Source organism: Paenibacillus sp. WLX2291 (assembly GCF_046603665.1).
In the GTDB taxonomy this organism is placed as follows: domain Bacteria; phylum Bacillota; class Bacilli; order Paenibacillales; family Paenibacillaceae; genus Saccharibacillus.
Map to the genome: position 1 here is coordinate 1198185 of NZ_CP176755.1, position 57671 is coordinate 1255855.

Sequence of the window (57671 nt, forward strand, 5' to 3'; positions counted from 1 at the left end):
AAATTCCTAACCAACATCTCATCCAAAACCGCAACATCCCAAGTGCTCAATAACGAAACAATCCAATCATCACCATGCATCAAGCCCAACTCACAACTCAATACCTAAGACTATAAAGCTCATTAAATCTTGCGTCTCAAATCTCTCAAATCTCTTAAATCTCTTAAATCTCTTAAATCTCTAAACCCTGCCCCCGCGCAGAGAACGGCATGGATGCCTTTGCACAGAGCGGAGGGAAGGGAATTGGGGATAAGGACGCCTTTGGAGCTGCGGGAATCTTCATTCTTTCCCAATCCAAAAGATTCCCGCGGCTCCACCGAAGTCCGTTCCCCAATCCCTTCCCGCAGCGGTCTGACGCAACAGCACCACGCCACCACCTCAAGCCAACTGAAAGGAGTGCCACTCTATGGACAACATCATCCTAGAAATGAAAGGCATCACCAAAACATTTCCCGGTGTCAAAGCGCTGGAAAACGTCAATCTCCAAGTACGCAAAGGTGAGATTCATGCCCTCTGCGGTGAGAACGGTGCCGGTAAATCGACCCTGATGAAGGTACTCAGCGGCGTATACGGCTACGGCAGCTATGACGGCGATATTATGTTTGAAGGCAAAACCTGTCAATTCAAAACCATCAAGGACAGCGAAGAACTCGGCATCGTCATTATTCACCAAGAGCTGGCGTTGATCCCGTACCTGTCGATCGCCGAGAACATTTTTCTCGGCAACGAACGTAAAAAGGGCGCCGTCATCGACTGGAACGAAACGATGCAGCGCACGCAAGAATTGCTCAACAAAGTTGGTTTGAGCGAACCGCCAAGCACACTTGTCACCAACATCGGTGTCGGCAAGCAGCAACTGGTCGAGATCGCCAAAGCCTTTTCCAAACGAGTGAAGCTGCTCATCTTGGACGAGCCGACTGCCGCATTGAACGAGGACGATAGCGAGAATCTGCTGGAGCTGTTGCTCGGCTTCAAAAGTCAGGGTATTTCCTGCATCATCATTTCGCATAAACTGAACGAAATTTCCAAAGTCGCCGATTCTGTCACCATCCTGCGTGACGGCAAAACAATCGAGACATTAGATATGAAAAAAGACAGCGTTACCGAAGACCGCATCATCAGCGGGATGGTTGGACGCGATCTGACCAACCGCTATCCAGAGCGCCAGCCGAAGATCGGCGACGTGACACTGGAAGTGCGCGACTGGAACGTATTCCATGAGCAGCACGCCGACCGGCAAGTCATCCATAATGCAAATCTGAACCTGCGACGCGGCGAGATCGTCGGCATCGCCGGACTGATGGGCTCCGGCCGCACGGAACTGGCGATGAGCATTTTCGGCAAATCGTACGGCAAAAACATATCCGGTACTTTAATCAAAAATGGTCAGGAAATTCGTAACAACGACGTGACACAGGCGATCAAAAATGGCTTTGCCTACGTGACCGAAGACCGCAAAAACTACGGTCTGATCCTGCTCGACGACATCAAACGTAATATCTCCCTAACCGGCTTGGAGAAACTGTCCAAATCCAGCGTCGTCAACGAACACAAAGAAGTCCTCGTCGCCGAAGACATGCGCGATCAAATGAAGATCAAAACGCCGAACATCCTACAAAAAACAAGCAACCTGAGCGGCGGGAACCAACAAAAAGTCGTGCTCGGCAAATGGATCTTCTCCGGTCCCGACATCCTAATCCTCGACGAACCAACCCGAGGCATCGACGTCGGCGCCAAATACGAAATCTACACCATCATCAACCGTCTGGCAGACGAAGGCAAAAGCGTCCTCGTCATCTCATCCGAACTGCCAGAAATCCTAGGCATCTGCGACCGCATCTACGTCATGAACGCCGGCCGCATCACCGGCGAAGTCACCAAATCCGAAGCCACCCAAGAAAAACTAATGATGTACATGACCAAAGAAAAAGCCAAAACCGAAGCCTAACACCAAAGTTCAACATCTGACTGACTTTATTCAAATCAATCCTTGAACAAAATACGCTCTTAGGTTCAATAAACCGCAAATATGTAATCCCAACACCAAAGCCCTTAATCAATTAAACTGCTAACCCCCCGTTTGGAGGGCACTGAAGTATTGCAACGCACGGAGCGGAGGGAAGGGAATTGGGGATAAGGACGACTTTGGAGCTGCGGGAATCTACACTCTATCCTAATCCGTAGATTCCCGCGGCTCCACCGGAGTCCGTTCCCCAATCCCTTCCCGGAGCGCTCCCCCGCGCATTGCACAACTCATGCCAACCACCAACAAACATGTCGAAAGGAGCATCACCCATGTCCACATTAAGCAAGCCAGTCAAGCAAAAAGACAAGGAAGGCGGATTGTCCCGTCTCTTCAAAGGAAATATTCGCCAATACGGCATGATCATCGCTCTCATTTTCATTATGCTGCTGTTCCAAGTACTCACCGGAGGATTACTGCTCAAACCGATCAACATCACCAACCTGATCCTGCAAAATAGCTACATCCTCGTGCTCGCCATCGGGATGGTACTCGTCATTATCACCGGTCATATCGATCTGTCGGTCGGCTCCATTGCCGCCTTTGTCGGCGCGATCTCCGCAATCTTTATGGTCAACTGGCAAATGAATCCCGTGCTGGCGGTCATTCTGTCGATCGTTATCGGTGGTCTGATCGGCGCATGGCAAGGCTTCTGGGTCGCGTATGTGCGGATTCCCGCCTTTATCGTCACCCTAGCCGGGATGCTACTATTCCGTGGTCTGACCATGATTGTGCTGGAAGGGCAGTCCATCTCGCCATTCCCGAACGGCTTCCAAAAGATCAGTTCTGGCTTCGTACCGGACTTCACCAATGCCGCGACCAATATCGTCGCAATCATCGCAGGTATTGCACTGTCCGTACTGTACATCGTCACCGAGCTGAAAAATCGCTCCGCGCAACGCAAATACAACTTTGATACCGGTTCGCAAGGATTGTTTATTACCAAACTGGTACTCGTGCTCGCTATTATCAACCTGTTCACTTTCGTACTGGCAAGCTATGCCGGTATCCCGACAATTCTAGTACTGCTGTTCTTGCTGATCATCATCTACTCATTCGTGATGAACCGTACCGTCATGGGTCGCCATGTATACGCAATCGGCGGTAATGAGAAAGCAGCCGCACTATCCGGCGTAAAAACGAAAAAAGTAACGTTCTGGGTATTCGTGAATATGGGCGTATTGTCCGCCATTTCCGGTCTGATCTTCGCCGCTCGTCTGAATGCAGCTACACCGAGAGCAGGGACCAACTTTGAGTTGGATGCCATTGCAGCCTGCTTTATCGGCGGCGCATCTGCTTCCGGCGGGATCGGAACGGTATTTGGAGCCATCATCGGTGGTCTTGTTATGGGTGTACTGAATAATGGTATGTCCCTCGTCGGTCTCGGCATCGACTGGCAGCAAGGTATCAAAGGTCTTGTACTGCTGCTGGCAGTAGCATTCGATATTTACAACAAAAACAAAGGAACAAGCACCAACTGATTACTAGCATATAAGTAATCGCCAATCGTACAACCGTATAACGGTATAAAGAAGGAGTCCTGCATACAATGAGGACTCCTTTTGCTGTCGTTTGAAAAGGCACCCAATACCACCCACCCGAAAAATGAGACACCTCACACGAAATCTGGTACATTCCCGCATCCGACTCCCACAGCTATAATAAAACACATAAATGTAATCGCTTACATAAATAGAAGGGAGAGGAATACATGGAAAGCGATATGAAAAGCAAGTCGGATTCGCGGCAGTCGGCGCGTTCTGCATCTGGTAGTGTGCGGCGCTGGTTTCGGCGATTGTATACACAGCGACATTTGCAGACGATGGCGCTGCTTGGTGTAGTCTGGATGCTGATATTCAACTATATTCCGATGTACGGCATCATCATCGCCTTCAAAGAATTCAATATCGTCGACAGCATCGCAGCTGCGCCTTGGGTCGGGCTGGAGCATTTTCGCGCCTTCATGGAAGACGAGAATCTGCGAGATGTGATTCGCAATACGCTCGGAATTAGCCTGATCAAGCTGTTTATCGGGTTTCCGCTACCGATTTTGTTTGCGCTATTTCTGAACGAATTACGCTCCGTTCGTTTCAAAAAGTCGGTGCAAACGATCTCGTATCTGCCACATTTTCTGTCGTGGGTCATTCTGTGCGGCATTCTGACAACGTGGCTGGCAGATGTCGGTGTGATCAACCAAGTGCTGCTGGCACTGCATCTCATTGATCAACCGATCTCGTATTTGGCGGAGCCGACCTATTTCTGGGCAATCGTTATCATCTCGGACATCTGGAAAGAGCTTGGCTGGTCAGCGATTATTTATTTGGCGGCGATGGCGAGTGTATCACCGGAAATGTACGAAGCCGCAACGATTGACGGTGCCGGACGGTTTCAGAAAATGTGGTATATCACCTTGCCGGGCATTCAGAGCACGATTGCGATTCTGTTCATTTTGGCGGTTAGTGGTGTGCTCAACTCTAACTTTGATCAGATTCTCGTACTACGCAATTCGCTCAATGAGAGCGCCAGTAACGTGATCGACATTTATGTGTACCAGACAGGATTATTGTCCGGGCGATTCTCGTATTCAACGGCGATTGGACTGATTAAGTCGGTCATTGCACTCATTCTGTTGCTCATTGCCAATCAGGTGACCAAGCGATTAAACAATACTTCATTATTCTAAATATTCAATTGGAAAGGAGTGAGCCTGCCCATGATAACGTCGTCTCGGCGAACGCGTGGAGAAGTGATATTTGATGTGTGCAATACGGTCTTTATGCTGCTAATTTGTTTTGTGACGCTATATCCAATCTGGTATGTGCTGGTCAATGCGTTTAATGAAGGCACGGATGCGATGCGCGGTGGCATCTACTGGTGGCCGCGGATGTTCAGTCTGGAGAGCTTTGGCGCGGTATTCCAGAGTGAAGGCATTATGCAGGCGATGTGGATTACGGTTGCCAAGACGGTGATCGGTACGATTATTCATGTGCTGTTTACGGCGCTGGTGGCGTATGCGCTATCTCGGCGCGATCTCATTGGCGGCAAGCTGTATATTTGGATCGGTACGATTACACTCTTTTTTAGCGGGGGATTGATTCCGACCTTTTTGCTGATGAAGGATTTGCAGTTGCTGGACAATTTTATGGTGTATATCATTCCGGCGATGTTCAGCTTTTTCGATCTGATTATCTTTATGACCTTTTTCCGCGAGATTCCAGATGGGCTGGAGGAGGCGGCACGAATCGATGGGGCGAATGATTGGTCGATCTTTTTCCGGGTTGTATTACCAGTGTCGATGCCGGTGGTAGCGACGATTGGATTGTTTCATGGAGTGTACCAGTGGAATGATTATTTTACCGGGATGATCTATATGAATGATACGTCGCTACAGCCGATTCAGACGTATCTGTACCGCGTTGTGGCGGAATCCAGCTCCAACCAGATGCTGGCAGCGGTGCCGGGTGGTATTAACCGTTCGGTTACATCGCAGTCGATCAAGCTGGCGACGATGGTCGTGACAACGATGCCGATTGTGTTCGTATATCCGTTTTTGCAAAAGTACTTTGTCAAAGGCATGATGATCGGCTCGATCAAAGGGTGATGCAATGCGAATCTTGTGGATATAACAGCAATGCGAGACGGAATATGATGATCTCACAATCTATACGAATAACCGGCAAAACGACATACGAGAGGGGTTATGATGATGGAAAATGGAAAACGGGAATGTATCCATATGGAATCAAAGGTAGCTCGCAGTGAACAGAAACCGATAGATGCTACACAAAAATTATCACATGATGCGCAAAAGGTCGTCCATTCTGAACCGAGCGTATCCAGCGCCAGACATCATACGATGCAGCGTCAAGCAGGCAGCAAGCGTCCAACCGTTGCATGGCGCAAACCCGCGATTGCTGCCCTAATGGCGGGATTGCTCACGTTCACCACTGCCTGCTCCTACTTTGGCGGCGGCAGTAACAGTGCCAGCGAGAATACAACGCCAGTCAAGCAAGCGTCAGCCGATGAACCGGGCTGGAAAGTCGATACAGCGCCGATTACATTTGACTGGTATATGAATTTCTCGTGGTATACCGGCACCGATTGGGGCAAGGATATTACGAGTCAATATGTGACGAAGAAGACCGGGGTAAGCATTAATTTTATCGTTCCCGCGGGCAATGAGAATGAGAAGCTGAATACGATGATTGCATCTGGCAAGCTGCCTGACTTTATTACGATTGGCTGGGGCGAGGATGCGGTGAAGAAGATGATCGAGGGGAAATTAGTGCTGCCGCTGAACGAGCTGGCGGATCAGTATGATCCCTATTTCCTCAAAGTAACCGATCCGGCGAAATTATCTTGGTATACGCAGCCAGACGGCAATGTGTATGGCTATCCGAATGCGTCGTCATCTCCAGCAGACTTTGCCAAATACGGTGCTGACTATGTATCCAATCAGGTGTTTGTCGTGCGCAAAGATATGTATGAAGCGCTAGGTAAGCCGGATATGCGCACACCGGAAGGCTTTTTGAAAGCACTGGAGATGGCAAAGGAAAAGTATCCGCAGGTGAACGGACAGCCGCTCATTCCGCTCGGTCTGCATGAATTTACCGAGAACGGCAATTACTCGCTGGAAGGCTATCTGCAAAATTTCCTCAACATCCCGATGGAGCAAAATGGCAAGCTGTACGATCGTCTGACCGATCCTGAATACTTGCGCTGGCTGAAGACGCTGCGGCAGGCGAATCAGGAAGGGCTGCTGGCAAAAGATATCTTTATCGACAAGCGCGCCCAAATGGAGGAGAAGATTTCGCAAGGACGCTACTTTGCGATGCTGTACCAGCGCAGCGATTTTAGCGCCCAGCAAAATGCACTGTATGCCCATGATCCGAACTCCGTCTATATTGCGGTCGACGGTCCGGCGGATGCCAAGCTGGATGCGCCGGTGCTGAATGGACCGAGTATCTCCGGCTGGACACTCACGCTGATTTCCAAAAATGTCAAAGACAAAGCGCGTGCAATCCGTTTTCTGGAATATATCATTAGCGAAGAAGGACAGCGCGATCTGTATATGGGCGAACCGGGCGTGACCTACGATATGGTCAATGACAAGCCGGTATTCAAACCGGAAGTGCTGAAGCTGCTCAATAGCGACCGCTCCGCCTTTGACGCCAAATACGGAGCTTCGCATAAATACTGGATGGAGATGGATACGAATATTACCGACCAGTGGAAGCCAGAGAGCGTCGAGCCGTTCAAGCAAATGGAAGACTGGACGAAGGGCAAGACGGTCAGTCGTTCTGAATTTGACCAGCTCAATCCGACAGGCAACTCACCAGAAGGCATTATCAATACGAAGATCAGCCAGTTATGGGGCAAAACGTTGCCACAATTACTACTAGCATCCTCGGACAGTCAGTTTGACCAGTTGTTCCAAGATTATTTGAGCAAACGCGACCAATACGGACTCGCCAAAGTACAGGCGTATCAGCAAGCAGAATACGAGAAAAACAAAGAGAAGCTGAATATCCAATAATGAGTCGGAACGAGAACATGGTGATGTGTCAGGGCTGTTGCTGGTTGGCATATTGAGATTAGGGAGTCATCCAATCTACTGAAGAAGTTCCAACAAACGCATCAATGCAAAAGAAAACCGCGCGACATCATGTTTCTGTAACATGATGCTTGCGCGGTTTTTATTATAGAAAGCAGAGCGAGGAACAGCTGCTCCAGCATATTCACTGTCATCGTATAGGTACCTCGCCGACATTGCCTGAATATTCAACGGTTAGGGTCATTAAGCCTATACATTGCGATTGCAGTGCACCGATGAAATCTTCATCACACTATCGTACTTGGTAGTCCATATTATCTCTGCCTAATACCACATTCAAGCTCATACCATATTCAAGAAATATGATGATTCATACTTGGACAATATTCACTTTGGCTGTATACAGCGTACTTTGGTATAGCACTCTCTGTACGTTGCATCATTACCGCGTGCTGTACACGTTGACCAGCTGCTCGAATGGTTTGATGTTAGTATCAAAATCCGGTACACTGCCTGTCGCTTCGGCGGCTTGCACTAACTGTACGACGAGATCGTTAAATGGGGTTGCGATACCTTTGCCCTTTGCCAGTTCTGGTACAACGCCGTTGATGTATCCGATCTCTGTTTTGCGCTGCTTTTCCAGATCTTGCAGCATGCTTGCTTTTAGCAGACGGGATGGTGCCATCACTTGGCGCAACGTCATGATGCGTGCAGGCAGATCGCTGTCCTGCTGCAACTCCAGCGAAGCGATATCGAACCCGCCCATGGTGGCAAACTGGATACCGTTCGCATGTCCAACCTTGATCGTCTCATCAGCGATATGAGCAGCACTGGCGATGCCGATTTCGTTATCCAGAATATTACCGTATTCGCCGTTTAGCGCTGCTGATAATCCGCTGAATGCGTTATTGATCAGCAGTTTCGACCATTTGGTTCCGACCAGATTGTCGGAAATATGCGTACCGCCGACCAGCTCCAGCACCGATTGAATCTCACGAATCCGTGAGGTCATTTCCCCATTTAATTCGCCAATTTGAAAAGCGTACGCTTTGAACTGTGTATATTCGGTAGTGAGTCGAGAGATACCCGGCTTCATAAACGTAGCGCCAAATTCAACGGAACCGGCAATGACGCGCTGCGCACCGACCAGTTCAGCTACATGCTGCTCCGGTATGCCATTTTGCAGTGAACAGACGATGCTGGTATCATTCAGAAATGGCAGCAGATCGCGCAGCACAGCATCGTTATATAGTTGCTTGGTCAGCAGCAGCACTAGATCGTAGATGCCGGACTTTTGCTGTGGGGTGATCGCTTTGACGCTAGATACAAATTCCGTTGTACCAGTCACGGTTGCTCCTTGTTCATTGAGGGCATGTACATGATCTTCATACGTATCGATTAACTCGACATTCATGCCGCCAGCGCTAAGATATGCGCCAACAATCGTTCCGAGTGAGCCTGCGCCCAGAATAGCAATTCTCATCGTTAATTCCTCCTTGATTCTTGTTCCTTCGCTCAAGCTTGCTCCAAATAGTTGTATACTGGTTGCGCCGCATTCAGCGTTAGATCTGTCAAAATATGCGAAGCCGAGACGATCTCACGTACCGGCAGATCAGCGAGTGGTGCAAGTGCATGTTCAAACAGTTGCAGTCGCGCGGGACCTGACCATGCCCATTTCACATCAATATTAGTAATCTGTGTGCGTACCAGATCGCAGATACGCAATTGACCGGTATAATCGGTTGCCAGTTTGACCATAAAGGTTGGACGGCAGATGTCTTGTTTGGCTTGTTCGACGTCCATCGGTACATGCTTGTAGCCCATCGTTGCGGTAGCTACGCGCAGACTGCCGTAATCTAACGTGCCAACGAGTGTATCAGAATCGACATACAGCTTCGGTGCGCCGAGCTTTTTCGGATAGGCGGTCAGCTCGCGTCCACTGGCAATCGCGGGAAAGTTGTCTACGTACATAGAGTGCACATAATCGCCTGCTTCGCCGTTGAATTGCACAGGAATGACCTGCCCGGCTTCGGTATAAGCGCCCAACCCCGACACGTCCGGCATCCACATTACTTCAAATTTGACGAGTGGATCGGTAATTTCCAGTGGCTCCGGCACGACAGCGCGCAATGCGTCTGCATCGGTGCGATATACGATATTGAGATATTCGCGGTTCACGAATTTGTAAGGCGGAAATGGATAAGCAGGTGCAGTCAGCGGGGTGTTGAAGTTTTTGGCAATCTGATTCACATCGATATTCATAGGACATCTCTTCCTTTCGACGAAGTATAATATAGTTCTATTTTACGTCTTTATTTACATATGTTCTAATACGTAATAAAGTATAAATACATTGATCACAGTAAATGAATGGAGTGGAATTACAGATGGAATTGCTGCAACTGCAATACTTTCAAACGGTTGCTTATACGGAGCATATGTCGCGAGCGGCACAGCAGCTGCATATCGCTCAGCCGTCGCTCAGTCTGACGATCAAGCGGCTAGAGGATGAGCTAGGTACGAATCTATTTATACGCAAAGGACGCAATATCCAATTGAGCGAATCCGGTACAATTTTGCTCAAGCATGTCAATCGGATGTTCATGGAGCTGGACAACGCTCGGCTGGAAATTCAGTCCCAGCATGAACGTGTATCTCATACGATTAATATCTCGATCTCCAACCCGCGTTTCTTGTCTCGCATCATCACTGGGTATATGCACAACGATCCGAATGCCAAAGTGCATCAGGGCATTCGCATGAAGGATGAGATCATCACCTGTCTCAAAAAGGGTGATATTGATCTGGGCATCGCTGGTCATGTCACCGCAGATGAGGAGATTGAGAGCTATCTGCTAGTCGATGAGGATATTGTGCTGGTACTACCGCTCAATCATCGGTATGCGCAGCGAGCAGAGCTTCCGCTAGTAGAAGTAGCACAGGAGCCGTTTATTTCGCTGGCGGATAATCGGGAATACAGTGAATTTATTAGGGAGCTGTGCGCCCAGTCTGGCTTTGTGCCGAATAGCATGTTTGAGGTGGATTCGTATTTGCTGACCGAGATTATTCAGATGAATCAGGGGATATCGCTGTTGCCAGTATCCGTCTGCAAGCAATTGAAGCTGCATTACATCCGTATTGCTGGGGAATCGCCTACGTATTCGGTCCATCTATTCTGGATGAAAGAGAAAGTATTGCCGCCCGTAGTTACTGATTTTCGCGATTACATTATGGAGTACTATCACAACAATCAACAACTATTTACTCTTTCTTAAAAAATAATCACAATATTGGGTTACAATGGGAGTAATAATGTAAGCGCTTATATTTAAAAGGGGGAAGCGATGCATTTGAAAGCATTGCGGGAGAGAGTACAGATGTTGTTCGCACGCCTGAATGGTGTATCGCTGCAAAGTCGACTCATTGTTGCGTACATCGTCGTGATTTTGCTGCCGACTGCTGCCATTTCCTATTATTCGTATCAGCAGATTAATACGACGTATATTCAGGATACCCGGCTCAAAAGTATGGATACTCTACAAAATGAAAAGCAGACCATTCTTACACAGATCGAAACGATGGAACGTGCCGCACAGCTGGCGTTGTCGGACAAAGCGGTTGTTCCCTATTTGACCGAGGATCAGGATACACCGACGGCAGAACTGCTGGAATTCAATACGAATTCATATGCGCGGCTTGCCCAGATTCAAATTAACAATCCGTCGATTCTGCATTTGCGATTGTATAGCGACAGTCCGAATACGTATGAAATTTGGCCGATTATTCTACATGAACAGCGCACAGCGGATGCGCCGTGGTATAGCATGGTGAGAGGTTTAGGAGATCGGGAAGCATGGTATATGCAGCGTAGTGATCTGTCACTGGATGAGGTGGATACGCGCCGTGCGCTGGAACCTGATCCGCCCAAGCTGTCACTGCTACGCGAATTGGAATTGCCGCGTGGTCATCATGCGGGCATCATTCAGGTCGATATGCGTCTGTCCGATCTGGCACCGCTCACCTTTGGCAAAAGTCAGGAGGATAGCACGCGGATGCTGTTACTCGATGCTGGTGGTGGACATGTGTCGGCGGATGAGCAAGATACACTGTATACGCGGCTGGCACATCGTTTGCTGAACGATCCGGCAGGTGATGCTGTTGAGACAACAGGCTGGTCATTGTCAGACAAGAAAGACAGTGATGATTTGTCGTCGGAGCAGGCAGCGTATAACGATGATAAGGAACGTTCCTTATTATCAGGGCAATCATCATCGTCTGATGCAGATGACAATGCCCAGTCCTTGCTTCCAACATCAGCGCAATACAGAGAGGATGGGCAATCGTATCTGCTGACCAGCATCCCGGTGGAACGACTCGGTGCACGACTCGTACAGGTCACTTCGCTGGAAACGATGCTTCAGGATACCGGGCGCGCACGGAATCTGATCATTATGGCGACGGTTGCTTTTATCTTGCTCGTCTCGCTGATTACGTATGTGGCAAATGCATTAATTCTCAAAAATCTGCGCAAGCTGACCCAGGCGATGCAGCAGATGCGCCGGGGAGAGTTTCCCCCTGTCGTTCAAGTGGATGGCGGTGGGGAGATTGGCGAGCTAGCGTACCATTTTAACCGGATGAGCGGCACGATCAACGAATTGATTGCGCAGGCAGTACGCAAGCAGGCGCTGATGAAGGAAGCGGAACTGCGAACGCTATACAGCCAGATTGATGCGCATTTTCTATACAACACGCTGGAAAATATCAAAATGCTCGCCGAAATTCAAGATCAGCGCCAGATCTCCGACGCGCTCACTTCGCTTGGCGGGATGATGCGTTATAACTTCAAGTGGGCGGGCGAATACGTCACGCTGGAACAGGAGCTGCGCCATATTCGCAATTATATCGACGTAATGAATATCCGCTTCGACGAGCCGGTTCGACTGGATGTGCAGGTAGCGCCTTTGTACAACGAACTGGAACTGCTCAAAATGTCGCTGCAACCCATTGTAGAAAATGCTTTCAAACACGGCTGGAACGAGGAGATGAGCAGCGAGCGCCTGCTGACCATTTCTGTAGAAGACGAGGATCATATAGAAGATACAGATATCACGCTACTCGGAACCAATACAAGGGTACAGGACATGGACGATAGCATAGAGGAAGCGAAGCCTTCTCATGTCCTTATCCGTATATGTGATAACGGTCAGGGGATGAGCGCAACTGCATTGCAACAACTCAATGCCAGATTACTGCAACATGACGGGCATACTGAATCGCTTGATCCAGCCTCACAGACCGATTCCTCCTCATCTGTATCTATACATCAGGGTGTTGGACTGCTGAATGTGCAGCAGCGCATTTCACTATTTTTCGGCGAACCGTACGGTTTGCAGGTGCGCAGTGTGGAGGGCGCTGGTACTGAAGTCAGATTGCGTATACCCAAAATTATACTGGCAGGAGGAGACATTCGGCATGAGACAACTACTGATCGTGGATGATGAGAAGAATATTCGGCATGGCTTGCAGGTGATGATCGAGCGGCAATTTCCGGGGCGTTATGTGATTCGTTGCGTGCGTCATGGACGTGAAGGACTCGAAGCGATCATGCAGCTGGCTGTCGATCTGGTCATTACCGATATTCGTATGCCGGTGCTCGATGGTATCGGTATGCTGGATGAATTGCGTGGCATGGCAGAGTTGTCGGTACAGCCGGAAGTGATCGTGCTGAGTGGACATGATGATTTTGAATATGCGAAGGCGGCGATTCGTTATCAGGTGCGCGAATATCTGTTGAAGCCGATTCGACGTGAGGATCTGTTTCAAGCGTTGGAGAGGCTGGAAGTGGAATTGCAGCAGCGTGATGAACGGGCGCGTAAGCTAGAGGATGCACAGCAATATCGGACGCGCTGGCAGGAGGAACAACTATCTCGCTTGCTGGACAGCAACGGGCAGGATACCGATAACATGCGTATGGACGGCGAGTTGCCGGATTTGCCACACCCTTATGTGATCTGCATTTGGCAATGTGTTACTGCGGATGGGCATCCCGTTCCAGTACAGGAATTGGATATGCTGTTGCGTCAGCTGGATGCGGGAGAAGGCTACGGTACATCTGCCATTGCGGATACGCAATTACTGGATCGCGAGGGTAGGCGTGTCTGGATTATGCATGATCAGCAATTGCCGCGGTTGCAGGAGCTGGCGCAGGCGGCAGGACGGCGTGATGTATCCGGCTTGTGGGTAGGCATGAGTCTGGCAGGCGAAGGAATTGCGCGCTTGCCGCTTGCGTATACCGAAGCTTGCAGGGCGCTGGGATACGGATTTTTCTGTCCGGGTGTGTATCTGCTGCATTATCAGCCAGAGCAGGAGTATGTAGCGTCCTCATCGGTGTCGGAGGAAGAGATTCGCCAGCTTGGAAATCTGCTTGGCACTGGCGATGTGGAGGAAATGAACCGTCGACTGCACCGACTGTTTCGCTTGTCGGAGCTGCATCATATGAATATCGACGTTGTACGGCGTACTGTATTGCTGGTGAACGAGCATATTCTGGATGAAGTCTTTCGGCATTTTGGCGAAGCATCGCTGGAAGTGCTGCGATTGTATCGCCGAGTGTGCAGTCTGGAGCATTATCGTTATTTTCACGATTATTACCGTGATCTGGAACGCTTATTGCTCTGTCTGGACGAGTATATCGGTCAGCTGCGATTCGTGCATAGCGAGCATCACCGACTGCGCGAAGCGGTCGAATACATGCAGCAACATTATGATCGTCCGCTCAATATGGCGATGGTTAGCAATCATGTGTCGCTCAACTATTCGTACTTTAGCGAAGCGTTCAAAGCGTACACTGGTGAGAACTTTGTTTTGTATTTGAAAAAGTTGCGTATTGCGCGTGCCAAACCGCTGCTGCATGAGCCGGAATTGCGGCTGAGTGAAGTCAGCCGACAGGTCGGATTCGAGAGCAGTCGACACTTTTCCAAAGTATTTCGCGAGCTGGAAGGCATCACCCCACAGCAATACCGATCCAAGCTGGAATTACGCTCGAAAATTTATTAATATTTTCAGCGAATTTTACATTCTGATCGTTTGCAAACACAATAATTTGAAGTAAAATAGTTGGGTAGCCAAAATAATTGATTTTCGGTCTATATTATCGAACATATTGGCCATTTAACTATATACTGGAGGGCTTTAAGTGCCAAATGGTGCAAAATGGAGTATACGCACTAAAATTGTGGCGGGTTATATCGTGATTATTATCTGTCTGGGCGTCGTGCTGACAATGATGTCAAGCCGTGTGAACCAGCTGGAAGAAGAAAGCCGATATATCAATGATCATGACCTTGAAGTCCATAACCTGACCAATGCACTGGAAAAGCATGTGCTGGATATGGAAACCGGGCAGCGAGGCTTCGCCCTGACCGGAGAAGAAAGTTATCTGGTGCCTTATAACGATGCGGCGACCCAGTGGGAATCGGATTATAACGAGTTATTGTCCCTTATTGCAGGCAATGCGTTACAGCAGAGCAATCTGGATACGATCAAGACAGGCATTCAAAGCTGGATCAATGATGCGGGCACGCCCGTTATTCAGATGAAGCGCGATGGCGACGAAGCGGGTGTTACACGCTTTTTTGCTAGCGATCCGGGCAAGCAGCAGATTGACCAGTTACGCACAGAATTGGACGCATTCCGTACGAGTGAAAAGGCATTGACCACAGCACGTATTGAAGCAACATCGGCAAGCAATGAACGATTGCTGGCGATGATGATCGCTGTGTGGGTGCTGCTCGGTCTGGTTTCGATTTTGACAGCGGTATTCATTTCTCGGCAGATCGTGCGGACGATCAATGATGTGCGCGATACAGTAAGAGGGATTGCGACTGGTGGTAATCTCAAGACACGAATCGAGATTCAGAGCCGTGACGAGGTCGGTGAACTGGCGGAAGCTGCCAACGAACTGCTGGATCATGTGCAGTACGAGAACTGGGTCAAGGATCAGATCGCTCAGGCAGCTACTCGTTTTCAGGAAGCATCTGATGCGAATGCGTTAGCATCAATTTTGCTAACCAAAGGCAACAAATGGTTTCACGCGCCGTATGGGATCGCTTATTTGCAACATAGCGATGGCACATGGCACCGGGCAGCGACATTTGCCGCTGATAACGAAGAGGCAGAGCTAGGAACAGAGATGATTCAGCAAGGACGCGGTTTAACCGGTCAATGTATTGCTGAGCGTCGCATGCTGGAACTGCATCCACTTCCGGCAGAGTATATACGCAATGTCAGCTCCGGTCTCGGACAAGCAGAGCTGCAAGCGATGGTAGCGGCGCCGATTATTTTTGAAGGTAAAGTTATTACCGTTGTCGAATTCGCACTGCTTCAGCCGTTGACCGAGCAGCAAAAGCAGCTGTTCCAGCAATTGCTGGACATCTTTGCAGTTACGATGAATTTGGTGATGACTCGTATGGAAGTAGAGCAGTTGTATCGTGATTCGCAGGCGATGAACCACGAGCTGCAAGTACAATCGGAGGAATTACAAGTTCAATCCGAAGAACTGCAAGCACAGACAGAAGAATTGCAGATGCAGACGGAAGAACTGCAAATGCTTAACGAACGCTTGGAACAAGGCAAGATGGCAGCGGAGAGTACAGCGATTGAGCTGGACAAATACGCCCAGCAATTGCAGGTTAGCTCCCGCTACAAATCCGAGTTTCTGGCGAATATGTCGCATGAACTTCGTACTCCATTGAACAGCATGCTCATTCTGTCGCAGATTCTGGCGGAGAATGGTTCTGGCAATCTGGCGGCAAAAGAGCAGGAATATGCTTCGATCATTCACTCGTCCGGTAAGGATCTGCTGAATCTGATCAACGATATTCTCGATCTGTCCAAAGTGGAAGCTGGTAAAATGCAGCTGGAGATTAACCCGATCAGCGTACAAGCGATGGTAGAGCAGATGGAGCGTAGTTTCCGCGAAACCGCAGCGCTGCGCGATCTGTTCTTCAAAGTCGATATCGACGCTAATGTGCCGGATCTGATCTATTCCGATGAACTGCGTATTCAACAGGTACTGCGTAATCTGCTGTCCAATGCGTTCAAGTTCACGCAGACAGGCGGCGTTACTTTACAAGTAGAGAAGATCAATCGCATCCAGAACACTGATTATGAGAATGCTCAGCCGATGCTCGCATTCAGTGTTAGTGATACGGGGATTGGTATCTCTGCCGATAATCGCGATGTGATCTTTGAAGCGTTCCGTCAAGCAGATGGCGCAACCGCTCGTAAATACGGCGGCACAGGACTCGGATTGTCAATTTCCTCGCAGCTGGCAAGTCTGCTCGGCGGTACGATCCATCTGGAGAGTAAGCTGAACGAAGGCAGTATCTTTACCTTCTATATTCCGTGCATGATGACTGATCCGAATGAGGAACATGCGATGTTCGAAATGGCTGAATCGTTACCTGTGAATCGCACGTTGTTTATGGAAGAAGGTACATTGTCTTCCGCCGATCGACTCGATTCGTATCTGACTCCCGATCGTCCACTGTTGAATCAGCATACACAGCCACCTGGTAGTGGACACGCTGGATTGAGTCTGGACGATGCAGTCATTGTACAATCGCAATCTCCCGCCACTGATATTCTAAGCGGCAAGAAAGTTCTGATCGTAGACGACGATATTCGCAACGTCTATGCACTCACCAGTATGCTGGAGCGGTATAGTATGAATATCGTGATTTCGCAAAATGGACGCGATGCGCTGGAGATTCTGCATATGCATCAGGATATCGATCTTATTTTGATGGATATTATGATGCCGGAGCTGGATGGATACGAAACGATGAAAACAGTACGAAATCTGTACGGCTACAGCGAAGTGCCGATCATTGTTCTGACTGCGAAGGCGATGAAAGAAGATCGTGAGAAGAGTGTTCAGGCAGGCGCAACCGACTATATGAGCAAGCCGCTGCAAATGCAAGATGTATTGCAACGGGTTCGTTACTGGCTGCATCAGCAGGCTACACGCTACTCTGCACATTAAGGCAAAATACAATAGCTACACTGCAGCATTCCAAGACCCGGATATCCCGTCAACGACGCGGTATCCGGGCTTTTTGTATGCGTTCAAGTGCGCATTTGAAAATATATAAAGCAACTTAGTTATATAGGTCTTAATACCCTTGATGTGTCTAATTTTAAATAGTACATTTTTACTATAAACGTGGTGAGTTGCGTCATCTTTTTATCTCATTCACTTGCACTTCAATCATGGACTTATACAGCACGATCGGAAGCAGGGCACCCGTTCATTTTGAGAGAGAGGAAGATATCCAATGAATATCAGTTCAAGCCCTGGTTATGCATCCGGTAGCAGCAACTTGCAGCAGAGCTATTCTGCCAAAAGTACCAGTGTCGATTCGACGGCAACCGATGTTCCGAAACAGGAACAGGATAGCAACGATCCACAGGTAGTGGCGGACAAAGCAAAGGAACAAAAGCTGAAGGATCAGAAAATGCAGGATCAAAAACAGCAGGACAAGCTATCCGAGGAACAGAAAACCGAACGCAAAGAAGAGTACAAAAAAGAAGACAAGGCAAAAGAAGTCCGCAAAAAAGATATGGACACCTTGTTCGACAAGCAGCAGCAGGAACAACAGGCAAGCAGCAAAGCCGCTCATGATGTATTGATCGAAACGATCTATAGCAAGCTTGGTACGGACAATCAGATGGCGGTAACCAAAAGCAACTATGAAGATACGATCAAAAATCTAGTTAGCCGTGGATTTCAAGTGAGTGCGGACGAAGAACGTTTGACGATCTCTTCCAAGATTCATCAGATGAAGCTGGAAATTAGCAAAGATTCGTACGAGCAGTACATGCAGTCCCTTTACCTCAAAGCGGCAGCAGCAACTAGTGCTGGTGAAACGAACACTGGAACATCTGATAGTGGAAGTACAACGACTCCAACCAATGGCAGTGTAACGATTGGAACAGGCAGCGGCTCAACCGGGAATGACTCTTCGTCCGATGCGGCAAATACCGACACAGCGACGAATCCGGTAAACAATCAGCCAACGACAACCGAACCGACACCAACACCAGCAGAGCCTACATCGACCACAACGCCGTCATCCTCTAGCGGCGGATCGGACACTTCTACATCTACCCAACCGGAGGCAACGACTCCATCTACAGACAACGCCGGTCAGGGCAATTCACCTTCCAGTGATACGACGAGCAATACACCTGTTGCGAGCGACAGTAGCACGACACCAACCAGCGATTCATCCAGTAGTGGAACAACGACAGGAAGTACAACGCCAACAACTGGATCATCCAGCAGTACAACACCAACCAGCGATTCGTCTAGCAGTGGTACGACGACAGGAAGTACAACGCCGACAACTGGATCGTCCAGCAGTACAACGCCATCCAGTGGCACTAGTAGCGCTAGCACGTCATCCGGTAATAGTACTAGCACTGGCAATACTACATCGTCAGGCAGTACAGGGACAGGAAGCAGCACGTCCTCGGACAGTGGATCAACGGGAAGTACAGGCAATACAAGCGGAACGGGCGTTGGCTTGATTCCAGGCGGGATTTTAAAATAATCTTCACCATCCTATACATTGTGCACACATATGCAATGCAGCCTTTTTCCTAATTATGGAAAAGGGCTTTTTTGTTGCTTCATGTCGGTTCTTCGTCAGCCCCAAAATACATAATTCTCATAATAACCATTACACGCGTTTATTAATTAATTGGATAAAAATACCTTTATTAGGAATAAAGTACCTTGCTGTATAGCTATATAAATAGTAAATTATTACCAATAAATATGGTATTATATTCCTTAATTGTATAAGACATAAATGTTGAACCTATAAATAAAACGAATTCTCTGCCACTGCTGTCGACGTGTACAGAATCAACAATCTACAAAGCGAGGAGCACACTTCCATGAATATGACAACAGCTAGCTACACTTCCTCTTCCAATATGTATAGCCTGTATGGAGGGTTACAAAGCCGTCTGCAAGATAGGTCCGTTGCGACAGATATTGGTTCTGGAACCGATCAGGATACGTCGTCCGACAGCCAAACACCGGCAGAGCAGAAGATCGAAGATAACAAACAGTACAAGCAAGAATTGCAGGATAAGGAACAACGTGATAAAGATCTGGATAAATTGTATGAACAGCAACAGAAGAAAACGGAACATGTTCATCAACAATTAAAACAGACGATGACGGGTCAGGGATATTTTCAAATTGGCGAGCAGCAGGACCTCGCCCTCACCAAAGATAACTTTGATACAACTGTCAAAAATCTAGTACAAAAAGGATTTCAGGTGGATAGTACAGAGCAGCAAGTGACAATCTCGTCCAAACTGCACCAGCTGAAACTGGAAATGAGCAAAGAGTCATATAACAAATATGTGGAAATGACCTATGGCAAACAGATCGCCGAGCAGATGAACGGAACGAAAACGGCCGGAACTGTTAATGCTTCGACATCGATTATCTATACAGGTAATGCTGGTAGTCTGTCTGGCAATGTGGCAGTCCAAGCAGGCGGCACCTCCGCTAGCGCATCTGCTGGAACATCTGGTACGTCGGCATCAGCAGGAACAACAGTCAACCAAGGCAACGCATCACAGTCCCATTCCGTAGAAGCTCAGCCAGCGACTCCATCTGAGCAACCTGTATACACTCCGCCAGTTGCACCGGAGCAGTCTGTGAGTGAACAGGAATCGATAGATCATCAACCGACACCAACATCGCAACAATCAGAGGATCTCAATACCGGTTCGCAATCAACAGAAACACATGCTGGCGATGGTAGTGTAAACGCTGACACAACTTCCGGCAATACAGGAACAGGAGGAGCAGCCAAAGCACCAGCACCGTCAGACCCGACACCAACGTCGACAACTGACAACACACCAGCACCAACATCCGGTACTACCCCGTCGAATACTGGAAATAATCCAGCACCAGCTAATCCAATCCCGGTAGCGATCCCGGTGACTTTGCCTAATGTAGTGACAGACACAGTCGCATCGGTCGTAAACAGCCCTGCTGCTTCTCAAACTGCACCCGTAGCAAATGCTACTCCTGCTCCAGCAGTAACAACACCAGCACCAGTAACGCCGACACCAGCCACTATCCCGGCAGCTGTATCTGCACCCGTAACGACACCAGTCACTAGCACTCCGGTAACAGCGACACCGACTACCAGTACTCCAGTGACAGTAGTACCATCAACGACACCAATCATCAATACTGCGGCGACAGCGACACCAGTCACAGCACCAGTTACTAGTACTCCGGTAACAGCCACGCCGACTACCAGTACCCCGGTAACAGCAGCAACGCCAGTAACATCTACACCAGTAGCGACGCCGACACCTGCGAGAACTACGCCAGCCGCGTCTACAGTTAATACGCCGTCGACAACGACAAGTACGCTGCCCCAATCCACAACAACTGCACCAGCAAGCACTACTACAGTCGCAAATACAACAACACAAGCAACAACCAATCCCAATGTATTGGATGCACTCGTTGGTGGTTTGAACAAAACGCTGGTAGGCACACTGCGTAAATAAACGATCTATTTATTGTGAAAAAATTGTATAGAGGAGGGGCGGCAACCAGATGCCCCGGAAGATAATATCTTCTACTCAAAAAGCCTGCTTTTCCGGCTCGCCTGTGCAGTACATTCACTGTACGGACGGGAGCTGCGGAAAGGCAGGCTTTATTATATAGAGTAAACCTGTAAAAGAAAAAGGAGCTTGATCAGGCTTCTGCGGCTGTGCTATCGCTATGACGCGCATGCCGATATAGCTCGGCATAGATGCCACCGTTCGCCAGCAGACGAGCATGTGTACCTTGTTCCGCAATGCGACCATATTCCATCACAAGAATGCGGTCAGCGTGCATAATTGTTGACAGTCGGTGAGCGATAACGATAGTCGTTCGTCCACGCGAAACGGTTTGCAATGCCTGCTGTACGAGCTGCTCTGTATGCGAATCCAGATTGGCTGTCGCTTCATCCAGAATCAGCACCTTCGGACGAAACACAACGATCCGGGCAAAGGAGATGAGCTGACGTTCCCCAGCCGACAACCCGCTTCCCCGCTCGGACAGCAGAGTATCGTACTGCTGCGGCAGACGCTCAATCATCTCATGCGCACCGACAAAGCTACATGCTTCCATCACCTGCTCACGAGTAATATCAGGCTGGAACAAACGTACATTGTCGATAATCGAACCTGAAAATAAGAACGGTTCCTGCTGAATCAATCCAACGATCTGATGCAACTGCTGCTGTGGAATGTGACGCAGATCGATATCGTCAATCGTAACCGAGCCGTCCCACACATCGTAAAATCGATTCAGTAAAGAGATCAGCGTGCTTTTACCAGCACCTGTCGTTCCGACGACACCAATCATCTCACCCGGACGAATATGCAGATCCAGCTCCGGCAGGACGGGCTGATTCGCTTCATAGCCGAAGGTGATACGGTTGAAGTCAACCTTGCCTTTGACTTTACCCGGATCAAGCGGCGTCAGTTGATCTCCTTGTGCGTCGGCAATCTCTGGTTTTATGCGCAAAATACGCCAGATGCGCTCCATCGATACGATGGTGGATTGAAATGTATTCCACTGCATCGTAATCTGTGTAATCGGCTGGAAAAACTGGCGAATATAGCTGATAAATGCGTACAGTACACCGACCTCCATTTGCTTGTTGAACACTGCAACGCCGCCAAGCCATACCATCAGCACCAGCGCAATATTGCCAAGCACATCGAAGGTACGGTTGAACAGCACGTTCGATTTGAGCTGTCGCACATTCGCCTGCCAGTAGTCACTGTTATATTCAGTGAATCGGCGGGTTTGTTCTTTTTCCTGATGAAAAATCTGGATCAATCCCATACCAGACAGATTCTCAGCGGTAAACGCGACCAGTGTAGACAGGCGGCTGCGCGCATATTGATACACTTCGCGCAGCCGCTTGCGAAATAAAATCGCTAACGTCACAATCACGGGCAGCGTCAGCATCGAATACCATGCCAGCGTCGTATCCAAGCGGAACATAAAGTAAATGATAAATACGAGCATCATACCGTCACGAATCAGACTGAGCAGCACCTGAGTGAAAAATTGGCTGATCGTCTCTGTATCGCTGGATACGTTAGTCACCAGCCCGCCGCTGCTTGAGCGATCAAAAAAGCTCATCGACAGCTTGGAAATATGTTCAAACAGGTCTTTGCGAATACTGGCAACGATGTGCTGACCTGCATATTGCAGCAGATTACTCTGTACATACGTAAAGATCAGACTCACAATCGCTAGCCCTAAGAAAACGAGCGCCATTTCGATCAGAAAACGCAGATCATTATTGCCTACCGCAATATGATCATCAATCACGATACTGACCAGATAAGGCTGCAACAGATCAGCAGAGATTGAGAGCATCGTCGCGAAGATAATTCCGACGAAGGTCAGCCGATGCGGACGAGCATACCGTAAAATCGACCGTAGTGCCTCGTAACGTTGCGGTTGTTCTGATGGAGACGGGTGATGTGCCGTAGATGATCGTTTGCCATCCGGAGATAACGGCTTGTTGCCGGATGGCAAGTGCTTCGCTTGATCCGATGTGGATTTGCCTGAATCGGCAGATGATTTATTCGGCATACAGCCCCTCCTCCTGCAATTGATACATCGATGCGTAGATTCCTCGTTGTTGCAGCAATTGCTCATGACTGCCCTGTTCGGCAACTGTTCCTTGATCCAGCACGACGATATGATCTGCCTGCTTGACCGCGCTGATTCGGTGGGAAATGATCAGCGTAGTACGTGCCTTGCGTTCCTGCGCCAGATTGGCAAGGATTCCCGTTTCTGTTACGGCATCCACTGCGCTCATACTGTCGTCGAGAATGAGAATCGGACCAGTTTTGGCAAGCCCGCGTGCCAGACTGGTACGTTGGCGTTGTCCGCCGGATAACGTAATACCACGTTCACCCAGCTTCGTATCGAAGCGGTCGGGAAAACGAACAATCGGTTCATAGATCATCGCCTGACGCGCGTGATTCTCTACCTTTTCCAGCGGAATGCTACGGTCGCTGAAGGCGATATTGTCACGGATCGTTGTACTGAACAGAAAGCCATCCTGCGGCACATAAGCGATGCGCGAGCGCAGGCTCTTGATCGAGATGCGGCGTACATCCGTGCCGCCGAGCAAGACGGTGCATTTGGGTGGATCATAGATGCGCAGGAGCAGCTTCACGAGCGTTGTTTTACCGCTGCCCGTTTTGCCGACGATGCCTACCGTTTGTCCGCTAGCGATTTTGAGATGAATATCTGACAATGCGGGACGGTCGCTACCCGGATAAGAGAAGGTCAATCCTTTCAGCTCCAGATCGGGTGAAGCGGCGAGCGGCTGGGCATGCTCATCATCGCGAATGTCCGGTTGTTCACCGAGCAAACGGTTTACTCGGTCAAGCGAAGCGCTGGAGCGCTGCATCATATTGATCACGTTCCCAATTTGCTGTAGTGGTCCAGACATGATGCGCAGATACAACGTTAACGCGATAAAATTCCCAATCGTGATCTCACCGCGAATCGCCAGATAACCGCCATATAGTAGCGAAATGACTAGTGATAACGCCCCCAGAAAAGGCACCGCTGCCTGAAACAGCGACGACATCCGCACCAGATGCAATTGATTGTCGCGAATATCATCTACTGTATTGCCGAAGCGCTGGTTAGCAGTCGATTCGATAGCAAATGTTTTGGTCACACGAATTCCGCGTAGCTGCTCTTCTGCCGAATCGGTCATGACGGCAAGCGATTCCTGTACACTCATTGACCGTGTACGAATCCGAGGTCCGAAGTATACAACCAGAAATGGAATCCCGATCATCGGCAGCACACTCACTCCGATCAGATAGAGCGGAATATGGCTAAGCAGCATCATGACTACACACGATAAAAAAAGAAATACCGCATTGGTCGTCATCGTGACTCCGTTGGAAATGGATTCGCGCACAGAGTTCACATCATTGGTCATCGAACTAAGCAGCTTGCCTGTGCCCTGACGAGAAAAGTAATGCTCGCTCAGTGTAGCGAATTTGCGAAATAGACTTTGACGCATCGCAAACTCGAATTTGCGTCCAAGCCGCATAACCGAGAATTGCCCGGCGCCGAACAGCAGATTGTACACGATGCCGATTAGCGCCAAAATCAGGCTGTAGCGAATGATCATATTGTACTGAATGCCGCCCGCCAGCAGCGCATCGGTAAACTGTCCTAATACGCGTGGCAATGATGCCTGGGCGATATTGGACAGGATGATCAGCGCGACAGCCATCAGGTAGTAGTACCAGTGCTGACGAACATAATCCGTCAAAATGCTTCGGTCCTTTGTCATGGATGTGTTCCTTCTTTCTATTTTTGCTGAAGACTGGTTGGTGATGGGGGGCGGGAGTGTTGTAACTGCGTCTAATGTGTGAATGCACTGGAGTGCTGGTGGTGAGGTGGGAATGGTTGCTTTGTTGCGCTATTATTCTTTTAACCAAAATGTGGGTGGAGTATGTAAAAAATGTCGTGAATTTTGGTGCTGGAGTGTGAGGGCGTTTTGAGCAGTTGTTACTTGTAGGCGGGTTTTTTGGGGATTGTGTGGTGGGGGCATCATGCACTTCGGAAAGGAATAAGGGAACGTCCTCAGGTGGAGCCGCGGGAATCTTTTGGAATTAGGCGAGAATGAAGATTCCCGCCCCTCCAAAGTCGTCCTTATCCCTTATTTCCTTTCCTACGTTCCGTGCACACGCATCAATTTTAGATGCTTTACAAGCATAAAATCATTAGTATCGATCCTTATGCTGTTTTAAATCAAATTTAAATCTACTTCAAATCGTACTCATCAATGTTATGCGAAAAGGATTCTATATGTGGTGGGCATTGTTTCATTCAATCAACTTATACCATGTAGAGAACGGTCAAAGTAGAATTATGACTCGAATAATTTCATGCGCAGAATTTACATTGCCAAGCATGTTTTATTCTGCGCACAATACAGAACTCAGAACTCAGAACTCAGAACTCAGAACTCAGAACTCCCAACTCCCAACTCCCAACTCCCAACTCCCAACCCCCAACCTCCAACCTCCAACCTCCAACCTCCAACCTCCAACCTCCTAATATTTTTTAACATGTTACTCAGTTTACTAGACGCTACAGAAGTGGGTAGCAGATATTCTGAAAAGGCATATGCATGGGATGGTTAGTGGTTGTTTTTCTTGTATTGATATAGTGTTTCTGGGTAGCTTAGATATTGGCTTAGTGTGTTCCAAATGCTGCTTTCTATGCTACTTTAGATAAAATACAGTCCGTACATGTACGGGAGGGCTATGGTGGGGAAGGGGAGGTTGTGTTGGGACAGGGCTTCGGTGTATGGGTTGAACAGGAGGGAGCAGAGGTCCTGATCATTTGGGATGGGATAGTTGCCCTTTGGTGTTTGTAAGGTGTAGCTATTGTCTTCGTTGATGGTGATTTGGATGTTTTCGTCTTTGGCGAGTCCATGTAGTAAGCCGGTTTGGGATAGTAAGGCTCCGCTGTTGATGATCATCATGGTGCCGCCGTTGCGGATGGCGGAGACGGTGGCTCCTGCTTCTTGTGCGGTCGTAAGCATCGGTTGTTCTTGCCATGGAATGGTGGCAGACAGGGAATCCAGTTGAAAACGGCGGATGGCTTCGCCCCAGAGTTCGCGCACGGCGTCGGGTCTGCCTGCCCATTCGATAACAGAGCCGTGGCGAGGTTCGTTGATGGCATTTGTAGTGTCTGTTGGATGGGAAGTAGCGGTAGAATCAGCAGCGTTGGCAAGGTTGGCAGGAATAGAGAAAATCGCAAAGGCGGCGATTCCATTAGGAGTCGCGGCGACGAGAATATGTTGTTGTTGGCGATTGACGTGTGCCATCGCTTCGGCGTGGATCATGAGTTGCATTTCGCTTAGGCTCATATTGACGTGAGCGCTTGGGCGTTGGAGCAAAGCATGTACAGCAAAAATATCCTGTGCTTCCAGCGGGCGGATGTCCCACAGATGGGAGGATTGCCATTGCGATGATATGTCAGCGGAGATGGTCGCCTGATGAATATGACCGAAAAATTGGCTACCTGCACGCGTATACAAGGAACGATCTCCAGAAATGAACAGCACCGCTGCACCTGCGGCAATGGCATGCTGTTTGCATTGCTCCAGCAATTGCCCGGCAAGCCGCTGCCCGCGATACTCAGGATGGGTGCATACTGCTCCGATGGAAAAGGCAGACAATATCTGTTGACCAGACGTGATCTGCACAGGCACAAGCCCCATAAAGGAAACAAGCTGCCCCTCTTCTGTAAATGCTCCATATGAATGGCTGATGCCTGGACGAAACAGCGTCGGAAAGCAATGTCCCATATACCGTTCTCCCGTTTCACAAAAGACCTGTTCTGCTAATTCTACGGCGAATGGCAATTCCTCATTATGTACTCTACGAATATTCATCATCCTAATTCCTCCTTGGAATCATTCACTTTATCAGATCATACATTCAACATACCGATTTAAAAGTTAAAGCGCTATAACTTTTGTGTATAACAATAGAGTTGTATATGGCAAGATAACGGTCGACGACAAAAAAGGAACACGCTGTCATTGTGACTGATTTACACACAAAGTGCAACAATGACAGCATATCCCGATGGTTGGATCACCTATTTACTTCAACAACATTCCATGCTTCAACATCATATAATTAATATGTTATGCAGCATGCTTGCACAACTTACACAGCTAATACATATCCTGCTTACGTTATATCTACGCAGTTAATGCGTATTATATCTACTCAGCCAATGCGTATTATGCTTATGCAACTAATGGATATCATACTTACGTAATTCACATCCATCGCCCTATTGTGCTGCTCGTACCTGCACAATCTGAGCCTTCCCGTGCGAATGAATTACAGTTTGCGGGAAGTCAGCTTTGCTTGAGTAAACAGCAGCAGATAATCATGTCCGCCAGCTTTGGAGTCCGTACCCGACATATTGAATCCGCCAAATGGATGCGCTCCAACGAGTGCGCCTGTACATTTGCGATTGATATACAGATTGCCGCAATGCATCTTGTTCAGAGCTTCACTGATCCGCTCTTCATTGGTGGAAAAGAAGGAGCCGGTCAATCCAAACTCGGTATCATTATAAATGTCGATTGCTTCGCGGTAATCATCGGCAGGGCAAAGCGCCAGCACTGGTCCGAAAATCTCTTCCTGCATTACACGCGCGTTACGATTCACATCGGCGATAATCGTCGGCTGGATATAGTAGCCGTTGCCATCAGCCCGTTTGCCACCTGCCAGCAGGCGACCTTCGGTTTTGCCGATCTCGATATAATTCATGATTTTATCGCATGAAGCCTGATCAATGACCGGTCCAGCGGGATAATTATCCTCTGGTAAGCCGCTGGACAGTTTACTAGTCAGGGTGACGATCTTCTGAACGAGCTCGTCATAGACTGAGCGTACGATTACTGCGCGCGAACCAGCAGAACATTTTTGCCCTTGAAAGCCGAAGGCGGAGGAAACAATCGCCTGTGCTGCTGCATCCAGATCTGCCGTTTCATCAACAACGATACCGTCCTTGCCGCCCATCTCTGCGATCAGGCGCTTAATCCAGATTTGTCCATCCGCCGTATCGGCAGTTAATTTGCTAATACGTAGTCCAACTTCCTTGGAGCCGGTAAAGCTGACGAACCGTGTGTGTGCATGGGTGGTCAGATAGTCGCCCACTTCAGCACCGCTACCCGGTACATAATTGATCACACCCGGCGGCAAGCCGATTTCTTCCATCAGCTCTACAAAGGCGTGTGCAATAGCAGGCGTAGTAGAAGCCGGTTTGAGCAAGACGGTATTACCGGATACGATTGCCGCTGTCGTCATACCAACGCAGATCGCCAGCGGGAAGTTCCACGGTGGAATGACGATGCCAACACCGAGTGGAATGTAGGACAGGCGGTTATCTTCGCCAGCGACAGCAGTGAGTGGCTGTGTCTCATTGATCTGATCCAACCGAATCATTTCGCGTGCGTAAAATTCCATAAAATCAATCGCTTCCGCTGTATCGGCATCGGCTTCTGCGTAATTTTTGCCGGATTCCAGAATCATTAATGCGGAAAATTCGTGCTTGCGCTCACGCATCAATTGAGCGGCATGAAACAGGTAGTCGGCGCGCTGACGAGGGGGTACGGTTTTCCACGTTTCAAAGGTGGACAATGCCGTTTGCATCGCTTGCTCTGCCAGTTCGCGATTTGCCTTGCTGACATGGGCAATGATCTGATCGGTATCGCCCGGGTTGATGGAAGTAATCACATCATCGGTGAAGATTTGTTCACCGCCGATATGCAGCGGAATCTTGCGTCCCAGTTCACTTTTTACTTTGTCCAGTGCTTTTTTCATGGCATCGCGGTTTTGCGGTACGCTAAAATCAACAAATGCTTCATTGGCAAACGGTTTGATATTCGTCACTTTACTCATGATCCATATCCCCTTTCGGATGGTTAAGCCTGATGAAATAAAATCGGTTGATGGACGAAGCTTCCTGTTCAAGCATCAATGGCAGATGAACAGTCGTTCCGAACGTAGCAACAGTGATGAGCAATTCCCGCCATGCCTTGCACAGCGGTATGTTGGCGGTTGTAAGGAATAGCAAGCTCATGTAAAATGGATACAAAATAACACGAAGTGAGAGGTTGTCATGTTCAATAATGAACAGATTGTGATGGAAACTACATGGACACAGTTGAATATACAGGATGAGCGTGACACACTGCTGCAACTGCTCGAAGACGGTCAAGCGGTATACGTGCACACATCGGACGACAAGCATTATTTATGGACAGCGGACGATCTGACGTTCTGGCGCAATTGGGACGGGACATTGCATGATGGTGTTCGTTTGTTTGCACCTTCAACCCTTGTGAATGTTGCTTCGCTACAGCACGGCAATGATGACCAGTCGTGGCTGCCTGCATCGATCCAGCGTCCACTGCTCCTGACGGATACCGACAACAACGATGTGCTCATCGGTTGGTTGACGGCTCGGCAAGTTGTCCAGCAACTTGTTACGAACAAGCGTCGTGCGGAATTGTATCTGGATGTATTACTGGATACGATGACCGATGCAGTCACTGCCATTGACCGCGATGGTACGGTGCTCTGCTGGAACGAGATGGCTGCGGACATGTACGGCATTCCACGCGAGCGCATGATTGGACGCAAAATCAGTGATCATTTTAACCCGGAATCGCTCATGCTATTGCAGGTGCTGGACAAAGGGCGTCGGGTGCGCAATATGTACCACCAGTCGTCGGAAGGCACACATGTGCTTATCAATGCTTCGCCGATTGTGGACGATGCGGGTCATATTGTTGGCGGGCTGGCGTCAGAGCAAGATATTACGCATCTGGTCAAATTAAATCAGGAGCTATCTTCGGCACAGGTAAGCATTCACGAGACATTGCCGCGCGGCGATGATCCATTCACTCTGATGGACGGGCAAAGTCACAGCATTAGCAAGGTGGTACGGATCGGCAAGAAGGTCGCTGAACTGAATACACCAGTACTGCTGTATGGTGAACCCGGCTCTGGCAAAGAACAGCTTGCACGCGCTATTCATCTGGCAGGTGCCTACAGCGATGCTCCATTTCTAAGTATTAACTGTGGCGCGATTCCACCGGGGCTACTGGATAGCGAGCTGTTTGGCTTTATCGGTGGTACCTATTCTGGGCAAGATATTCAGGAAGCAGGCAAATTGGAGCAGGCAGGTTACGGCACCTTATTTCTGAACGAGATTCATCGTCTCACCCCGGAGATGCAGAACAAGTTATACCGCGCGCTGCAATCCCGTTCCTTCCGCCGGTATGGCGGTCAGGAGGAATTACCGCTGCATACGCGGATCATCGCCGCCAGTCGTTCCGATCTGGAGCAGCTAGTTGCCGCCGGACAATTCAGTTCGGAGCTGTATTATGCACTCGGCGTTGTTAGCATTACCGTCCCCCCGCTGCGTGAACGTAGAGAGGATATCGCGATTTTGGTACACATGTACTTGCGCGAATTTGCCATGCAATACCGTAAATCGTTACCGAAAGCAGCACCGGATGTGATGTTCGCTTTTGCCCGTTACGATTGGCCGGGCAATGTCGCTGAGCTGAGAGCAGTGATCGAACGCTGCGTCATTTTGAGCGATCATGACGAGTTGCAGCCAGAGCTATTGCCGGATGCTTTTCAGAAATTTCTGCATCTGCCGACGACAGCGCCTGTTACACTTCCGCCTCGATCTACGAGCTCTAGCGAAGCTCCTGTGCGGCATCAAGGATTAAAAGCTCGCATTACAGATGAAGAGGAGAAGGAACGTATTCAAGAGGCGATTCGCAGTGCGTCTGGTAACAAAAGCACTGCTGCTCGCATGCTAGGCATCTCACGCGGTACGCTGTACAACAAGATGACCAAGCATCAGCTGCTTTGACGACAGCAGATGTACCGATCGGAATGTACAATCTTCCATACTAGCCAGTCATCCTGCCGTCCGTTTGTTCATGCACAGTGATTGCATGAGGAACGGACGGCTTTTTAACGAAATAGATTTTTCATCACAAACCATACATTGGCTGGGCGTTCGGCAAGACGGCGCATGTTGTAGCCAAACCAGTCGCGTCCATACGGCACGTATACGCGCACTTTGTAGCCTTCCTGCACAAGTCGCTTTTGCAAATCTTCGCAAATGCCATACAGCATTTGAAATTCAAATTGCTCCAGCGGAATGCCGCGCTCGCTAACCGTTTTTTTGACAAATCGGACGATTGTCTCATCGTGGGTAGCAATCGCGGTATAATTGCCGTTGCGCAGATGTTGGAGAATGATGCTGCGGTAATTGGCATCGACGTCCTCTTTGGCGGGAAATGCGACGGTTGCTGGTTCTTTGTAAGCGCCTTTGACCAATCGCAGATTCGCATGCAGTGCATTCAATTGCTCCACATCTTCCGATGTACGGAACAGATATGCCTGCAATACGATCCCTACATTGTCAAACGATTGTCTCAATTCCCGATACACATCAAGCGCTGGCTGGCAATGCGAATAATCCTCCATATCGATCCGAACAAAGTTACCATAACTGCGCGCCCGTTCTACGATCTGCCGCATATTGTCCAGACAGAGCTGGCGATCAAGATCCAGCCCTAGCGAAGTCAGCTTGAGCGACAGATTGGATTGCACACCACTGCTGTGTACAGCATCCAATGTTGCCAGACACATCTGAAGGGATTCCAGTGCTTCCTCGCGTGTGGAAATGAATTCACCCAGATGATCCAAAGTTGCCAATCGTCCATCCAGATTCAACTGCCGCACCGCCTGAATCGCTTCTTCAATGGTAACGCCTGCAACAAACCGTTTGGCACCAAAGCGCAAACCGTACTTTTTTGCCATCCGATTCGCTGACGGATTTTTGGCTAGGGATTGAAACACATTGCGAAGCATCGTTTCCATAATACCCCTCTTTTCCACAATAACTGGTTGAATACACTTTCATTCTAGTCAGTCTAATAAATAATGTACACAAAAATGTTCAAAATAATACGAAAAAGTGTGAAAAAGTTTGTTTATCTTTGATTAATTGTTCAATATTGAACAATTGGGCGAGTTATTCTTAACCTAGTCTGAGAGAGCGAGAATGAAAGGTCGAAAACCAATACAACGAAAACCAATACAGCAAAAACCAAGATAGCAAAACGAAAGCATATAAAATCAAAACATCGAGAACCTCGCTGTCTGCAATCGTCAAAAGCAAAAGAAAGCTCCCTTCATAGAGATGAATGAAGGGAGCTTTGAGTGATGTTATAGAGGTTGGATGGATATTGTTAAGCGATATCAGCGACGGCAGTAGTCGAAGCACGATGAGCATGCAATCGGTTATGGGAATCAGAGTCAACGTTCTGAAGCGAATGAGTGGATGAGCGGGAGTGAGTATCATGTTGCTGGCTGAATTGCTGCATAAGGTCGCTCAGCTGGTCGCCCATTTTGTTTAATTGATCGGCTTCGTTACGTACTGCATAGCTATGTTCCAGTTGCTGATTGACTGTGCCAGCAACCATTTGCTGACTGTCTAGCGATTGCTGGATCATCTCGGTCACATAATGTGTCGCTTCATTCACTGCTTCCGCATTGCGATCCAGCTCCAGTGTACGCGTCGTGATCTGCTCTACCTGCTGACCATTAAGCTTGGTCGCTTCCACAATATGACGGAATGTCTCATGCGTCTGCCGCACATCATCCAGCGTCAGGCGCATTTGCTGTGCACCGCGTTCGGATGATTGCAGCGCATTGCCGGTCGCGCCAGTGAACTCGTTAATGATGGCGGACATGCGTTGCAGTGCATCCGCGGTTTCGATAGATAGCTTTTTCACTTGTTGGGCGACAACGGCGAAGCTTTTACCGTGTTCACCAGCGCGTGCAGCTTCGATGGAAGCGTTCAGCGATAACAGATTCGTTTCCTCGGCAAGGTGAGCGATAATGCCGATAAAGCGGGCAATTTCCTGTGCGCGATCATCGACACCGTGAATCCCGGCAGCCATTTGCTCCACATCGGATTGCAAAGAAGCTATACGCTCAGTGATCTGATCCAGCGATTGTCTGCCATGTTGGGCACGATCAATCGTTGTCGCGGACGATTGGCGCAGCTGTTCGAGTGCGCTGGCGATATCGTGAATGGCAGCAGTCATACGATTCAGCTTGTCCTCGCTCTGCTGTTGGGAAGGCAGCAATTGACTTGTCGCGGCGCTGCTAATCTGCTCAACGGAACGGGCGATTTCTTCGGACAGCAGGACGAGCGATTGCGAACTGGTCTGCAAGGAACTAGCGGATTGCTCCATATACTGTCCGGTATGTTGCAGATTGTTCAGGGCGGTACGATTCAGCTCATCGGCGCTATGCTTCTGAGCTTCTAGCGAACGGGTCGTCCGATGCTTGGTCACAATGAGCAGACTGGCAGCAGCGCTGGTCAGCAGCAAGAATACAGCGTGAATGAGCAGCAGGGAGAAGGAATAATTCATATGCCCACAGATTAGCTCTGGAAAGAGGAAGAAGCCTGCGATATGATGCACCGCAAAAATTACCGTCGTCAGCAGTACCAGTTTTAACGAATCGTAAAAGGCGACAAAAGCGACGACCATAAATACGGAAAAGTGGTACTCGACCAATCCGTCACCAGCAGCAATCAGCGCGATACTACCAAAGGTCAGAATCAACGTATTGAGTACGGGCAGATAAGCGTGCATAGGCTGTTTGGCGAATAGGCTCAGCGACACGAGGAACAGAATAAGCGGAATAGCGAGCAATACATAACGCATCGGTTGCACATGATCCATACTGCCGTGCGACATATGATCCATGTCCATATTCATAGGAACGGGAATGATGGTAGTAAACGTATGCAGCGCAAACACGATAAAAGAGAGCGCTACCGTAACCAGGCATAACATGTTCATAACTTTGTTTTTTTCATACATCAATGAGGGGCTCCTTTGGGCATCAAGATCGTTGGTGGGGTAGAGATGACATGCAGGGTGATGTCGGATGGGGGATTACACGGTATAATGAGGAGATGGTGACGCTGTATATCCTTCATGACCTGTTTCGTATCCGGTGTATCACTTCACAGATACCTTATACACTGAAAAGTTTAAAATTGAATCAATGGTTTTGTTCGATATTATAGGACGTTATTCAGTAGAAAGAAATTGTTTTCGACAAAATTCATCAAATCTACATTCAATTTTGTCAAATACAAAAACAGGTGTTTAAACAAGGAAACAGATGTAAGGATTTTAGCGACAGAGAAGGGGATAGAACGAATGAGTACATTGACAAACATGTTAGAAAAATACGCCGAACTGGTGATCAAAGTAGGAGTGAATATTCAGCCCGGACAGGTGCTTATCGTCAATGCACCGCTGGAGACCGCCGATCTGACAAGACTGATCGTTGCCAAAGCGTACGATGCTGGTGCCAAATACGTAATCGTAGATTGGGATGATGAAGCCGTTACCCGCATTCGCTATGAGCACGCCGCAGACGATACCTTTGACTACTATCCGCAATGGCAGGCGGAAATGATGGAGAAGTTTGCTCAAGAGGGCGGAGCGATTCTACGTATCAAAGTACCGAATCCTGAGCTGTTCACTGGCATCGATTCGTGGAAGGTGTCCACTTCGGTCAAAGCAGCGGCGATTGCTAATGAGAAGTATAGCGTCTTCACCCGCAACAGCCGCATTAGCTGGTCGCTGATCAAAGCGCCAACAGCCGCATGGGCGAACAAAGTGTACGCCGACCTGCCGGAAGCTGAACGCATCCCGGCAATGTGGGAAGCAATCTTCATGATGAATCGGGTCAAAGCGGACAATGATCCGGTTGCCGCATGGCGCGAGCATATTGAACATCTGCGTCAGGGCAAAAACCTGTTAAACGGCAAACAATACAAAAGTCTACATTATCGCGCGCCCGGAACTGATCTGCATGTCCAGCTGCCGCAAGGTCATCTGTGGCGCAGCGGCGGTGGAGAGAATGAAGCGGGCGTCTATTTTGTCGCTAATATGCCGACAGAGGAAGTATATTCGATGCCGCATCGCAATGGCGTGAACGGCACAGTTACGAGTACGATGCCGCTCAATCTGAACGGTCGTCTAGTCGAGGGCATTCAATTAACCTTCAAAGATGGCAAAGTGGTGGAATATGATGCAACATCCGGTCGCGAGCATCTGACTTCGCTTCTGGAAACGGATGAGGGCGCACTGCATCTGGGCGAAGTGGCATTAGTGCCGTATGATTCGCCAATCTCGAACCTGAACCGTATTTTCTACAATACAGGTATCGATGAGAATGCGTCCTGCCACTTTGCGCTGGGCAGTGCGTATCCGACCAATCTGGAAGGCGGCACCAAGATGAGCAAGCAGGAACTACTGGATCACGGCGCTAATGTTAGTCTGACACACGTCGACTTTATGGTCGGTTCGGCAGAGCTGGATATCGACGGCGAATTGCCAGACGGCACGATTGAACCAGTATTCCGCAAAGGCAACTGGGCGTACTGAAGGAAATGAATACTATCGCAGTGAAACGAAAAGAGCAGTGTCGTATGATGACGCTGCTCTTTTTTGTATTCCATTTCTATCATCTGAACGTATATCCGAACAGACATACAGAATGGTGAAATTCTTTTTATTTTGTGAAATTTTTTTTCATTTCTATCCATTTGGCAGAGCGTCTCTATGCTGTCATAGCCGAAGGATGATATGGTAAATGACGTATAATCGTTTGAAAATAGGGAATATGAAGGCTGAAAACATTACTATTTGCGATTTTTTTGGTATAAAGCAGAAAGGCGGCGATAGGAGTTGTAATTTCTGATATTCAATTATGTATGAAAATAATTTTTATAATAAAAAATAAATCTTTTATCGTTCTGAGACAGGTATCCCCGGTTCGAGGCAGAAATACTACACACAACCAGCCGCTGTCGGCATGTCCCGCGCGGAGCTGGAGCATCACCAAATAAACAACACAGGATTGCGCCGCAGCCAGACACATTCTACATTCCACCAATCGCACAGGCAGCCGCGCCACGAAAGGATCAAAGGTGACTATACACATGAGTTACAAAGACCCATCGACACCGTTGCAGGAACGGGTACAGGATTTGCTGGCACAGATGACGCAGGATGAGAAGATCGGACAATTGGTGCAGCCATTCGGCTGGCGCATGTTTGACAAACAGGAAGATGGCACAATTACGCTGACAGAAGCGTTCAAAGAAGATATTGTCGCTGGCAAGATCGGCGCATTGTATGCAGCCTTGCGCGCCGATCCGTGGACAGAGGTTACTCTGGAAACCGGGCTGTCCCCGCGCGAAGGTGCGGCGGCGCTGAATGCTATTCAGAAATTCGTCATTGAGAACTCGCGGCTAGGCATTCCACTTATGTTTGGTGAGGAATGTTCGCATGGACATATGGCAATTGGCGCTACCGTTTATCCAGTGCCATTATTGGCAGCGAGTACATGGAACCCGGAGCTGTATGAGCAGATGTGTCATGCAGTGGCAGTGGAGACGCGTAGCCAGGGCGGCGTAGCAACGTATTCGCCAGTGCTGGATATTGTGCGCGATCCACGCTGGGGGCGCACCGAGGAAACGTATGGCGAAGATCCGTATCTCGCATCACAGTTAGCAATGGCGGCAGTGCGAGGACTACAAGGAGAATCGCTGGACGGACCGGATAGTGTGATTGCAACGCTGAAGCATTTTGCCGGATATGGCGCGTCTGAAGGCGGACGCAATGCGGCACCTGTACATATGGGCATGAAGGAATTGCACGAAGTCGATCTGATGCCATTCCGCAAAGCGGTAGAAGCGGGCGCGATCTCGATCATGACCGCGTATAACGAAATCGACGGCGTGCCATGTACGTCAAGCGATTATTTGCTGGATGAGGTGCTGCGCAAGCAGTGGGGATTTGACGGTTTTGTCATTACGGATGCGAGTGCGATGAATATGCTTGTAGGTGGCTACAACATCGTAGAAACAGGTGAGCAGGCAACCGCCCTTTCCTTGAAAGCAGGCATCGATCTGGAAATGTCGGGATATATGTTTGGTAAATATCTAAAATCCGCGTTGGAGCAGGGCATCGCCGACGAAGCGCATCTGGATCAGGCAGTGAGCCGTCTGCTAGAGATCAAATTCCGATTGGGGCTGTTTGACCATCCGTATGTCGATCCTGACCGCGCAGAACGTGTGATTCATTCGCCCGAGCATGTAGAGTTAGCACGCGAAGTAGCTCGTCAAGGCATTATTTTGCTGAAAAACGATGCTTCGGCACTGCCACTCTCCGCTACACATACAGGTAACATCGCCGTCATCGGACCGAATGCTAACAAGCCGTACAATCAGCTTGGCGATTACACATCACCGCAACCAGCTGGCAAAGTAATAACGCCGCTGGAAGGCATTCGTCAGCAGCTGGCAGACGCCGGACAGGAAGAACGCCTATTGTATGCACCGGGTTGCCGGATCAAGGACGGTTCGCTGGAAGGGATTCCATATGCACTGGAAATCGCGGAGCAGGCAGAAACGGTCATACTCGTGCTAGGCGGTTCCAGTGCGCGTGATTTTGGCGAAGGAACGATCGATCTGCGTACCGGGCAATCGCTTGTGCATGATTCTGAGGAGAGCGATATGGAGAGCGGCGAAGGCATCGACCGTGTTGATCTCAATCTCGCGGGCGCACAGCTGGAGCTGTTCAAGCAAATACAAGCACTAGGCAAAAAGCTGATCGTCGTTTACATCAACGGTCGTCCGGTATCTGAGCCGTGGATCGACGAGCATGCGCATGCGATTGTCGAGGCATGGTATCCGGGGCAGGAAGGTGGGCATGCGCTGGCGGAAATTCTATTTGGTCAAGTCAATCCGTCCGGTCGATTAACGATCTCGGTACCGAAACATGTTGGGCAATTGCCGGTGTATTACAATAGCAAGCGCACCCGTGGCAAGCGTTACCTAGAGATGGATCTGCAACCAGCGTATCCGTTTGGACATGGATTGAGCTATACGACATTCGCCTATGCAGAGCCTGTCGTGCGTCAGATCAACGTTTCGCTGGCAGCGATTCAGGCAACGACTGCGGCACAGGCAGTGTCAGATGAACCGAACGCTTTGACACAGGCAAAACATACACTGTCAGCACTCATAGCCGAAGTGGATGTGGAGATTACGAATACCGGGGATGTAGCAGGTTGGGAAGTAGCACAGCTGTACATCTCCGATCTGGTCGCTACGTTTACACGACCAGAGAAGGAGCTGAAGGGATTTGCCCGCGTATATTTGGAGCCGGGCGAGACGAAGACAGTTACGTTTACGATTACGACCGAGCATCTGGAACTAGTCACTTCCAGTCTGGAACGAATCGTGGAGCGTGGTGAGTTTCATTTGCAAATTGGGGGCAGTTCAGCGGCTGGACAGGTCGTCTCGCTCACGATTACGAACTGAATATGATTGTGTCATGAATGCATCACATATCTCGCATATATCCCCTCAACCCGCATGGCGAAAGGGATAGCATATGACACATACTCGCTCATATCTGACATATTGTATCCGTAAGGCACGTATAGCATAATTCCGGTAAGCTGTACTGCCTGATCGCACTTAGGCACAGGCAGTACAGCACATCTATGTTGTCTCAGTAAATTAGGTATCTATCCTTACGTATTCATCCGTATCCGTCCCATCAACCTTGAACTTCAGGGAGGCACACTATGCATCGTATTCAACGATTTCTCAAACATCTGGCGACTCACGAGTGGCTGGAACAGATTGAACTGAAACAATGGACAGTAGAGGAAGTACGCTATATTACAGCCGGACGATATGAAGTGCTGAAGCCGCGCCAGACGAGCGATCTGACACTTCGGTCGACACACGGCATTACGTATATGCTGGAAACGGATATCGAAGTTCCGGAGGAATGGACAGGTCATCCGGCAGCTATTGTATTTAGTGCTGGTGGCGGCGAAGGATTGCTGAAGCTAAACGGTGAGTTGTACCACGGGTTGGATCGCAATCATCAATTTGTACCGCTGCGTACCGAACAGATCGGACAGACCTTACGGGCAGAGATTGAACTGTACGATCCGATTCCTGAGCCGCATGATCCGCTAAATGGTCAACCAGAATTCGTCGCTCCGCTGACGGGCTTCACTGCCAGTCTAGTCAGCATCAATGCCGGACTGCGCAGTCTGATGCACAGTGTGCGCCTGCTGCTGGATGTGTCACGTCGTTTGCCAGAAGGGGAGCTGCGTCGTACTGACATTGAGCATGCACTTATCGAGTGTATGCAGGCGGCGTATGATCTACCGCAGGAATCATGGAAATTGGAGCAGCCTTGGCTGCAATTGCAGCAGTTGTTGCAGGAGCGAGTAGGCAAATACGCGCCAGAAGCCGCTACCGATGGACGCATGATTATGGTTGGTCAATCGCATATCGATATCGCATGGCTGTGGCCAATTCGGGAAACTGTACGCAAAAGCAGCCGTACCTTTTCGACGATGTGTACGCTGCTGGAACAGTACCCGGAATTTGTCTACACTCAGAGTCAGCCGCAGCTGTTCGCATATGTGAAGGATCATTACCCGGAGCTGTATGTCAAGATCAAGCAATATGTTGCCGAAGGACGCTGGGAATTGGTAGGCGGCATGTGGGTCGAGCCGGATCTGAATATTCCGAGTGGCGAATCGCTGGCGCGTCAGTTATTGTATGGGCAGCGCTTTTACCGTGAAGAATTTGGACAGACGTCATCAATTGAGTGGTTGCCGGATACATTTGGTTATGCCGCTTCGTTGCCACAGTTGTTGCGGCAGGCAGAAATCCCTTATTTTATGACGACCAAGCTGAATTGGAATGATACGAATATATTCCCGTATGATCTGTTCCAGTGGGTAGGGATCGACGGCACGCCAGTATTGTCATATCTGAATCATGGAGTGAACGAACATACAACAGTCAAAGATATCGACGAGCATTGGACATCGTTCCGGCAAAAGGATATTCATCCAGAGCAAATGCTGCTATATGGACACGGTGACGGCGGCGGTGGCGTGACGGAGGAGATGGTCGAATACGTGCAGCACGCCCAGTGGATGATCGGTCAGCCCAAAGCTGAATTTGGTACGGCGAAGGAATTTTTTGACCATACATTGGAAAAGGGAGACGACCTTCCGGTCTGGCGCGGCGATCTGTATTTGGAGCTGCATCGCGGTACATATACGACCCAGGCATGGAACAAGCGCTACAATCGCAAAGCGGAAGTGCTGTATCGTGAAGCGGAAATCTGGGAACAACTGGCGTTACTGCATCTGAACCGCAGCAGTCTGGCGGCGAACGATAGTACTAGTGAAGCGGAAAAGGCAGACGTTCGTACGTTGGATGCCACAACAGCATCGACAAACGCACATTCGGCAGGAAACGATCCATATGCGGAACATATTCCGAACGATGTGATCGCTGCTGCAACTGATCCCGCTGGTGGAAATGCTGCACCTTCTCTAGCTGACGCCGCTGACGGCAATACTGTACCATCCGCAGCTGACTTTTCGGTTAGCCCGCTCATTCTGAACAAAGCGGATAATCATGCACCGATTACGGCAGAGCTGTTCCGAGCAGGATGGATCGGCATCATGCTGAATCAATTTCACGATATTGTGCCAGGATCGGCAATTACGGAAGTGTATCATACGTCAGATGTGGAATATGAGGAGATTTTACGTATCGGAGAAGGTGCTTTGGATCAGGCGCTGGCGCTTTGGACAGATTCGTTGTCATTGTCCGGTGAAGGCACACCGTATGCGGTATTCAACAGTCTCGGCTGGGAACGCGGCGAATGGGTGGATATTCAGGGCGACGACGATCTGGAGCATATCGCCGTGTACGATGATCAGGGGAATCCGCTGGCATTTGATATTATCGTCAACGAGCTGGCAGAACCAGTAGCAGAATTCCCAGCAGCACCGAAGCTACGATTTACCGCAGCCCGCAGCAAGCTGCCTGGACGCGTACCGTATGGAGCGCAGAATACAGAACCAACAGCACAGCAATCCACTATAGCAAATCAGAATTGTGATCACTTGCCAAACGCTAATCAAGAAGCAGCACCGAATCAGGATGCGGGTACATCTCCATTTACCCTGCGCATTCATGTGCCATCTATTCCTGCATTTGGCTATCGGGTGATCTGGCTACGTGGAAAAGAAACCGGGTTGTCATCCACTACAACGGTGCCGGATTATCAACCGGACGATCAACAAACGTACGAGCAATCAGATGTACATGAATACGAACACGAAGACGATGTGCAAAGTCCAGCGGATGTCGTGCTTGGCGCACAGGTTCCGGCAATCTGGGAAACGCCGTATTATAGCATTCGCTTTAACGAGCAGGGCGAGATCATTTCATTGTACGACCGGGAATACGAGCGCGAAGTGTTGAAGCCGGGGCAAGCGGGCAATGTATTCGGATATTACCACGACCGTCCGACCTTGTGGGATGCGTGGGATGTAGACCCGCATTTTGATAATCAGGTGGCAGGCAAGGCGAATCTAGTATCATCACGCGTCGTTATGAAAGGGCGCACTGGCGATATTTTGTATTTCCGCTGGGAGCTAGGTGGTTCGATCATTACCCAGGAAATGTATCTGTACAACCACCATCGGCGCATTGATTTTAAAACAGAAGTGAACTGGAATGAAAGTCATAAGCTGCTCAAAGTCGAATTCCCGGTCGATCTGATCGCCGAGCAAGCGACGTATGAGATTCCGTTCGGCGCACTGGAACGGACGATGAACAACAATACGTCATGGGAGCGTGCACAATTCGAAGTGTGCGGACATCGCTGGGCAGACGTGTCGGAAGGCAATTACGGCGTTAGCCTGCTTAACGATTGCAAATACGGCTATGACATCAAGCATGCACGCCTGCGCCTTTCACTATTGCGTGCGCCAAAATGGCCGGATGGAGAAGCCGATATTGGGCAGCATGAATTTACGTACTCACTGCTTCCGCATGGCGGCAACTGGCGTGAAGCATACACTGTCCGCGCAGCAGCAGAGCTGAACCAACCGGCACCAGTGCGGACGATTGCGTATACATCAGCCGCTGACGCCACCATTGCTACGCAGTCGCAGTCGCAGTCGCAGTCGCAGTCGCAGTCGCAGTCGCAGTCGCAGTCGCAGTCGCAGTCGCAGTCGCAGTCGCAGTCGCAGTCGCAGTCGCAGTCGCAGTCGCAGTCGCAGTCGCAGTCGCAGTCGCAGTCGCAGTCGCAGTCGCAGTCGCAGTCGCAGTCGCAGTCGCAGTCGCAGTCGCAGTCGCAGTCGCAGTCGCAGTCGCAGTCGGCGAACGGTGGCGTCCCATCGCTGCTGGACTACACCAGCGAGCATGTCCTGCTGGATAGCATCAAACCGGCAGAGGACGGTGACGGTACGATTTTCCGATTGTACGAATCGTCTGGCAGTCGGTGTGCAGCTACTCTTCGTCTGGGAAACTGGACAACGTCGGAGCATAATCATAACGGGCAATGGATATTGACCAATCTGCTAGAAGATGAAAAGGAACAGCTGGAATCCGCAGATGGCGTAATGACACTGTCCTTTAAACCATACGAGATCAAAACGCTGAAATGGAAAGTAGGGACAACGCAATGACACAACCGATGGCGAATATTGCAATGAGTACATTTGAACTGCCGGAAGTGATCAAGCAGACATTGGCAGAAGCGGAGCAGCGATTGGCACATCGTCCGAAGCTGGCACAGCAATTCCGTAACTGTTTTCCGAATACATTGGAGACGACAACCAAGCTGCTGGATGATGGCACGACCTTTGTCATTACCGGTGATATTCCGGCGTTATGGCTGCGCGATTCGGTCGAACAGCTGATGCACTATGTACCACTCTGTGGCAAGGACGAGCAGCTGCAACGGATCATTAGCGGGCTGATCCGTCGTCATATGTTCTATCTGTCGGTTGATCCATATGCCAATGCGTTTAACGAAACCGCTAACGACTGGCATTGGGACCCGGCGGATGAGACGGAGATGGGACCGTGGGTGTGGGAGCGTAAGTTTGAGCTGGATTCGCTTTGCTTTACCGTACGGCTGGCGTATCAATATTGGAAGCACAGCGGCAATTCAGACATTTTTGATAGCGGGTTTAAAGAAGGATTGCGCAGCATTTACAAGCTATGGCGCACTGAGCAGCAGCATATGGAACAATCGCCATACCGATTTACGCGGCGTAATTGTCCAGCGATTGATACGATCCGCAATCAGGGCAAAGGCATGCCGGTTAACTACACCGGTATGATCTGGTCGGGTTTCCGTCCTAGCGACGATGCATGCGATCTGCATTATAATATCCCAGCGAATATGTTTGCTGTTGTCTGTCTGCGTCAGATGCAGGAGATGGTGCGGTTTGTGTATCGCGATCTGGCATTTGCCGACGAGCTAGCACAGATGGAAGAGGAAGTGCAGCACGGCATTGAGCTGTACGGCATTTACCGTCACCCGGAATACGGTCCGATCTATGCGTATGAAACAGACGGATTTGGCAACTATTGTCTGATGGATGATGCTGGTACGCCGAGTCTGTTGTCGATGCCGTATCTTGGTTACTGTCGACCAGATGATGCCATGTATTTGCAGACGCGCAAATTTATTTTGAGCAAAGAAAATCCGTTTTACTTTGAAGGCAAAGCTGCGCGTGGCATGGGCAGTCCTCATACGCCGCCGGATTACGTATGGCATATGGGATTGTCGATGCAAGGACTCACCGCCAGCACGGACAAGGAAATGCTGGAGATGATTAATATGCTGGAGAGTACGGATGCCGATACCGGTTATATGCACGAAGGCTTCCATGCTGACGATCCACATACCTTTACCCGCCCGTGGTTTGCATGGTCGAATAGTCTGTTTTCCAATCTCGTGTATACCGCTATGCAAAAAGGGCTGCTGGATAATAATCACGCATAAGACGTATATGCATGGTTAGAGGTGCATCTTAGGTGCAGATATGCATGCCTAGGTCGTATATGCATACGTAGCTCGATGCATCGTTACATGTACACCTGTTTTGAATAGGCAGTCAACGGCAACAGATCCACTGAACGTATTCCAATTGATGATAAAAGGGAGATTACGCATGAATTCCATTCTATCCAATCATTCCTCTGCATTGCGTACCGTTATTTTTTATGATTCCGGGTTTCCGTTTGATGGGCAGCGTCCGGGTGAGCAACAGCTTGCTGAACTGGGGAGCGACGTTGTTGTTGCCGATGCCGCGGGACTTGCGGATGCGCTGATACACGCAGATGTGTACGTGCATCTGCATGGCAGTTATTTTCCCAAAGAAGCATGGCACGCTATTTGGCAGCATGTACGTGGTGGCAAAGGGCTAGTGCATCTGGGCGGCGTTCCGTTCCGCACACCAGTACGCTGGACGGACAATGGCTGGCAAAAGGAAAATGATCAGACGGCATATCATCAGCAGCTGAATATTCACGAAGCATTGCCGGTTGATCCCGCGCCGATTGCAAGCTACGCTGCCAGTACCGATATTCCGCTGCTGGCAGGTCAAGAGCAGCTATTTACGATCGATGCTACATGGGGACTCGTACTGCATGTGACCAAAACGGATGATCATCCGGGGCAGGGTGGCTCCAGTGGTCCGATGGATGCGCATATCTATCCATTACTCAAAGGCATCTCGCAGGATGGACGCGAAGTGGCAGCACCCGTTGTATTGCTGGAACATACAAAGGGTGATTTTGCCGGTGGACGATGGGTATGTGCCAATCAACTAGCAGGAGAGTCGTTCTGGGAACAGGGTATCGCTGCGCTTCTAAGCTGGGCGCAATTCGCAGCACGCGGTGTAACTGAAATCTGGGTGAAGCCGAATTATGCCAGCTACGATCCGGGCGAGCGCCCGACGCTGACGATTCAATTGCAAAGCTTGCAGCGTCATGGAAGTGGCGGCGAGGTGGAGGGAGATTGGACATTTGCGTTGGCATTGCACAACAACAATGATCATCAAGTTTCCCAGCAAAGCCAGTCTGCTGCTGAAGAACAAGCGGCAAGCAGCCAATCTTCACTATGGAGTCATCAGCTGAGTATTCCGGCTTTCCGCGAGCTGAACTTTGTCAAAGTACCCGTGGACATTATCGTGGAGCCGGGATATTACGAGCTGGATGTGACTATCACCTCACCGCATGGAGATGTCCGTCAAGTGCGTCAAGGTTTCTGGGGATTTCATGCGGAGCTGCTGGCAGAGGGCGAGATGCTGACCGTAGACCGTGATTATTTTCGCAAAGAAGGACGACCGTTACCGATTGTCGGCATGACCTATATGACTTCGGATGTAGCGCGCAAATATTTATTCCTGCCGAACGCGTCCGTCTGGGATCGTGATATGTTGCAAATGAAGCATGCAGGCATTAATTATTTGCGCACAGGGATTTGGACGGCGTGGCGATACATTATGTTTGTCGATGGGCATCCGTATGAGGAAGTGCTGCGGGCGATCGACGCCTTTATTTTGACTGCGAAACGGCATGGGTTGGAGCTGACCTTTAACTTTTTCGCCTTTACCCCGGAGCAGTGGGAAGGTGTGAATCCGTATCTCGATCCGCGTAGTGTAGAGGCGCAGAAACGCTTTATTTCTGCCGTCGTCACCCGCCACAAAGACACTGCCAATCTGCATTGGGATCTGATCAACGAACCGTCCATGTTCCACCCAGACAAAACTTTCAGTGGTCCGCAGCCGGTGTATGATCGCTTCGAGCTGGAAGCGTATCGCCATTGGGTGCAGCAGCGCTATAACAACGATATTACCGCGGTACAGGAACGCTGGAATATGACACCTGCCGAGCTGCCGGACTTTGCCGCAGTGCGCCCGGTCAGCCCGGATGAAGTCAGCTTCCGCACCACATCCATTTATCCGAAAAAAGGAAATCGCTGGCTGGATTATAGCCTGTTCACGATGGATATGCACAATGCGTGGGCAACCGAATTGCGTGAGATGATTCAGTCCATTCAGCCGCGTCAACTAGTAACAGTCGGGCAGGATGAAGGGCTGGCAGGACAGCGTCCGTCACCGCTACTGTATGCCGAAGCGGTTGATTATACAACCGTGCATTCATGGTGGGAAATGGACGATCTCGTCTGGGACGGCATTCTGACCAAAACACCGCAAAAGCCGAATCTGATTCAGGAAACTGGCATTATGTATATCGAAACGCCGGACGGTCGCGCGAAGCGTAGTGAACAGGAATTGAAATATATATTGGAGCGTAAATATGCGTATGCCTTTTCTACTGGCGGCGCGGGTGCAGTGCAATGGATCTGGAATATCAATTTCTATATGCACAATGTGAATGAGTCGAATATCGGTGCGGTGCGTGCCGACGGAACAGAGAAGCCAGAAGCGGATGTATCGTATGATTTTGGACGCTTTATGAATGAGATTCGCGATCTGTTTGAGCAACGGACATTAGAGCAGGTGGCGGTCGTCTATCCATATTCCAATGATTTATCGACCCGTAAATTGGCGCGAGCAGCAACAGCGAAGCTGATCCGTACGCTCACTTATGAGCTGAATGTGCATCCGCGTGCATTTGGCGAATATCATCTGCATGAGCTGGAAAGTGGGACACCGCCGAAGCTGATCATCGTGCCGAGTGCGCATAATTTTCAGGGCGACGCGTTGCAGCAGCTATTGACGTATGTAGAACAGCATGGAAGCACGCTGCTATTTACCGGACCGCTTGATCTGGACGAGTACTGGCAGCCGGTCAATCGCTTACCGGATGTGACGGAGCAAGCACCGTTATCCAATGTACGCCGAGAGGAAGGATTACAGCTGGGCGATACTCTATTGCCGGTATCCTTTGGTGGAACCTCAATCGCTGAATTGGTTAAGCAAGCACCATTAACGGGCATCTCACAGGTGAAAACTGTTTCGCTTGGCGTAGGCAAGCTCATCTGGAGCCCTCTGCCGGTGGAGTTAAATGACCGTACGGATACGTTGAACGCGTTGTACGAATATGCGCTTAACGAAGCAGGCGCAGAGCCGGAATTGCATTGGCGGCAGGGCGGCGATCTGCCGGGCGTATACGGACGTAAGCTGGATTTTGCAAAGGGAAGTTTGTTTATTTTCGTATCCGAATATGGTGCTGATGCATCGATTGCTATCACTAATCCATTAAATCAGCAGCAATACAGTTTCACACTGGCAGCTGAACGTACAGTCATGTTTGCCACAGATTGCGAGGGTGAGCTGTTGTCCGTGTACCGTCCGCATGAAGTGGAGATTCAGATAGATTAAGCCTATACGTAGGTCCTAGTTATACGTATGTCCATATACCAATCAAAATAGAGCCGTATGCATTGGATATATCTATGTACTAACGATGTATAGCGAATTGGCATTCGCATGTAATCAATAAAACATCTATGTGCCGATATCCTGTCTGAATAAAAATTCTTTTGCATAGGATATCGGTATATTGGCAAAAGTGAAAAATGATCCACCTAAACGAAAAATGATCCCGCAGGAAAAATGTATCATGCCCGTAATTGTTTATAGAGAACAGGAATGAATCATCACGGGGGAGGCTATATGACATGAGCGATGCAAAAACAACTGAAGGAATAGACAAGGAACAGGAGCAGATTGACAAGCTGTTGGAAGTACAGGATGGTGTGCACAATTACAGCAGTGAGGAATCTTGGGTGAAACCGGAAGACCCGTATTTGTTAGAACGATTGGAATGGTTCAAAGACCAGAAGCTGGGGCTGATGATGCACTGGGGACCTTACTCGCAGCTGGGCGTCGTCGAATCGTGGGCATTGAGCGACGATGACGGCGATTGGTCGCGTGATGGCATCGACTGGCAACCAGATGCGCAGGAGCTGAAGCGTGAGTATTTTGGACTGAACCAAACATTCAATCCGATCCGCTTTCAACCCGAAGAATGGGCAGAGCTAGCAAAAGAAGGCGGCTTCCGCTATCTGAACTTTACGACCAAGCATCATGACGGCTTCTGTATGTGGGACACCCATACGACGGATTACCGGATTACTGGCAAGGACACGCCATTTCACGCCCATAAATATGCCGATATTGTAGGCAATCTGTTCAACGCGTTCCGCGAGCGCGGACTGGCAATCTCAGCATACTTTTCCAAAGCCGACTGGCATACGCCCTATTACTGGGCAGATGGGATGGAACGCGGACAACATAGCTGGCGTGGACCAAGCTACGACCCACATCAATACCCATGGCTATGGGAGCAATTTGTCCAGTTTACTCATGACCAGATTGAGGAGCTGCTCACCAACTACGGTCGCGTGGACGTATTGTGGCTTGATGCGGGCTGGGTACGCGCAGGCAAGGGTGGACAGGATATCCGTCTCGGAGAAGTCGTCGATAAAATGAGAAAGCATCAACCATGGCTACTATCCGCTGATCGTACCGTAGGCGGGGCTTACGAAAATATCGTCACACCAGAACAAACCGTACCAGAGCACGCCATGTCCATCCCGTGGGAAAGCTGCGTTACGATGGGCACATCGTTCTCATTCCGCTACGAAGATCAATACAAATCCGTACGCCAGCTCGTACACCTGCTGATGGAGATCGTCTCCAAGGGCGGCAATCTGGCACTCAACGTAGGTCCACAACCCGACGGTCGTCTGCCCGAAGGTGCCATCGCCCGGATCAAAGGACTAGGTGCTTGGCTCAACACTTACGGCGAAGCCGTTTACAGCACCCGTAGCTGCGCTCCAGCCTATACCGACAACTGGGCATTCACAGCCAAGCCGTCTCAAAACAAAGTATACGCCAGCTATCTCTACACCGACGAACAAACCCAAGTCCCAACCATGCACACCATCCCTTACGAGGGAACCGTACAATCCATCGACCTGCTGGGCGAAACCATCACCGAATCCCTACATTTCCAACAAACAACCAAGGGCATCGAAGTTCACCTACCACCTTCAACCCAAACGAACTCCCAACCCCCAACCCCCATCGCCCACATCTTCCGATTGCACACAACCTAAACCCAACAACCAAGCACCCAACCCAAACCACCCAAACCAGCCCCCAAGGCTGGTTTCTTTTCAATACAAAAACCGAACTATGCAAAATACATCCAGAAAAATATTCAGAAAACTAAAAAGATAATCACAAAGATCTAACAACACTACCCCCAATTTCACTAAAAATAACCCCAATTCAAGCCAATCTCACTACTCTATACAATCCCCATCCCTCCCAGCTACCTACCCACCCCACATGCTTGCTTCTGCGTATAGATTAGATGCAAGCATCGCGGAACGGAGGGAAGGAAATAAGGGGTAAGGACGACTTTGGAGGGGCGGGAATCTTCATTCTCTCCCAATCCAAAAGATTCCCGCGGCTCCACCGGAGGACGTCCCCTTATTCCTTCCCGCAGTGCATGCTGCCCTAATCCCACGCCAAAGCACCACCATGTACAAAAACATGATACAGTATGTCAGAACTATTGCCATTAATCTACAAAAAACGTTAAGATATGAACAATTCACATTCATTTCGACAAAAATCCCCATTACACAGAAGGTGACCATATGAGAGTACTGCTAGTAGACGACGACGTAATCGTTACAAAAGGCTTGCGCAATATTATCCCTTGGCACGAATGGAACGCCGAGATTGTGGGCGAGGCGCGGAATGGCAGCGAAGCGTTAGAGATTGCCTTGCAGCGACACCCTGACCTGATCATTACCGATATCAAAATGCCGATCATGGACGGACTGGAGCTATGCCGCCGTATCCATGAGCAGATGACCGATACAGCGATCGTATTGCTAAGCGCGCACGAAGACTTTGACTATGCCCGGCAAGCGATGCAATACGGTGTACAGCAATACATCGTCAAGCCTGTCGCCAGGCCCGAGATTGAGCAGCTGACCGACTATGTACGCGAACTCGCACAGCGGCGTGGACAGCGGTTGGATCATTATCATTCCTTGTTTGGCAAAGAGCTGGAACAGCGTTGTACCGAAGCATGGCAGGCAGGCGATATGCTATTTTTCCAGCAGCTATTCGATCATCAGCTTGCGGCAGAATTGCCTCCGGCGGAAGTGAAGGCACTGTGTATCCGCGTGCTGAATCTATTGTTTGATTTTAACGACCGCATCGCTGGTGCTCAGTTGGGAGCACGAGCAACGTATATGGATCGGTTGCTTGATTTGAAAACATCGCCCGAAGCGATCGCCTTCACCTGTGAATGGTGCAGCACGATGGGCAAGCTCGCAAGTGAGAAAAAAGACACCCGTCAGCATTCACTAGTCGACTATGTAAAGCAGCATGTGCAGGAGCATATCCACGAACCCGATCTGTCGCTTGCCAGCATTGCTGCGCGATTGGATCGTTCCCCCGCCTATGTTAGCGCGGTGTTCAGTCAGAATACTGGCACGAAGCTGGGGAGTTATATTACGTCAATCCGTATGGAGATGGCACGCCGCTTGCTGCTTGATCCAGCGGTGCCCGTGTATGCCGTATCCGAGCAACTTGGATTTCTGGATTCGCATTATTTTGCCCGTGTATTCAAAAAGCAGGAAGGCATGACCCCGTCGGAATATCGCAATCTGTATCTGAACGGCAACTCTGCAACCGGAGCGCGGTCATGAGATGGGCGAGCGGCTGGCGCGGTTGGCTGGAGCGAACCGGCATTCGTGGCAAAATCGCTGTCTTGTTTATCGGCGTCATCACGTTAACTGCGGTGCTATCGAACGGGATTTTGTATGTTGTATTTACTGGCATTATGCGCGAGCAGCTATTGGAAGATCAGCAAAACATTATGCTGCAAAGCCGCAACAATATCCAAAATGTCGAGACTAGCATCGATCAGGCAACATATTACTTTTCCACTGACAAGACGATTGCTGATATTCTTAACCAACCAACGGCAGATGATATTGAACGGTATCGCAACCTGAATATTATGAATCAGCAGTTTATCAAATATCTGGATGTGCCGCTGAGTAGTGTGGTGAACGCATACTCGGCGCTTTTTTTTGTCAGTGATACGTCGCCTGTTGCGCAGACGCTGCCGACAACGAGCTTGCAGCTATTGGGCGGGCTGTCGGATTCCGGGGGCAATCGCTTTTTCAGTCCACAGCTAGCGGCGGGCGAGGAATGGTTCAAGCGGACGGTGGAGCTGCAAGGGACGCTGAATATTTTCTATGCAGATGGTGATCAGGAGCATGTGTACGTTGCCAAGCAGGTGCGCAATCCACTAATCATGAACAGTAACAATGAAATGGGCGTCGTCGTGATCGCTATCGACAAAAATGAATTTGGACGCCAGATTGAGAATTCTCAGCTGACGAGCGGAACACGCTTGTTGCTGGCAGATCAGAGCAATCGGGTGCTGTACAGTAACGACCGCTCCTGGACAGGCGTGCAGATTACGGATGGCGGACAGTTGGCACCGCTGCTGGAATACGCCGATGTGGGCGGCAGCACCGATTTGGATTATAACCATACTTCGTATATCGCCGATGTGTACCCGCTAAAATGGGGCTGGAATCTGGTCGCTCTCATTCCGTACAGCGATGTAACCGAGCGTTTGTCGATCATTCGCTATCTGATCGCTGGCATTACCGGAATGGTCATTATAGTGGGCGTAGTACTGACGCTGATCGTGTCCAACAGTATCGCTCGTCCAGTAATCAAGCTTGCCAATGTTATGAAAAAGATCAAGGATGAGTCCAATATCGACGTATTTATCGAGCCACCAGAGCAGAATGAAGTTGGCGTGCTGTACCGTCAATTCAATAACTTGATGCAGCGCATTAACGGTCTGGTCGACGATGTAGTACGCAGTGGGGAACGGGAGAAGCAAGCGGAGATGAAGGCGTTACAGGCGCAGATTAATCCGCATTTTATATACAATACGCTGGATTCGGTCAACTGGCTGGCGCTGAGTCGCGGGGAGGACGATATTGCAACGATGGTATCTTCGCTCGCAGCGATTTTGCGTTATAGCATTCGTGAGCCGGGAGAAAAGGTTCCGCTGGAGCAGGAGATCGATCATGTGCGCAATTATGTCAGCATCCAGCAGATGCGATATGGCAACAATTTTGACGTGCAATATGATATCGATTCCCAATTGTATCGATATCCGGTACCCAAATTCATCATTCAGCCATTGATCGAAAATGCGATCCAGCATGGAACTGAGCGGCATAGCGGACAGGGTCATATCGTATTGCGCGCGCAGATTATAGAAGGTACGCAGAGCGAACGATCATATGGAAAAGCCCCAGTGATCAATGACATAGATATAGGCGATCTATCGCAGCAGGTATCATTGCAGCACCCAGTAACGCCGTCAACATCAGATGATTCGAGTTCTCACACGATGCCGTGTATCCGATTGATTATTGAAGACAACGGACCGGGCGGCGATATTGTCACGCTGAATCAGTATTTAAATGATCAGCAAGAAGCATTACCTAGCTCTGACGGTATCGGCATCCGCAATGTGCATCAGCGTATCCGTCTGCACGACAATGACGAACGATATGGATTGCATTTTGAATATGAGAATGGAGTAATGAAATCTATCATCACCCTTCCGTATGAGGAGAGAAGATAACGCTTACCATAAAAATATGCACCTTATCTAAAAAAAGTACGCTACCTATGCTGTCATCGTTAGAGGATAATAAGTCTATACACAAGAAACGACAACAGAGCCGGATGAAAGGTCATGACGATCTGATTCCGCTCATGCCCTTCCGGTTGCCTATAGCACCGGAAAGTCAAAATATAATGCGGCAAACAATGGTTTATCAACATCATTTAGCCTCAACACCCATTATATTCGACACAGTGGCAATATCATACGCAACATCATGTTCAGCTTGGTACAAGACGAAAAGGGGATGAAGCAATGCTGCACAAATCAAAAGCCTGGTCTCTAAGCCTGGCGGTACTGCTGTTACTGTCTGTCGTATTGTCTGCATGTGGAGGCTCGGATGAAAGCTCCGCTACCGATGCCAACGGAGAACTTGCTCCGGTTGAGCTAGTCTTTTACAACTACGCGACACCGATGAAGGGACAGGAACGTGTCCTTCAGGAAATTAACAAATACCTGAAAGAAAAGATCAATGCCACCGTCAAAGTTGTGACGATGGAAGGCAGTGATTTTGAAACGAAAGTACCGGTCATGCTCGCTTCTGGTCAGCCGATGGATATCGTGTTCACCAGCTCATGGACGAACAACTATCTGTCCAACGTATCCAAGCAAGCCTTTACCCCATTGACCGAATTGATGGACAAATACGGTCAGGATCTCAAGAAAACCGTACCCGATACATTATGGAAAGGCATGACCGTCAAAAACGAGATCTATGCCGTTCCTAGCTACAAAGAAATTGGTCATCAGGTTGGCGTGCTCATGCGCAAAGATCTGGTGGACAAATATAAGATCGATACATCCAGCATCCAATCATGGAAAGACATGGAGCCGATCCTGAAAACGATCCATGAAAAAGACCCTAGCATTCTCGCACTTGATGGCTCGGAAGGCATGTACCGTTCTATTCCAGTACAGCATATGTCCGGCGACTGGAATTTGCCTGGCGTCATTAACGTAGGTGATCAACCGTACTACAACCGCCCGGATGACAAAATCTTTGATCAATACGAGACACCAGAATTCAAAGATTTTGTAGAAACGGCATATCGCTGGAACCAAGCCGGCTATACGCCGAAGGACGTAGAATACCAGAGTGAGAACGATTGGAAAGCTGGTAAAGTATTCGCTGGCTCTCTGCTGTATGCACCGAACTATGTGTACAAACGCAGCGCCCAGCTTGGATATGAGCTGGACTACCAGAATCTTGGCAAAGGCGTGGTAGAGACAAGCGACGTACAAGGTGGCGGCTTCGCCATTCCACGCTCTTCCAAAAATCCAGAACGCGCTATGATGTTCCTGAACCTGCTGTACACCGATCCGGTGCTGGCGAATATGTTCGTCCACGGTATCGAAGGACAGGATTACGAGAAAGTGGATAATACATTTATCAAGCCTGCCGAAGGCGTCGACCCACTCAGCCCGGATTATGATTACGGGTATGGCTGGATGTGGGGCAATGTGAACATTTTCTACTATGATCAATCGTATCCGAAGGACACACTGGAACAGTTCAAGAAGTTCGAAGACAACAATACACCATCACCTGCACTCGGCTTCAACTTTGATACGACACCAGTGCAGACGCAGATTGCTGCGATCAACAATGTCATCAGTCAGTTCTACCCGCCGCTCGTCCGAGGTACGGTCAACCCGGATCAATACTTGCCGATGTTTATCCAGAAGCTGAAGGATGCTGGTGTGGACGAACTGATCACCGAGATGCAATCCCAGTATGATCAGTGGAAAACAGAGCAAACCAAGTCCTGATATATAAAAGCCGCTATTAGATCGCTATGCATTCACCAATCAACTATACAAAAGAGGAGAGGGGCGGAACAGCAATTCCGCCCTTTTGCTTTCCATACATCATTTGATCAGCACAGGGGGAGAGGGCATGACATTACTGTACGAACTGCGCAAGCATGGAGCGCTGTTTCTGATGGCGCTGCCGGCACTGGTACTGCTGGTGCTGTTTAATTACTTGCCGATGTTCGGCGTCATTCTGGCATTCAAAAACTACAACTTCTACGACGGGATTCTCGGCAGCCCATGGGTCGGGTTCGACAATTTCAAATATCTATTCAAAGGCGATGCGTGGCTTATTACGCGTAACACACTGCTGTATAACTTTGTATTCATTATCGTCGGATTGGTGCTGTCAGTGGCGATGGCGATTGTGCTGGACGAGATTCGTAGCCGCTTCTTATCCAAGACGTATCAGACGATTCTCATCATGCCGTATTTTCTGTCATGGACGATTGTAGCACTGATCTTTTACGCCTTTTTAAGCGCGGACAAAGGGATTGTGAATCAAATGATCTCATCGCTCGGCTTTCATCCGATCAATTTTTACACGGAGACGACGTATTGGCCTTATATTCTCGTATTCGTCTTTTTCTGGAAAAGTGTCGGTTATAACAGCATCATCTATCTGGCTTCCGTTACTGGCATCTCGCCAGATTATTACGAAGCGGCAACAATTGATGGTGCCAACAAATGGCAGCAGATTCGCTATATCACACTGCCATGTCTGAAGCCGATCATTATTATTATGACCATTCTCAGTATCGGTAAAATCTTTTACGCCGACTTTGGGCTGTTTTATCAGGTCACGTATAACTCCGGTGCACTCTATCCGGTGACACAGGTTATCGATACGTATGTATATAACGGTCTGACCACGATGGGCAATTATGGTATGACTGCTGCTGCCGGGCTGTATCAGTCGTTTGTCGGCTTTGTTCTTGTTATCTTCACCAACTGGGTTGTCAAAAAAATCGACCGTGACAGCGCGCTGTTCTAAAAGGAGGCTGTACGATGGAACAAACATCCAACCGTTTCAATCAGCTGCCGCGCAGCTGGAATCTGGTGTTCAATATTATTCTGATCATATTATGCGTCATCTGTATCATTCCGATCATTCTCGTCTATGCCATCTCATTTACAAGCGAATCCAGTCTGGCGGCAAAAGGATACCAGTTCTGGCCTTCGGAATGGAGTCTGGCAGCGTACGGTTATATTTTCCGCAATAGCGATCAGATTCTTCAATCGGCGTATGTGACGATTGGTGTGACTGTGATCGGTACGCTGTTCAGTCTGATCGTGACCGCCCTGTTCGCGTATGTACTGTCGCGTCGCGATTTTCGTTATCGCAACATTATGGCGTTCTTCTTGTTCTTCACGATGCTGTTCAACGGTGGTCTGGTACCATCATATATCGTTAATACGAATGTGCTGCATCTGGGTGACTCATTCTGGATTCTGATTTTGCCGTATTCACTCAGTGCGTTTAACGTCATTATTTTACGGACATTTATGCAGCAGTCGATTGAGACGGCGATTCTGGAGGCGGCGCGGATTGATGGAGCGGGAGAGTGGTATATTTTCGCTCGGATCGTAGTGCCACTGTCCAAGCCGGGTCTGGCAACGGTCGGTCTGTTCACACTCGTTACGTATTGGAATGACTGGTTTCTCGGTCAGCTGTACATCACCAATCCGAAGCTGGTCAGCCTGCAATACATGCTGATGAAGCTGCAATCCAATATCGACTTTGTGACCAACAATGCAACCTCAGCGACCAACAATATGCTGATGGCGCAAATTCCAGCAGAAGGCGCGCGGATGGCAATTCTGGTAATCGTATTGACACCAATCCTGTGTGCATATCCATTTTTCCAAAAGTATTTTGTCAAAGGTCTGACGATTGGCGGGATCAAAGGATAACCTGCTGCGTGTATGTATCATGCAATCAACCAAAAAACCTGATCACCCCCTCACAGCTGGGATTTCCCCACGGTGTGAAGGCAGTTGATCAGGTTTTTGGTCATGCTTCTGTTCTATCTCATATGGTACTCTAGTCGGCTTGTATTGTCATTGCTAGTGAATTGCATATATGCTATTTAGTCCACCTATACACCAAGTATCGGGTGTATCACGTTCCTATATACAACGATATTACTGCTTATTTTTGTCCACAATCATATCTGCGAGCAGACCGATCTGTCCAACAATCGATGCTGGATCGTAGAAGGAGAAGGTGTCATACGGCAAATCGTACACTTGTCCACTTTGAACAGCAGGCAGGTTTTTCCAGATGGAACTGTTCAATACTGCGTTTTTCTGAGCTTCGGTTGTGCCGTCGTTGAAGCAGATGAAGATATGATCGGCATTGGCATACTCCGGCAGACTTTCCAATTGAATCGGCAAAATCTGCTTGCCGCTGTCGATCACTTCTTTTTGTACATTATCCAGCGGTTTCAATTGTAAGCCATCATACAGTGCATAACCACCGCGACCGTAGTTATCGCCAAGAATGGAAATGTCTTTGTCGCGTACATTGATCAGCACAGCGGTTTCGCCCGGCTTCACAACGTCTTTGATCTTCTCGCGTGCTGCACTGGCGGCTTCGTCATATTGCGTCAGCCATGCCTGTGCTTGCTGTTCACGTCCGAGCAGCTTGCCGAACAGTTGAATTTCTTCTTTTGGATTGTTGTACGCGTTGTAAGGCACGTACAGTGTTGGAGCGATTTTGCTGAACTGATCGTAGGCTTCTACATCGAAGTCATTGATTACGATCAGATCGGGATTGAGCGAGATTACCTTTTCCATTGAAGTCGGTGCACCGATATCTTCGATACCCTGTTCCTGCTCCTTCAGAAATGGACTTCCCATCCACCATTCCTTATTGGCGGCAACAG

General features: G+C 49.3%; 32 protein-coding genes (1 of these 32 only partly in view). 23 read left to right on the top strand and 9 right to left on the bottom strand.

The annotated features are described in order from the left end of the window. The first annotated feature begins 406 nt into the window (after nt 1–406). From mmsA to ACDE64_RS05255, 5 genes are all read left to right on the top strand, one after another. Complete coding sequence (mmsA, locus tag ACDE64_RS05235; protein ID WP_411349225.1) at nt 407–1948, top strand: multiple monosaccharide ABC transporter ATP-binding protein; 1542 nt, start codon at nt 407–409, stop codon at nt 1946–1948. A 347-nt stretch (nt 1949–2295) separates the two neighbouring features. Beyond that, on the top strand, nt 2296–3504 hold the full coding sequence (mmsB, locus tag ACDE64_RS05240) for a multiple monosaccharide ABC transporter permease (RefSeq protein ID WP_411345443.1): 1209 nt from the start codon (nt 2296–2298) through the stop codon (nt 3502–3504). 242 nt (nt 3505–3746) lie between these two features. After that, on the top strand, nt 3747–4706 hold the full coding sequence (locus tag ACDE64_RS05245) for an ABC transporter permease (RefSeq protein WP_411350235.1): 960 nt from the start codon (nt 3747–3749) through the stop codon (nt 4704–4706). Nucleotides 4707–4736: 30 nt separating this feature from the next. Beyond that, the gene (locus ACDE64_RS05250; RefSeq protein ID WP_411349226.1) at nt 4737–5624 is read left to right on the top strand and encodes a carbohydrate ABC transporter permease; all 888 of its coding nucleotides are present in this window, start codon (nt 4737–4739) and stop codon (nt 5622–5624) included. A gap of 255 nt (nt 5625–5879) precedes the next feature. Continuing rightward, the gene (locus ACDE64_RS05255; RefSeq protein WP_411350236.1) at nt 5880–7559 is read left to right on the top strand and encodes an ABC transporter substrate-binding protein; all 1680 of its coding nucleotides are present in this window, start codon (nt 5880–5882) and stop codon (nt 7557–7559) included. Between the two features lie 460 nt (nt 7560–8019). On the opposite strand, the gene ACDE64_RS05260 is transcribed toward ACDE64_RS05255, so the two are convergent. Then, the gene (locus ACDE64_RS05260) at nt 8020–9060 is read right to left on the bottom strand and encodes a ketopantoate reductase family protein (protein ID WP_411349227.1); all 1041 of its coding nucleotides are present in this window, start codon (nt 9058–9060) and stop codon (nt 8020–8022) included. 32 nt (nt 9061–9092) lie between these two features. Continuing rightward, a complete protein-coding gene (locus ACDE64_RS05265; protein ID WP_411349228.1) occupies nt 9093–9839 on the bottom strand; it encodes an acetoacetate decarboxylase in 747 nt (248 codons plus the stop codon). A gap of 125 nt (nt 9840–9964) precedes the next feature. Here ACDE64_RS05265 and ACDE64_RS05270 point away from each other — a divergent pair, with 125 nt between their 5' ends. The 6 genes from ACDE64_RS05270 to ACDE64_RS05295 all read left to right on the top strand — a co-directional run bounded on the left by ACDE64_RS05270 (nt 9965) and on the right by ACDE64_RS05295 (nt 21191). Continuing rightward, nucleotides 9965–10852, top strand: coding sequence for a LysR family transcriptional regulator (locus ACDE64_RS05270; protein ID WP_411349229.1), 888 nt, complete (start codon nt 9965–9967; stop codon nt 10850–10852). A 69-nt stretch (nt 10853–10921) separates the two neighbouring features. Then, on the top strand, nt 10922–13075 hold the full coding sequence (locus ACDE64_RS05275) for a sensor histidine kinase (RefSeq protein ID WP_411349230.1): 2154 nt from the start codon (nt 10922–10924) through the stop codon (nt 13073–13075). Continuing rightward, the gene (locus ACDE64_RS05280) at nt 13050–14633 is read left to right on the top strand and encodes a response regulator (protein WP_411349231.1); all 1584 of its coding nucleotides are present in this window, start codon (nt 13050–13052) and stop codon (nt 14631–14633) included. Before ACDE64_RS05275 ends, ACDE64_RS05280 begins: the two co-directional genes overlap by 26 nt. 139 nt (nt 14634–14772) lie before the next feature. Next, complete coding sequence (locus ACDE64_RS05285) at nt 14773–17622, top strand: CHASE3 domain-containing protein (RefSeq protein WP_411349232.1); 2850 nt, start codon at nt 14773–14775, stop codon at nt 17620–17622. Nucleotides 17623–17914: 292 nt separating this feature from the next. Continuing rightward, complete coding sequence (locus ACDE64_RS05290; protein WP_411349233.1) at nt 17915–19192, top strand: hypothetical protein; 1278 nt, start codon at nt 17915–17917, stop codon at nt 19190–19192. A 349-nt stretch (nt 19193–19541) separates the two neighbouring features. After that, nucleotides 19542–21191, top strand: a complete 1650-nt coding sequence (locus tag ACDE64_RS05295) for a hypothetical protein (protein ID WP_411349234.1) — start codon at nt 19542–19544, stop codon at nt 21189–21191. 190 nt (nt 21192–21381) lie between these two features. Here ACDE64_RS05295 and ACDE64_RS05300 read toward each other — a convergent pair whose 3' ends face one another. The 4 genes from ACDE64_RS05300 to pruA form a co-directional block, all read right to left on the bottom strand. Next, a complete protein-coding gene (locus ACDE64_RS05300) occupies nt 21382–23286 on the bottom strand; it encodes an ABC transporter ATP-binding protein (protein WP_411349235.1) in 1905 nt (634 codons plus the stop codon). After that, nucleotides 23276–25021 carry an ABC transporter ATP-binding protein gene (locus ACDE64_RS05305; RefSeq protein WP_411349236.1) on the bottom strand — a complete coding sequence of 582 codons (1746 nt, stop codon included), beginning with the start codon at nt 25019–25021 and terminating at the stop codon, nt 23276–23278. The genes ACDE64_RS05300 and ACDE64_RS05305 overlap by 11 nt, the downstream gene beginning before the upstream one ends. A 942-nt stretch (nt 25022–25963) precedes the next feature. Beyond that, nucleotides 25964–27139, bottom strand: a complete 1176-nt coding sequence (locus ACDE64_RS05310) for a GNAT family N-acetyltransferase (protein WP_411349237.1) — start codon at nt 27137–27139, stop codon at nt 25964–25966. Between the two features lie 457 nt (nt 27140–27596). After that, nucleotides 27597–29165 (bottom strand): L-glutamate gamma-semialdehyde dehydrogenase, encoded by a 1569-nt coding sequence (gene pruA, locus ACDE64_RS05315; protein WP_411349238.1) that lies wholly within the window; start codon nt 29163–29165, stop codon nt 27597–27599. A 220-nt stretch (nt 29166–29385) separates the two neighbouring features. Here pruA and ACDE64_RS05320 point away from each other — a divergent pair, with 220 nt between their 5' ends. Further along, complete coding sequence (locus ACDE64_RS05320; RefSeq protein WP_411349239.1) at nt 29386–31155, top strand: sigma-54 interaction domain-containing protein; 1770 nt, start codon at nt 29386–29388, stop codon at nt 31153–31155. Between the two features lie 104 nt (nt 31156–31259). Here the strand turns inward: ACDE64_RS05320 and ACDE64_RS05325 are convergent, their stop codons facing one another. After that, on the bottom strand, nt 31260–32174 hold the full coding sequence (locus tag ACDE64_RS05325; protein ID WP_411349240.1) for a proline dehydrogenase family protein: 915 nt from the start codon (nt 32172–32174) through the stop codon (nt 31260–31262). A gap of 371 nt (nt 32175–32545) precedes the next feature. After that, nucleotides 32546–34192, bottom strand: coding sequence for a methyl-accepting chemotaxis protein (locus ACDE64_RS05330; protein ID WP_411349241.1), 1647 nt, complete (start codon nt 34190–34192; stop codon nt 32546–32548). Between the two features lie 345 nt (nt 34193–34537). Between ACDE64_RS05330 and ACDE64_RS05335 the strand changes: the two genes are divergently transcribed. From ACDE64_RS05335 to ACDE64_RS05385, 11 genes are all read left to right on the top strand, one after another. After that, nucleotides 34538–35773: an aminopeptidase gene (locus ACDE64_RS05335; RefSeq protein WP_411345460.1), complete on the top strand. Its 1236-nt coding sequence runs from the start codon at nt 34538–34540 to the stop codon at nt 35771–35773. Between the two features lie 557 nt (nt 35774–36330). After that, a complete protein-coding gene (locus tag ACDE64_RS05340; RefSeq protein ID WP_411349242.1) occupies nt 36331–38718 on the top strand; it encodes a glycoside hydrolase family 3 N-terminal domain-containing protein in 2388 nt (795 codons plus the stop codon). A gap of 269 nt (nt 38719–38987) precedes the next feature. Then, entirely contained in the window at nt 38988–42923 is a 3936-nt protein-coding gene (locus ACDE64_RS05345) for an alpha-mannosidase (protein WP_411349243.1), read from the top strand. A gap of 23 nt (nt 42924–42946) precedes the next feature. After that, entirely contained in the window at nt 42947–44251 is a 1305-nt protein-coding gene (locus tag ACDE64_RS05350) for a glycoside hydrolase family 125 protein (protein ID WP_411349244.1), read from the top strand. A gap of 169 nt (nt 44252–44420) precedes the next feature. Further along, the gene (locus ACDE64_RS05355; RefSeq protein WP_411349245.1) at nt 44421–47600 is read left to right on the top strand and encodes a beta-galactosidase; all 3180 of its coding nucleotides are present in this window, start codon (nt 44421–44423) and stop codon (nt 47598–47600) included. Between the two features lie 299 nt (nt 47601–47899). Next, nucleotides 47900–49342: an alpha-L-fucosidase gene (locus ACDE64_RS05360; protein ID WP_411349246.1), complete on the top strand. Its 1443-nt coding sequence runs from the start codon at nt 47900–47902 to the stop codon at nt 49340–49342. A gap of 549 nt (nt 49343–49891) precedes the next feature. Next, on the top strand, nt 49892–50956 hold the full coding sequence (locus ACDE64_RS05365) for a response regulator (RefSeq protein WP_411345465.1): 1065 nt from the start codon (nt 49892–49894) through the stop codon (nt 50954–50956). Then, the gene (locus ACDE64_RS05370) at nt 50953–52929 is read left to right on the top strand and encodes a sensor histidine kinase (RefSeq protein ID WP_411349247.1); all 1977 of its coding nucleotides are present in this window, start codon (nt 50953–50955) and stop codon (nt 52927–52929) included. The genes ACDE64_RS05365 and ACDE64_RS05370 overlap by 4 nt, the downstream gene beginning before the upstream one ends. Before the next feature lie 297 nt (nt 52930–53226). Further along, nucleotides 53227–54741, top strand: a complete 1515-nt coding sequence (locus ACDE64_RS05375) for an ABC transporter substrate-binding protein (protein ID WP_411349248.1) — start codon at nt 53227–53229, stop codon at nt 54739–54741. Between the two features lie 127 nt (nt 54742–54868). Continuing rightward, on the top strand, nt 54869–55777 hold the full coding sequence (locus ACDE64_RS05380; RefSeq protein WP_411349249.1) for an ABC transporter permease: 909 nt from the start codon (nt 54869–54871) through the stop codon (nt 55775–55777). Between the two features lie 14 nt (nt 55778–55791). Then, nucleotides 55792–56697, top strand: coding sequence for a carbohydrate ABC transporter permease (locus ACDE64_RS05385; RefSeq protein ID WP_411349250.1), 906 nt, complete (start codon nt 55792–55794; stop codon nt 56695–56697). Between the two features lie 231 nt (nt 56698–56928). On the opposite strand, the gene ACDE64_RS05390 is transcribed toward ACDE64_RS05385, so the two are convergent. Then, nucleotides 56929–57671, bottom strand: partial view of an ABC transporter substrate-binding protein gene (locus tag ACDE64_RS05390; RefSeq protein WP_411349251.1) — the 3' portion only. Its footprint extends 280 nt past the window's final position; the window shows 743 of its 1023 coding nt (coding positions 281–1023); its start codon lies off the right edge, out of view — the gene reads right to left on this strand; the stop codon is at nt 56929–56931.

Excerpts from the sequence above, each read along its gene's own strand:
- mmsA (WP_411349225.1), top strand. The coding sequence starts at position 407 with ATGGACAACATCATCCTAGAAATGAAAGGCATCACCAAAACATTTCCC.
- mmsB (WP_411345443.1), top strand. The coding sequence starts at position 2,296 with ATGTCCACATTAAGCAAGCCAGTCAAGCAAAAAGACAAGGAAGGCGGA.
- ACDE64_RS05245 (WP_411350235.1), top strand. The coding sequence starts at position 3,747 with ATGAAAAGCAAGTCGGATTCGCGGCAGTCGGCGCGTTCTGCATCTGGT.
- ACDE64_RS05250 (WP_411349226.1), top strand. The coding sequence starts at position 4,737 with ATGATAACGTCGTCTCGGCGAACGCGTGGAGAAGTGATATTTGATGTG.
- ACDE64_RS05255 (WP_411350236.1), top strand. The coding sequence starts at position 5,880 with ATGCAGCGTCAAGCAGGCAGCAAGCGTCCAACCGTTGCATGGCGCAAA.
- ACDE64_RS05260 (WP_411349227.1), bottom strand. The coding sequence starts at position 9,060 with ATGAGAATTGCTATTCTGGGCGCAGGCTCACTCGGAACGATTGTTGGC.
- ACDE64_RS05265 (WP_411349228.1), bottom strand. The coding sequence starts at position 9,839 with ATGAATATCGATGTGAATCAGATTGCCAAAAACTTCAACACCCCGCTG.
- ACDE64_RS05270 (WP_411349229.1), top strand. The coding sequence starts at position 9,965 with ATGGAATTGCTGCAACTGCAATACTTTCAAACGGTTGCTTATACGGAG.
- ACDE64_RS05275 (WP_411349230.1), top strand. The coding sequence starts at position 10,922 with ATGCATTTGAAAGCATTGCGGGAGAGAGTACAGATGTTGTTCGCACGC.
- ACDE64_RS05280 (WP_411349231.1), top strand. The coding sequence starts at position 13,050 with ATGAGACAACTACTGATCGTGGATGATGAGAAGAATATTCGGCATGGC.
- ACDE64_RS05290 (WP_411349233.1), top strand. The coding sequence starts at position 17,915 with ATGAATATCAGTTCAAGCCCTGGTTATGCATCCGGTAGCAGCAACTTG.
- ACDE64_RS05295 (WP_411349234.1), top strand. The coding sequence starts at position 19,542 with ATGAATATGACAACAGCTAGCTACACTTCCTCTTCCAATATGTATAGC.
- ACDE64_RS05300 (WP_411349235.1), bottom strand. The coding sequence starts at position 23,286 with ATGCCGAATAAATCATCTGCCGATTCAGGCAAATCCACATCGGATCAA.
- ACDE64_RS05305 (WP_411349236.1), bottom strand. The coding sequence starts at position 25,021 with ATGACAAAGGACCGAAGCATTTTGACGGATTATGTTCGTCAGCACTGG.
- ACDE64_RS05310 (WP_411349237.1), bottom strand. The coding sequence starts at position 27,139 with ATGATGAATATTCGTAGAGTACATAATGAGGAATTGCCATTCGCCGTA.
- pruA (WP_411349238.1), bottom strand. The coding sequence starts at position 29,165 with ATGAGTAAAGTGACGAATATCAAACCGTTTGCCAATGAAGCATTTGTT.
- ACDE64_RS05320 (WP_411349239.1), top strand. The coding sequence starts at position 29,386 with ATGTTCAATAATGAACAGATTGTGATGGAAACTACATGGACACAGTTG.
- ACDE64_RS05325 (WP_411349240.1), bottom strand. The coding sequence starts at position 32,174 with ATGGAAACGATGCTTCGCAATGTGTTTCAATCCCTAGCCAAAAATCCG.
- ACDE64_RS05330 (WP_411349241.1), bottom strand. The coding sequence starts at position 34,192 with ATGTATGAAAAAAACAAAGTTATGAACATGTTATGCCTGGTTACGGTA.
- ACDE64_RS05335 (WP_411345460.1), top strand. The coding sequence starts at position 34,538 with ATGAGTACATTGACAAACATGTTAGAAAAATACGCCGAACTGGTGATC.
- ACDE64_RS05340 (WP_411349242.1), top strand. The coding sequence starts at position 36,331 with ATGAGTTACAAAGACCCATCGACACCGTTGCAGGAACGGGTACAGGAT.
- ACDE64_RS05345 (WP_411349243.1), top strand. The coding sequence starts at position 38,988 with ATGCATCGTATTCAACGATTTCTCAAACATCTGGCGACTCACGAGTGG.
- ACDE64_RS05350 (WP_411349244.1), top strand. The coding sequence starts at position 42,947 with ATGAGTACATTTGAACTGCCGGAAGTGATCAAGCAGACATTGGCAGAA.
- ACDE64_RS05355 (WP_411349245.1), top strand. The coding sequence starts at position 44,421 with ATGAATTCCATTCTATCCAATCATTCCTCTGCATTGCGTACCGTTATT.
- ACDE64_RS05360 (WP_411349246.1), top strand. The coding sequence starts at position 47,900 with ATGAGCGATGCAAAAACAACTGAAGGAATAGACAAGGAACAGGAGCAG.
- ACDE64_RS05365 (WP_411345465.1), top strand. The coding sequence starts at position 49,892 with ATGAGAGTACTGCTAGTAGACGACGACGTAATCGTTACAAAAGGCTTG.
- ACDE64_RS05370 (WP_411349247.1), top strand. The coding sequence starts at position 50,953 with ATGAGATGGGCGAGCGGCTGGCGCGGTTGGCTGGAGCGAACCGGCATT.
- ACDE64_RS05375 (WP_411349248.1), top strand. The coding sequence starts at position 53,227 with ATGCTGCACAAATCAAAAGCCTGGTCTCTAAGCCTGGCGGTACTGCTG.
- ACDE64_RS05380 (WP_411349249.1), top strand. The coding sequence starts at position 54,869 with ATGACATTACTGTACGAACTGCGCAAGCATGGAGCGCTGTTTCTGATG.
- ACDE64_RS05385 (WP_411349250.1), top strand. The coding sequence starts at position 55,792 with ATGGAACAAACATCCAACCGTTTCAATCAGCTGCCGCGCAGCTGGAAT.